The organism is Gemmobacter lutimaris (genome assembly GCF_003570715.1).
GTDB classification, from domain to species: Bacteria; Pseudomonadota; Alphaproteobacteria; order Rhodobacterales; family Rhodobacteraceae; genus Gemmobacter; species Gemmobacter lutimaris.
On the sequence record NZ_QXXQ01000019.1, the window covers coordinates 1 to 57,671 of the forward strand.

A 57,671-nucleotide genomic window follows, 5' to 3' on the forward strand; every position below is an offset into this window, starting at 1 on the left:
CTCATTGTCCAGAACCAAGCGCACTGCACGCTCGCGCACTTCGGGAGAAAACTTGTTCGTGGTCTTGCTCATGATGCTCCATCCTACTCAGAAGTTGGAGCCTCCGGCAAACCCGGCGCGGTTCAGGTGCTTCGTGGGACCTTCGTCGATCTCGGCGGCCGCGGTCTTCTTTATACGAACGGTAGCATTCCATACTATGGCACATATCCCGGTCTCTACGACCCTAGGCCGCTACTGCTTTGCCCGCACGAAAGCTGCAACAGCACAATCAGCCAGCTCGCCGAGGAGGTCTTTTCCCTGACCAAGATCAACTGGAACTCGACGCAGATGAACCAGCGCTTACCTATCCCGATTAGGGCTGCACGCAAGGTCGGCGAGGTCCTGAAATATATCGGTGAAGGACAGTTCGTGAGCTCTGATTACAGGCGATACATCTGATGCCCGCTAACGACCCGGACGCTCTCGCCGCAGAGCTATTCAGGACCTTCGCGCGCTTCGAATATGCTTTGAAGGCTGCTGAATTTCACAAGGGTGAGGGCGCGGCGGAAGCCAACTGGCGCACGTTTGCCGAGTCCATCGCCGCGAGCTTCGAAGAGCCGACAGACGAGGAATTCGCTAAAGCAATCGCCTATATGCTCGCTCATCCTCCAAAAAGACAGATCGTCGAAGGTGGCGTCCTGGGATGGAGCGCGTCAGTGCCGCAGACTAATCTTCAGTCGGACAGGGTGCTGATCTACGTGCGCCGCGTGAGGAACAATCTTTTTCATGGCGGTAAGTTCAACGGCCGGTGGTTCGAGCCGCAAAGAAGTGCCGTCCTTTTGCAGCATTCGCTCACGATTCTGAATGCCTGTCTGGCTGCCTCGCCGGCGGTGAACGAAGCCTATCATAATGAGCCATAGTGCGCTGCCTGCCGTCATCTTCAGCTTGCTCGATCGATGTTGCAAGAGCAAGCGACGGCCAACTGCTCCGAGAGAGTTGAAGCCACGCGGCGTCGCTCGTGTCATGCGGGATACCGACGTCGATCCACCCATTTACCTCTGAAGTGGCGAATGTCGGCTCTGCACTCCGGTCATCGGGTCCATGAAAATGCGGCGCAATGCACGAAGGGCCGTTCACGTTCCCCCTTACCCCGTGATCCCCAGCCCCGGGCGCAAGTGTTCCGGCGCCGGGAGCGACAGGCGCCATGTCACCGTGATCGGACCCTCGCCCTCCCAGCTCTCGAACTCGGGTCGACCGCAGTAGAGCAACGGGGCGGCCTTGCCGTTCCGCAGCTTGCCGTTCCGGACAAAGAGGTGAACGCGCGCCTTGTCATCTGCCCCCGAGAGCATGCGGCCGATCTGGCTGTCGCGGCGGGTCTGGGTCTGGCTTTACCACTGCATCTGGTCGGGGCCGAGGAAATGGTCCTCGTAATGGCTGCCCGCGGTCAGCCCGCCCTTCTTCAGGGTGGTCAGGAGGATCAGGGTGTTGTTCAGCCGGACGATCCCGGCGTTCCAGTTCCCGGGGCTAAACCGCGCGCCGAACAGGGGCGGGATGTCTTCGCGCAGGTACTCCCGCCACAGGTCCGGTCCGGCCGCGGTGAAGCCTGCCGGAGGTTCGTCAGCTTCATGGTCCGGCATGGTTCCCAGCCGCCATTCGGCCAGTTCGACCAGCATCGCGGCGGCCAGTCCGTCCGGATCGGGCCGGGTCAGGCGCAGGTGGTCGCCCGAGGCGGAGAGGAGCGGTTCGAAGGCCCAGAAGGCGCGCCCCTCCTCGGGCGTCGGCGTACCGTCACGCACGTGGCGCAGCGCCTCCAGCGCGGGCGGGATGAGGGACCGGTCCCGCTCCACCCGCCGCAGCAGGTCGGCGACCGTAACCAGCGCCCGGCCATCCACCGGATCGCCCATGTCGCGCACAAAGTCGAACCAGCCGCCATGCCCGGTGCGCGCGGGATCAAAGCCCATGGCCGCCACCTCGGCCGCGCGGGGACGGCGCCCGTGGCGCAGATGGAAATCGCGGTACTGTGCCTCCAGATCCTCCATCCCCGACTTCGGGCGCAGAAGGTCGCGCAGGATCTCGACCACCCGCAGGTCGTAGGTCACCGAACAGCCCGGCGGCAGGGCCATCTGCCCGGCGACCGCCTGTTCCAGCCGCAGCGCCAGCGACCGGTCGCCCGGGCCGGCATCCAGCAGCGCGCGCAGTTTCGTCAGGAACACCCGGTGGTTCCCGATGTAATCTATGACGCGCAGCACCTTGCCCTCGACCCGGCGCAGGCCGCGGCCCAGCTGTTGCAGCCACAGGATCACGCTTTCCGTCGGGCGCAGCATCATCACCGTGCCGATGGCGGGCACGTCCACGCCTTCGTTGAACATGTCGACGGCAAAGAGGATGTCGATCTCGCCCCGACCCAGCTGGTCCAGCGAGGTGGCCCGCGGGGCCGAGCCTGGCCCGGAATGCACCGCAACGGCACGAAGGCCCCGGTCACGGAAGAAGGCGGCCATGAACTCCGCGTGCCGGACCGAACAGCAAAAGCCGATCGCCGGGCCGTCGCGGTGGCGGTGGAACTGGTCCAGCGCGTTCTGCGCGCGGGCCTCGGTCGCGAGCGCCGCCTCCAGCGCCTCGGGGTCGAACTGGGTGGGGCGCCAGGGGATCTGCGCGTAATCCATCTCGTCTGGCACGCCCATGTAGCGGAAGGGCGAGAGAAGCCCGGCCTCGATTCCGTCGAAGAGGTCGCGTTGATAGACGAGGTTGTCGCAGCAGAGCGCCAATGGACATCTGCCGAACAGATGCTTATCGTAATGGGATGTTGGAACGTTTTCTCACAGCTATGATGGTTCTCGCGTTGGCCCTCGTCACGACGGTCGGTGCTGCCCATGCGGCTGGAATGAAGGGGATGGACCACGACATACGGTCGGAAACAAAATCCGTGGCGGAATTACAGTCCCTCACCGACGGCCACCCTTGTTGCGACGCAGACCACCCACATGGTCAGGTCCGGGACGGGCTCTGCGATTTTGTCTGTGCAGGACTTTCTGTCGTGATGCAGTCACCTGAGGCTGTCGCGGCACCGGCATTTGCTGCCGCTCGCCACCATCTGCCCGCTGGCACAATCCATACAGGGCGCATGCCGGCCCTGAACGAACGACCTCCCAGACTCCGTCTCCTGTGAGCGCGCCCGGGCTCCGGCCCGAGGCGCATCCTTGCCCTTGATGCACGGGACGGAATGTCCCGAGGAGACGACCATGAACACCCTTTCACGACGCGGCTTTCTTGCCGCAGGGGCAGCCGCCGTTGCGGTTGCGCAGATGCCCCGGTTTGCCCTTGCGCAAACCCCTGACGCTCTTCGCCTTGCCGCGGTCACGCGCACGCTCGACATCGACGGCCGCGCGGCCACGGTCTTCGGCCTTGCCGGACCCGGCGGCCAGGGGCTGGTGCTCGATCCCGGCCAGCGGTTCCGGGTCGACCTGACCAACGATCTCGACGTCGGCACGATCATACACTGGCATGGGCAGATCCCGCCCAACGCGCAGGACGGCGTGCCCGACATGCCGATGCCCCTGCTCGCGCCGGGCGAGACCCGGTCCTACGACTTCGAGGCCCGGACGGGAACGCACTGGATGCACAGCCACGTGCCGATCCAGGAAATGCAACTGCTCGCCGCGCCGCTGATCGTGCGTTCGGCCGAGGACATCGCCACCGACAGGCAGGAGGTCGTGATGTTCCTGCACGACTTCTCGTTCAAGTCGCCCGAAGAGGTCCTGGCCGAGATCGCGGGCGGTCACGGAGGCGGCGGTCACGGCGCGCACGGTGGACATGGCGACGTCCAATCCATGCCGGGGATGCCGATGGGCGGCGCGGGTGCCATGCCGGGCATGGATCACGGTGCCATGGGCCATGGAGCCATGGGCGGCATGCCGATGGGCAGCATGCCGGGCATGGGCGGGATGATGGGCATGGGCGGCATGGCCATGGATCTGAACGACTACGACTGGGACGCCTATCTCGCCAACGACCGGACGCTGTCGGACCCCGAGGTGGTGCAGGTCGAGCGTGGCGGTCGCATCCGGCTCCGCGTCATCAACGCCGCGGCGGCCACGGTGTTCTGGATCGACACCGGGGCGGCCGGGGCGCGGCTCGTCGCGGTGGACGGTCACGCGGTGCAGCCGCTGCCGGGCAAGCGGTTCGGGCTCGCCATGGGGCAGCGGCTTGATCTCGAGATCGACCTGCCGAGCGAAAGGGGAGCCTGGCCCATCCTCGCGCTGCGCGAGGGGGCGCGCGAGCGTTCCGGTCTGATCCTCGCCACGCCTGGTGCCGAGGTGCGGCGCGTTGATGCCTTGGCGGAGGCTGAAGCGCCCGCGTTCGACACCGACCTTGCGCAGGAAGCACGGCTGATCGCGGTGGACGCCCTGCCGGAACGCCCTGTGGATCGCAGCCAGATGTTGATGCTGGGCGGCTCGATGCAGCCCTATGCCTGGACGATCAACGGTGCCGTCTGGGGCCAGCACCAGCCGGTTGTCGCGCGCAGCGGCGAGCGGGTTGTGCTATCGTTCCACAACATGTCGATGATGGGGCATCCGATGCATCTGCACGGCCATGTGTTCCAGGTGGTCGGCATAAGTGGCCAGCGCGTTGCAGGCGCTCTGCGCGATACGGTCTACGTGCCACCGATGTCGATGGTCGACGTGGCGCTGGACGCGGGCGAAGCCGCGCGCTGGATGCTTCACTGCCATCACATGCCGCATCTGGCGACGGGCATGATGACCGAGTTTGCGGTCTCGCCTTCGGTCTGACCGCAGGCGGGGCGCTCGCTTCGGGCGCCCCGACCTCTCGATTACTGCGATGGTGCGTTCCACCATCTTCTTGTGAAGTTCGCAGAAACGGGCCTCTCGCAGCCCGGAAAACAGGAGGACGACATCATGAACTGGAACGACATGGGCGCCGGAATGGGTTGGGGTATGGGATTCGGCTGGCTGTTCGGCCTGCTGATCCTTGTGCTGCTGGTTTTGGCCATAGCGGCGCTGATCAAATATCTTCGGAAATGAAGGAAAGGACTTCGCAATGACCTACACGATCAATCGCATGATTTTGGGTGCGAAGATAGACGATGTCGACGCTCGGGCGCGAAAGGCGCTGGCGGATCACGGTTTTGGTGTTCTGACCGAGATCGATATCAAGGCGACGATGAAGAAGAAGCTCGAGGTCGAGATGCCGGGCTATCGCATCCTCGGCGCCTGCAACCCGAAGTTGGCCTGGCAGGCCATCGGGATCGAGCCGCGGGTGGGGGCGATGCTGCCCTGCAACGTGATCCTCCGAGAGGTCGAGGGCGGTGTGGAGGTCGGCGCCATCGACCCGGTCGCTTCCATGCAGGCGATCGAGAACGCCGAGCTGCACGCCGTAGCAGGCCAGGTCCGCGATCTGCTGGCGAAGGCTGTCGCGGCGGTTTGAGATGAGTCTGCGCGCCGGCATTCTCATCGGTCTGGCGATCCTCGGGATCGTCCTGCTCAGGGTGTGGTTCATCGCGCCTTCGGCCGTGGCCGAGGTGCGGGACTGGTTCGAGCCCGAGCGACTGGAGACGCTGGTCGCGCGCGCGGGTCTCTGGGGGCCGCTGCTGGTCGTCACGCTCATGACAATCGCGGTCGTGGCCAGCCCGATCCCGAGCGCACCGATCGCGCTGGCGGCTGGTGCGGCCTACGGACATGTCTGGGGCACGGTTCAGGTCGTGATCGGCGCTGAGCTTGGCGCGCTGATCGCCTTCGGCCTTGCACGTGTTCTAGGGCATGACGCCCTGCGGCGTGTGTTCGGCACCTCGGTAGATGCCGGTCTCCTCGGCTCGCAGACTGCGCTGACGGCGACAGTTTTCGCGAGCCGCCTCATGCCCTTCGTGTCCTTCGACATGATCAGTTACGCCGCGGGGCTCAGCCGCCTGCATGCCTGGCGGTTCGCGCTCGCGACGCTCGCCGGAATCATCCCGGCGAGCTTCCTGCTGGCGCATTTCGGCGGCGAGGCGGTGAGCGGTGACCTTGGCCGGGCCACATGGGCGGTCCTCGGTCTCGGCCTCGTGACCGGGCTGCCGCTGATCTGGGCGGCGACACGCGGCAGAACGGCATCGCGGCAGAGGGATGCCGAAATAACAGCCGAAAGGACTAATGACCATGGCTGACCATCATCATCATCACGCCGCGTCCGACATCGCGCCGGGCGCCGAAACCGCGACCGATCCGGTCTGCGGGATGCAGGTCGAGATCAAGGAGGGCACCCCTAGCCGCGACTATGGCGGCGAGACATTCCACTTCTGCTCCGCCGGCTGCCAAGAGAAATTCGACGCAGATCCGTACTTCTATGCCTCCGGCAACGCGAAGAAGGTCGGACAGAGGGCCCAGCCCGGCACGCAGTATACCTGTCCGATGCACCCGGAGATCGTCCGCGACGCACCGGGGAGTTGCCCGATCTGCGGCATGGCGCTGGAGCCCATGGTGCCTTCGGACGAGCCGAGCCAAGAACTTGTCGATTTCAAGCGGCGCATGTGGATTTCCGCAGCGGCGGCTGTGCCGCTCATCATCATCACCATGGGCGAACTCGTCGGGCTCGACGTGCGCGGGTGGATGGGGCATCGCCTGTCGGTCTACGCAGAATTCGTGCTGGCGACCCCGGTGATCCTCTGGGCGGCTGTGCCTTTCTTCCGTCGCGGGATCGACTCGATCCGCAATGTCTCACCGAACATGTGGACGCTGATCTCGCTCGGGGTCGGTGCCGCGTATCTCTACTCGCTGGTCGCGACCTTCGCGCCGGGCCTGTTTCCGGCCGAGTACAGGATGGGCCACGGCGTTGGTACGTACTACGAGGCTGCCGTCGTTATCGTTGCGCTGATCTTCGTCGGTCAGGTGCTGGAGCTGCGTGCACGGGAACGCACGGGCGACGCGATCCGCGCGCTTCTGGACCTCGCGCCCAAAACCGCTCGGCGCATCCTGACAGACGGCTCGGAATACGACGCGCCCCTCGAGAACATCGTCGAGGGCGACCTGCTGCGGGTCCGGCCCGGCGACAGCGTGCCGGTGGACGGCGAGGTGGTCGAGGGTCGGTCGTCGGTCGACGAAGGCATGATCACGGGCGAGCCGGTGCCGGTGGAGAAGGTCGAGGGCGATCGTGTCACCGGCGGCACGATCAACAAGAACGGGACGCTGGCGGTACGCGCGACGCAGGTCGGCGCGGACACGGTGCTGTCGCAGATCGTAGAGATGGTCGCCGGCGCCCGGCGGTCGCGGGCGCCGATCCAGGGACTCGCCGACAATGTCTCCTCGATCTTCGTGCCGACCGTCGTTCTGATAGCCATCATCGCCTTCGGCGTCTGGCTCTGGGCCGGGCCTGAGCCGGCGCTGGCCTTCGCGATCGCCTCGGCTGTTTCGGTCCTGATCATCGCCTGCCCCTGCGCGCTGGGGCTCGCCACGCCGATCTCCATCACCACGGCCGCCGGCCGGGGCGCGCAGGCGGGCGTCTTGATTAAGGATGCCGAGGCACTGGAACGCATGGCGCGGGTCGATACGGTGATCGTCGATAAGACCGGCACGTTGACGGAAGGAAAGCCGCGACTGACCGATGTGGTGGCGCTTCATGGCGACGAGGCGGAGGTGCTGGGCCTTGCCGCTGCGCTCGAGCGCGGGTCGGAGCATCCGCTCGCCGAAGCGATAGTGGCCGGGGCGAAGGACCGCGGCCTGTCGCTCGGGACTGTGGAGGATTTCGAGGCAGTGACCGGCAAGGGGGTCCACGGTACTGTCGGGGGGCGCAAGGTCGCGCTTGGCAATGCGACGATGATGACCGATCTCGGGCTTTCGGCGGACAAGGCCGAGGCGCAGGCCGACGCGCTGCGCGCGGACGGCAAGACGGCAATGTTCGTGGCCGTCGACGGGACGCTCGCAGGGATCGTCGCCGTGGCCGATCCGATCAAGGAGACGACCGAGGCCGCGATCCGCGACCTGCACGCGCTGGGTCTCACCATCATCATGGCCACCGGCGACAACCGGCGCACGGCCGAAGCGGTGGCGTCGAAGCTTGGCATCGACGAGGTCCGCGCGGGCGTCCTGCCGGAGGACAAGCAGAAGCTGGTCGACGAGTTGCGCGCCAAGGGCAAGTCGGTCGCCATGGCCGGTGATGGCGTGAACGACGCCCCGGCGCTCGCCGCCGCCGATGTCGGCATCGCCATGAGCACCGGCGCCGACGTGGCCGTGGAAAGTGCCGGGATCACGCTCATGCGCGGCGATCTCGTGGGGCTCGTCCGCGCGCGAAAACTCGCGGTCGCCACGCTCAGGAACATCAAGCAGAACCTGTTCTTCGCCTTCGTCTACAACGCCGCAGGCGTGCCCGTCGCCGCGGGCGTGCTCTATCCCCTGACCGGCCTCCTGCTCTCGCCGATGATTGCGGCGGCGGCGATGAGCCTCTCGTCAGTCTCGGTCATCACCAACGCGCTGCGGCTCAGGCGGATCGACCTCTGAGCGCGCCTGACTTCAACCCATGGAGAACGACATGAAACAAGACACCCTCACCCGGCGCGGCCTGCTGATCGGCAGCGCGGTTCTTCTTGCCGGACTGCCCGGGCTGTCGCTGGCCCAGTCCGGAGGACCGTCGATCCACGTCCTGAAGGACCCGAATTGCGGCTGCTGTTCCGCCTGGATCGAGATCCTCGAGCGCGATGGCTTCGCCGTCACGACCGAAGCGAGCATGGGCACGCTGCTGATGCGCTACAAGTCCGACAAGGGCATCCCGCAAGAGATGGTTTCGTGCCACACGGGCAGGGTCGAGGGCTACATGATCGAGGGCCATGTGCCGGCCGCTGATATCCGGCGTCTGCTCGGGGAACGTCCCGATGCCGTCGGTCTGGCCGTCCCCGGAATGCCCTACGGCTCCCCCGGCATGGGGCCGGAGAGCGAACGCGAGGCCTACGACGTGTTCCTGATACATCGTGACGGCAGCACGGAGGTGTTCACGCACTACGAGGCCGCTTGACCTTCCCCGCGCTGGACCTGCGGTAGCGCCTTGGGACGCGGACAGACACCGGCCGTCGCGGCCGGAGTTCCGCGGAGCGGTTCGCGGGGTGGTCATGGATTATACGCCGCGTCCTGCTGCCAGCCGGTGAAATCCGACTGCACGAAGACGACATTCGATCGCCACGCAACGCGCAGCGCGGCAGGCGGGCTGGGCTCGCGACAGATCGAGCAGCCAGAGTGTGGTTCGGACCTGGGGCCTCCCGGATAGTCCCGCCAAGCTGAGGCTTTCCGGGAGCATGTCAGGGTGGCCCGGGTGATCATTGACGGCTCCCGCCCGGCAAGCCGCCCCTGATCTGGTCTGGGTGGAACGTCTGCCCAGACCAGATGCTGGCGGGACCGGGGCAGACCTGACCGACACGACGAGGATGATGTTCGGGTTAAGGAAGAGGGGGACAGCCTGTCGGAGTGGCAGGGCGCCGTCATGGGGAAGGGGGGCGGCGGGTGGCTGCGGGAGCTCGGGCTGGCGATGGGTGGGGGCGGAGGGTGGCCGGGTCGGCCATCCTCTGCGCCCGCATCGTCAGACCGGCGCGCGGCAGTTGATCCGGGGGATCGGCAGACGCGCGTTGCTGCGAGCAAAAGGCCGACCGGACCCGCGGAAAAAGAACAGGAAAAACATATCAAAGACAGGGTGTGAAGGGTCCAGCAGGCTGCTGGTCGCAGCGAGTCTATCGGCCTCCGGGCCGGTCGACTCGCGAGAAGGGGTCGAGGGGGTATCCCCCTCGCGAACGGGTTTTTGTGGTGTCGGGGGCCCCCCGACAGCGCAAAAACATTAGTGAGTAACAGACCGGACAACCCCACAGATTTTTTGCTGCGGTTTTTCACGCCCCTCCCGGAGGCTTGGCTCAGCGAAATCTGCCCGGAGCCTGATCATGTCCGTCCATTCCAGTTTTGGCAACCCCACACTTGTCGGCCGTCTTGAGACCGCTCCGATCGTCCTGAGGTTTGCTTCCCTGTTCCCCCGGGACCTGAAACGCCGCGAGATGCATGACAAAAGGACCGGGGGCGACCTCTCGCATATCCGGATGGAGCTGTCGCATCTCAACACCCAGCCGGTCGGGGGACCGGACTGGATCGATCGGCTGCACGCGGAGATCGCGGCCGCGATGGAGCACAACTTCGAGGAGGAGATCGCCGCGCGCGAACGCAAGGGGCGGTTCCTGGAAGCCGAGCGGCTCCGTAAGCGCGGGCCCGTCTGCCCATGGAAATTCACGCGCGAAGGACCGCTTCGCGAGGGGATCATCACGGTGAACAAGATGTGGTTCGGCGGGACCGGACATGAAAACTGGGACCCCGAACGGGTGGAGGCGTTCAAGCAGCGCGCGATGGAGTTCCTTCTTGAGCATTTCCCGGACGCGCAGCTCCGGGAGGTGAATATCGATGAGGATGAGGTGGCGCTGCACATTCATTTTGCGGTCGCCGTCTGGGTGGAAAAGGTCAGCCAGAACCGGGGGCGACAGTGGCTGCTCCAGCCTTCGGCGAACCCCCTTCTGGCGAATTATGAATACGCCCAGGACCTCGCCGGTGAGGCGTTTCTGGACCTCGGCATTCACCGGGGTGAACGCCGGGCTGCTGCCGCGCGTCAGGCCCTCGCGGCCGGGTTGGAGATGCCGGAGCCGCGGAAACACGTTCCGCCGTCTGAATGGCGCCGGGAACAGCGGCGGCTTGCGCTCGAGGACCGGGACCGTATCCGGGAAGCAGCCCGGGCCGAGGCTGCGGCCACCGTCGCGGATGGCGTGGCGCTGGCGAAGTCCGCGGTGAAGAAGTCCCGCAAGCGGTCCATCGCCGAGGCGAAGGCCCGGAAGGCGGAGACGGATCGGCAGGTCGCAGCTGCCGAGCGCGACCGGACCCGTGCGGAGGCGCAGGCCGAGGTTGCGCGGCGCGCGAGCCTGGAGGCCGAGGCGGCCCGGAAGGAGGCGGATCGGCAGGCTGAAGCGGCGAGGGAGGAGGCCGCCCGGATCGCGCAGGCCGCGCAGGACCGGGCCGGGGTGATTGTTGCCGATGCGACGGCGCTCGCGACCGTGACGGTGCGGAAATCGCGCAAGCGCGCCATCGCGGAGGCCCGGGTCCGGCGCGCCGAAGCGGAGCGGGCGGTTGCCGCTGCGGAACGCGCGCGGGCCGATATCGAGGCATCGGCCGCGTTCGCCCACGCAGCCCGGGAAGTGGCCGAGGACGCCCGGCGCGAGGCGGATCGGCAGGCTGAAGCGGCGCGTGAGCGGTCCGTCCGGATCATGGCGTCCGCCAACGACCGTGCCGGCGTGATCCTCTCCGACGCGAAACTGGTCGGGACCAAGGCCCTCAAGAAGGCGCGCAGGCGCGCCGCCCGGGAAACCCAGGCCCTGCGCGACGAGCTCCGGCGCATGAAGGCGAAGACCGCCATCGAGTTGCGCCGCGGTCAGCTGGCTGCGGCTTTTGTCCGGGGGCGGACCTTCCGTCTCCAGGAACGGGCGAACAGCCTCAGCCGCGACATCGAGACGAAGGCGCAGATCTGGGCGGAGCGGGAACGCCAGCACCGGGAGGCGGAGCTGCGGCTGGCCCGGATCGAACAAGAGCGCACGGCAGCGGAGGCTGCGATCATGCAGGCGCAAGATACCGCCGCCGGGATCCTTGCGACGGCTGCGGCGCGGGTCGAAGAGGCCCGGCAGGCTCTGGCGAAGGCCGACGCGGACCGGATCGAAGCCGAAAATCTTGTCTTGGTCGCCCGGGAAAAGGCCTCGCGGATCACGCAGGCCGCAGAGGACCGGGCCGGGGTGATCGTTGCAGACGCGACGGCGCTCGCGACCGTGACGGTGCGGAAATCGCGCAAGCGCGCCATCGCGGAGGCCCGGACCCGGCGGGCTGAAACGGACCGGGCGGCTGCCGTTGCCGAACGCGAGCGGGAGGCCGCGGAGACCCGGGCTGAACAAGCCCGGCAGGCGCAGGCGCGGGCCGAGGCCGAACGCGAAGCGGCCGAGGAGGCTGCTGTGGCGGCGCGGGCAGAAGCCGCCCGTATCCAGCAGGCGGCCGAAGCAGCGGCGGACCGGATCCGGACCGAGGCGGCTGCGGCCGCCGAAGCGGAGCAGGCGCGTGCCGATGCTGCGCGTCGGGCCCGGGACGAGGCTGAGGCCGCCCGCCTCGCGGCGGATCAGGCGGCTGCCGAGGTGATCGGAAAGGCTGATGCCGAACGGGCCGAAGCTGCACGGGCCACGGCCCGGGCCGAGGTGATCACGGCCGGGCTTGCCGCGCTGACCGAGGAAATGGCCGCCGGGACCCTGCGTTTGCGGGAAGGCGGTCGCGTGATCGCGCGCGCACCGGACCTCTTGCGCCCGGCCTATCCTGAAATCGGCCCGGCAGTTCGGGCCGCCGCGACCGTCGCGGAACAGACCCGCGCGGCGCGGCGCGAGGCAGATGCCGTCGGTCGGACGACCGAGGAGGAACGCGAAGCGGCGAAGGAGGAGATCGCCCGGAAGCGGGCCGCCGCAACTGCGGCTATCGCGAAGGAGCGCGAGGTGGCCCGGGACGAACTCGAAAGGCAGCGGCTGGCGGTGACTGCGGACCTCGACATGAAGCGCGCAGACCTGGACCGGCAGGAGACCGAGGTGAAGAAGCAATGGGCCTTCCTGGGCACCCTGCTGGAGCGGTTCGAACCTCTTCTCAGGAAGCTGATGCAGTGGCTGTCCCATCCGGATCTCCCTTCGTCGATGAAGGACGAAGGGATCGGTCTGGCCGCCGAGGCCTTCAGCGTGTTGGGCGCCTTGCGGCAGGACGATCCGGATCCGTGACGCCTGTTGCGCCAAGTTGAAGGTGACGGATCGTCCCGCATCTGGGCGCGGGGGGCAGGGTGTGCCGACTGTGGTCCTTATGTGACGAGGGTGATCAACGTTTGATGAAGGGTGCCGCTGGTCCGGATTTGCCCGTTAAGGCAGCGCCGGGAAATCGCCGCGCCGGTGCCGCTCGACCATTGCGCGCAAGGGTTCCGGCGCCAGCACCTCCACCGCGTCGCCCCACATGTACAGAAACCAGGCCATCTCCAGATGGCCCGAGGCGGTGAACCGGACGGTCAGGCTCCCGTCCGCCTCTTCGGTCATCTCCTGTGTTGGGTGGAAAAGGAACTCTCGCGCAGTGGGGGCTGCGGCGGGGGAGAAGCGCCACGTCACCTCGCCGTATTCAGCGTCGGTGTGGAAGCTCCCGAAGGCGCGGGCGGCGTGAGCGGTCAGGTCGAACCCCGGGTCGCGGGCGAAGCTGTCGGCCTCCAGCCGGGCGGTGGTGATCCGGTCCAGCCGGTAATGCTGCATCCGCCCGTCCCCGCCCGCCTCGCGCGCGACCAGATAGCGGCGGGTGCCGAGCAGCAGGCCGTGGAGCTCCAGCCGCCGCGCCCGGTCCGGGTCGCGGCCCCCGGCGTAGGTGACCGTCAGCACATGCGGCCCCTTCAGCGCCGCCCCGATCACCCCCATCAGGTCCGGCCCGATCCGTACCCGTGGGCCGGGGCGCGAGGCGAAGCCATGCGCCTCCAGCACCGCTTCGGCATCGGCTTCGGCCCGGCGAGCGTGCGGGCCCGGCATCGCCGCCAAGAGCCGGTCGCGCAGGCCGGACAGGGCGCGGACCTCGGTCGCCAGCCCCTCACGCTCGGCCCGGCGGATGGCCAACTCCAGCGCCGCCAGTTCGCTGTCGCGGATGCCCTGGGCCAGCATCAGCCGGGCGTCGTCGGCGCGCAGTTTCCAGAACTTGCGCCGGTCGTCATCCACCCGCGTGATGCAATGGGGGAACATCTCCTCCAGCGCTTTCGTCATCCGCTGCGCGGTGCGGCGGTCGACGCCGAACTCCTCCTCGATCTCGGTCAAGGACACGCCCAGATAGCGGGCGGTCGCGAGTTCCGCGAGGCGCAGGAGGTCGGCGGCTTTCTGGAAGGACATCGCAGCACCCTGTCAGGATTTGCCACCCTTATGCCCCAGATTGAGGGTGTTGACGATTCCTTTACCACGATTCCGCCCCCACCCCTTTCAACAGGAGACCCCCGATGCAGATGAACCACGCCGCCTTCGCCCGTTCGCCCGCCCTGCGCGTCTCGCTCAAAAGGGGCCTTGCGCGGCAGGCCATCGCGATCGCAGACCGCGACGCGCCTGACATGCCGGGCCTCATTTGCATGGCGACAGGCCTGCGCCCGAACGCCAAGGCGGTGGAACGCCTTGCGCTCAGGTTGAAGGGCCGCCCCGGTGTGGTGCGCGTGGCGATGGCGCCCGGCGGCAAGGCGCTGACCTTCATCACCCGCGCCGTGCGCGCGGTCGAGGCGCGGGTCGAAGGCGCGACGGTGTTCCACGAAACCGGCCTGATCTACCTGCGCGCCCGGGTCGGGAGGATGGGCCCGATCCTCGGCTTCCAGCTTTCCGCCGTCAGCTTCTGCGCCCATGCGCTGGAGCGGCTGGTGGAACGGTCCGACATCGACCTTCAGACTGCATTGCTGCCGCAGGTCGATGACGAGGCGCGGGCGATCTTCCGCGGCCGGGACCGTGCGGCCAGGATCGAGGAGGCGGGCGATGAATACTATCCCGCCGAAACACCCGGCCTCTGGGCTGGGGGGCATGACGAGATGGCGCTGGACCCGGACTGGGGCCTGTCCAACGGCTGCGGGCGCCTGCCGGTCTTTTCCGCCCGCACCTTCCTCTCCGAGGCCGAAATGCGCCCGACCATCTGGCTGCGCTGGAAGGATGATCCCGCCTGCCGGATGGCATGAGGCAAGGGGTTGATCGGGCAGGATTTCCCGGCAAGGTTGGGACAAGGGCAAAGGCAGGTCAGGCATGAGCGCATTCCGGTTTCTCCATTCCTCGGACCTCCATCTGGGCCGGGCCTTCGGTGGCTACCCCGACGGCATCCGGCACAGGTTGCGCGAGGCGCGACATGGGGCGATTGCCCGGCTGGCGCAGGCCGCGCGGGCAGGCGGGGCCGGGGTGGTGCTGCTGGCGGGCGATACGTTCGACGCCGAAACCCCCGCGCCCGACACGCTGCGGCAGGCCCTGCGCGCGATGGGCGAGGAGGGCGATCTGACCTGGGTCCTGCTACCCGGCAACCATGACAGCCTTGCCGCATCCGAACTCTGGCGGCGCATCGCACAGGACGCGCCCGCGAACCTGCGGGCCATCACCGATGACGCGCCGGTGGAACTGGCCTCCGGCCACTGGCTGCTGCCCGCGCCTTGCACGCAGCGCCGCCCCGGGCGCGACCTGACCGAGGCGATGGCGGCCCCCACGCCCGAAGGCGCGCGGCGCATCGGCCTTGGCCACGGCGCGATCACGGATTTTTCCGGCGAGGAAGGGGCGACCGGCATCATCCCGCCTGACCGGGCCGTGCGCTCGGGCCTTGACTACCTCGCCCTTGGCGACTGGCACGGGCAGATGCAGGTGACGCCCGCCACCTGGTATTCCGGCACGCCGGAACCCGACGGGTTCAAGCATGACGCGCCGGGGCGGGCGCTGCTGGTCACGCTGGACGGCCCTGCACAGGTGACGCCGGTGGAAACGGCCCATTTCCGCTGGATGCGCCCGGTGCTGGACCTGTTGCCGGGCGAGGATGTGGCCGCGCGCCTCGCCGCCGCCTTGCCGAACACCCGCGCGCGGGATCACCTGCTGCGGATCACCGTAACGGGGCGCCTTCCGCTGGCCGACCGCGCCGCGCTGGAAGCTGGCCTCGCCGCCCGCGCCCCCGATTTCGGCTGGTTCGCCGCCGATCTGTCCGCGCTGGCGGTCGAGGCGCTGCCCGAAGACCTGGACCAGATTGACCGGGCGGGCGCGCTGCGTCAGGCGGCCGAGGTGCTGCTGGCCGAGGCCGGGGATGCCGCCCTCAGCCAGGCGGACCGCGACACCGCCCAGGCCGCCCTTGCCCGGCTTTATGCCCTGACGCAGGAGGTGCGGGCATGAGGCTGCGCAGCATCGAGCTGACCAACGTTCGCCGTTTCGCGGGCAAACGCGCGCGGCTGTCCGGCATCGGCGACGGCATCACCGTGCTGTCCGAACCCAACGAATTCGGCAAATCCACCTTTTTCGACGCGATCCATGCGGTGTTCTTCGAACGCCACGGCAGCCGGAACGCCGCCATCAAGGCGTTGCAACCCCATGCCGGGGGCGCGCCCGAGGTAATGGTGGAAGTGGACCTGCCCGAAGGCCGTTTCCGCATCGCCAAACGCTGGATCAGCAAGCCGCAGGCGCAGGTGCATGACACCACCGGCCGCCTGATCGCCCAGGCGGACGAGGCCGAGGCCTGGATCGACCAGCTGATGGGCGGCGGGCTGGCCGGGCCTTCGGGCCTTCTGTGGGTACGGCAGGGGCTGATGGGGCTCGAGGCTGACGACAAGAAGGACCGCGAACGCGACCTGACGGCCCGGCGCGACCTTCTGTCCTCGGTCGCGGGCGAGATCGACCTGATGACCGGCGGGCGGCGGATGGATGCGGTGATCGACCGCGTGGCCGAGGCTCTGGCGCGGCTCGCCACCGCCACGGGTCGACCGAAGGCCGGAGGCGAATGGGCGCGGGCTGTGGACGAGGCGGCGGCACTGGCCGCCGAGGAGGCGGCGCTGCGCCCCAAGGCAGAGCGGCTGTCGGGCGATCTCGCCCGGCGGACCGAGGTGACCCGCACGCTGAGCCGCCTGACCGACCCCGCCGATGCCGCCACCCGCGCACAGGCGCTGACGGATGCGCAGGCCGCGCATCAGGCGGCGCTGGCGCATCAGGCGCAGGTTACGCAGGCCGAAACCACCTTGCGCCTTGCCCGGCTTGATGCCGACCGCCTGCGGCAGGACATCGCGGCGGCCGAGACGCTGGCCGCCCGAGTGACCGCGGCTCTGGCGGCTCTGGCCAAGGCCGATGAGGCTGCCACCACCGCCCGCGCCCGTGCCGATGACCTTGGCCAGCGCGACCGCGCGGCGACCGAGGCCGCCGAGGCGCTTGCGCACCAGACCCGCGACCTGCGGACAAGGGTGCAAGCGGCAACCCGGGCCGAGGCCGCGCAGGCCGCAAAGGCTCAGGCCGAGGACCTGCAACGCCGCCTTGACCGTGCGACCGGGTTGCAGGCGAGCCTCGACCAGACCCGCGCGCAGCGGGCGCGGATTGCCGTGACCGCCAAGGTCCTCGATGCCGCCGACAAGGCGCAATCCGCGCTCGACCTTGCCCGCGCGCGGGCCGAGGCGCAGGCGGTGACCATCGAGGCCCGTCCTGATGGTGCCCCCGCCATGCTGAACGGCGCGGCCTTGCCCGATGGCCCGGTGCCGATCCTGACTGCCGCCGACCTGACGCTGCCGGGCTTTGGCACGCTGCGGATCGACCCCGGCGCCGGGCGCAGCGGCGAGGGGATTGCCCAGGCCGAACAGGCGCTGGCCCGCCTGCTGGCCGAGGCGCAGGCGGAAAGTCTGCCCGCCGCCCGCCACCAATGGGCCGAGGCGCAGCGGCTGGAGGTCGAGGCGAAACAGGCCGCCGCCCTTCTGGCCGAGGTCGCACCCGAGGGGCTGGATGCGCTGCGCAGCGCGCTGGCACGCGCCATGGCTGCCGCCGCCGACGCCCCCGACACGGCCGAGGACGTGGCCGCCCTGACCGCGGCGCTCGCAGAGGCCGACACCGCCGAACAGGCCGCCCGTGCCGCCGCCAAGGCCGCTCACGATCTGGCGGTCGAGGCCGGGAACACCCGCGCCGGGGCCGAGGCGAACCGCACCACTGCCGCCCGCCAACTGGCGGATGCGCAGGCCGAGGCCGGGGACGAGGCAACCCTTGCCGCGCGCATCGCCGCGCTGAAGGTGCGCGAACCGGCGCTGGCCGATGCCGTCACCACCACCGCCCGCGCGCTGGAAACCCTGCGCGCCGCCGCCCCCGACCTGGCCACCGCCGAGGCCCGGCTGACCCGCGCGCGCGGCGCCGTCGATCAGGCCCGCGCCGCCGAACAGAAGGCGCGCGAGGATCTGGCCAGCCTGAACGCCACGATCCTTGCGCTGGCCGAAGAAGGCATCGAGGAACGCCTTGCCACAATCGCCGGTGACCGCGCCGAGGCCGAGGCCCGCGCCGCCCGGTATGAGGCCGAGGTCCGCGCCCTGACCCGGCTGAAACGCGCGCTGGACGAGGCGCGGACCAAGGCGCGCGACGCCTATTTCGGCCCCGTGCTGCGCGAGTTGCAGCCGCTGCTGGCGATCCTGCACCCCGGCGCGCAGCTGACCATCGACGATGCCAGCCTGCTCCCCGCCACCCTGACCCGCAACGGCCAGCCCGAGGCGCTGGACATCCTGTCGGGTGGCACCCGCGAACAGGTGGCGATCCTGACCCGCCTTGCCTTCGCCCGCCTCTTCGCCACCGCAGGCCGTCCGGTTCCGGTGATCCTTGACGATGCCCTCGTCCATTCCGACGACGACCGGATCGAGGCGATGTTCGACGCCCTGCACCGCACCGCGCGGGATCAGCAGATCCTTGTCCTGACCTGCCGCCAAAGAGCCTTTGCGGCACTTGGTGGAGAACGTGCCGTGGTCGCGCTGGAGGGCATATGACGGCAGAAGGGCAGAACATCAGGTTCATCAAAGATTACCAATTGCTTAGCGGTTGTATTAAACAGCCTGATGGCCCACCTTGCAGTGAATGACCGTGAGAAAAGTTAAATGCCCCTGACGCTTGCCCAACTTGAGCGGCACCTCTTTGCAGCCGCCGATATCCTTCGGGGGAAAATGGATGCCTCGGAGTTCAAGGAATACATCTTCGGGATGCTGTTTCTGAAGCGCTGTTCCGACGTTTTTGAGCAGGCCCGGCAGGGGGTTATCGAAAAGCGCATCGGGAACGGCATCGCGCCTGAACAGGCCGCAGAAGATGCCGAGAACAAGGTCTGGTATGGTCGCAGCGGCACGTTCTGGGTTCCCCCGCAATCCCGGTTCACCTTCCTTGTCGATGAAGCCCATGAGAACATTGGCGATAAGCTGAACAAGGCCCTCGGTGGCATCGAATCCGAGAACATCGCCCTTGAAGGCGTTCTCGACCACATCGATTTCACCCGCAAGGTCGGCCAGAGCAAGATCAGCGACCAGAAGCTGCGCCAGCTGATTACCCATTTCGGGGAAATCCGCCTTCGGAACGAGGACTTCGAATTCCCGGATCTGCTTGGCGCCGCCTACGAATACCTGATCGCCGAATTCGCCGACTCAGCCGGCAAGAAGGGCGGGGAGTTCTACACCCCCCGTTCCGTTGTCCGGATGATGGTGCGCCTCCTGAAACCGACCCTTGAACATGACATCTATGACCCCTGCTGCGGGTCGGGTGGCATGCTGATTGCGGCCAAGGACTACATTGACGAACACGGACAAGACGGGCGCAAGGCCAACCTCTTCGGGCAAGAAAATGCCGGCACCGTCTGGTCGATCGCCAAGATGAACATGCTGCTGCACGGGATCAGCAGCGCCGACCTGCGCAACGAGGATACCCTGGGTGAGCCCCAGCATGTCGAGAACGGCGAACTGCGCCGGTTCGACCGCGTCCTGACCAATCCCCCGTTCTCCCTGCCCTGGGGGTCAAAGGACAAGGACCGGTCCGGCGAATACACCTGGCAGCCCAAGTTCCCCGAACGCTTCTTCCATGAGGTCCCCCGCGGTGCCAAGAAGGCCGACCTCATGTTCCTCCAGCACATGCTGCACGTCACGCGCGACGGCGGCATGATCGCCACGGTCATGCCCCACGGCGTGCTGTTCCGCGGGGGCGACGAAGGGAAGATCCGTCAGAAGATCATCGAACAGGACCAGATCGAGGCGATTATTGGCCTCGGCCCCCAGCTCTTCTATGGCACCGGCATCCCCGCTTGCGTCATCGTCCTGCGCCAGCGCGTCCACAACGGTGCGAACCTCGTCTCGGGCAAGCCGAAGGACCGGCAGGGCAAGATCCTCTTCATCAACGCCGACCGCGAATATTTCGAAGGCCGGGCACAGAACCATCTGATGCCCGAACACATCGAAAAGATCGTCACCACCTTCGAGGAATACCGCGAAATCCCCGGCTTCTCGGCCATCGTCGAAATCGACACTCTGCGCGACAACGATTTCAACCTGAACATCCGCCGCTACGCCGATAACGCGCCGCCGCCCGAACCGCATGACGTGCGCGCGCATCTGGTGGGCGGCATCCCGCGGACCGAGGTGACTGCAAAGGCCGACCTGTTCCTCGCCCATGGGCTGAACCCGATGGACCTGCTGGTCTCCCGCGATGACCGTTACCTCGACTTCGCCCCGCACCTGACCGCGAAATCCGACCTGAAAACGGCCATAGAGGCCGACGCGGGCCTGCAAGCGCGCGAGGCGGAAATCCGGGCCGCCTTTAACGCCTGGTGGGCCGCGCATCAGGATGGCATCGTGGCCCTTGCCGGGGCCGATCAAGCGGCCGCGCTCATCAGACTCCGCGATGAACTCCTCTCCAGCTTTTCGCAAACGCTGGAGGGGCTGGCCATGCTTGACCCCTTCACCGTGCGGGGCATCATCGCGCAGTTCTGGCAGGCCTCGCGGTTCGACTTCCTCACCCTCATGGCGCGCGACAGCCGGGGTGTTGTCGATGCCTGGCGCACCTCCATCGTCACCGCGCTGGAGGACAAGGGCCACAAGGAAAGCCCGCTGGACCACAAGCTTGTGAGCTTCCTGATGGGCGACTTCGTGCGCGAGATCGAAGAGTTGACCGCGCGAAAGGCCGAACTCGAAGCCCAGATCAAGGCCGCGACCGCCACGCCCGAGGAGGGCGAGGAAGAGGAGGACGACGCGGAACCTGTTGATGAGGCGCAGGTGAAACGGTGGAAAAAGGAACTGGCCGAGGTCAAGAAGACGCTGAAAGCCAAGCACGCGCAGTTCACCGATGCGATCAACGGGGCCGTGGACGGGCTGACCGAGGCGGATGCGGCGGCGCTGATCCTGAAGATCCTGCACGATGACATGGAAAAGATCCTGTCCCGCTACATCGCCGCGCAGCGCGGGCAGATCGTGGCGGCGTTCGAAACCTGGTGGGACAAGTATCGCGTGACCCTGACCGAGATCGAAAGCGCGCGGGCCGAGGCGACGGACAAGCTGGCGGGGTTCCTGAAGGGGTTGGGGTATGTCTGACCTGCATCAACTTGGTCCCCTTATTTCCATACAGAAGGGAAAACCGCCGAAGTCATTCGAGGCGAACACTGCAAACACTCAAGCATATCTCAGCCCCGAGTATCTGCGGGGTATAGCCCCTCCTACCTTTGCTGAGCGTTTCCCAAACTCATTGATGGCCACCTGCGGCGACGTGGTCTTGCTGTGGGACGGGTCGAATGCAGGCGAAGCGTTTCGCGCAAAGCCTGGCATCGTGGCCTCGACCATGGCCGTCATCCGACCAGATCATAGCTTTGATCTGGGGTATTTTTTTCATGCACTTAAGTGGGTCGAGCCCCATCTGAAAAGTCAGACGAATGGCACGGGTATCCCGCATGTCGATCGGCATGTCTTGGAACAAGTGGCGGTCTATCTTCCTGCCAAGCTGGATCAAGCCAAGATCGCCGAAGTCCTCGACACGTTGGACGTGGCGATCCAGGGGACCGAGGCGGTGGTGGCGAAGTTGCGGGCGATGAAGCAGGGACTGCTGCATGACCTGCTGACCCGCGGCATCGACGCGAACGGCGACCTCCGCCCCCCACAACCCGAGGCCCCCCACCTCTACCACCAAACCCCGCTCGGCTGGCTACCGAAGGAGTGGGAGGTTCGTGAGGTGCAGGATTTGCTTGCGCCGGTCGATCCCGCGATGCGCTCCGGCCCGTTCGGAAGCGCGCTGCTGAAAGAGGAACTGGTGAGTCAGGGCATCCCCTTTCTCGGAATCGACAATGTTCATGTCGAAAGATTTGACAGGGATTACAAACGCTTTGTGACCTCTAGCAAGTTCCAGCAACTGCGGAGATACGCCGTTCGCCCCAATGATCTGATGATCACCATCATGGGCACTGTCGGGCGATGCTGTCTTGTTCCTCATGATGTTGGGGACGCGTTATCCTCGAAGCACACATGGACCATCAGTCTCGATCAGGCGAAATACTCGCCCTATTTGGCAATGTTACAGGTGAACTATTGCGATTGGGTCTTGCGGCACTTCTCGAAGGATCAGCAGGGCGGCACCATGTCCGCAATCCGAAGCGAAACGATCCGCTCGACGTTGCTGCCTGTGCCGCATCCTGCGGAGCAAGCCAGTATCGAAGCAATCCTGATGAAGCTTGCCAGCCGCTCCAGAGATGAATTGGCCCTGCTCGACAAACTCCGCCTCCAGAAATCCGGCCTGATGGACGACCTGCTCACCGGCCGGGTTCCCGTCACGCCCTTGTTGTAACCAAAGGGTTCGGTCATGGGTCACGAGTATGACGATGTGGAACTGCCCTTCCTGAACCAGTGCCGCGCCATGGGCTGGCAGGTGCAACAGGGGTCAAAGGACGACCCCAGCCTGACCGGGCGCGTCACCTTCCGCGAGACCATCGCCGAGGCCACGCTGCGCGAGCGCCTGCGCGCCATCAACCCCGGCCCCGATGGCCAGCCCTGGCTGGACGATGCCCGCCTGTCCGAAGCCGTCAGCGCCCTGACTCGCCATGGCCAGCGCGGGCTGACGGAGGCGAACCAGGCGGTGACGGAACTGCTGCTGCGCGGCCTGACGGTCGAGGGCCTGCCCGGCTGGGACGGCGGGCGCGGCCAGACCATCCGCTATATCGACTGGGATGATGTGGGGGCCAACACCTTTACCATCGCCAACCAGTTCCGCGTCGATTGCCCGCCCGGCCATGACGTGGGCAAGGGCTTCATCATCCCCGACCTTTTGCTGCTGGTGAACGGCATCCCGGTGGTGGTGGTCGAGGCGAAAAGCCCCGCCATCCCCGAGCCGCTGGCCGAGGCAGTGAACCAGCTTCGCCGCTATCATAACGCCCGCAAGGCCGCGCTGGAGGTGGAGGAGAACGAGGGTGCGCCCGCGCTGTTCGCCTCTGTCCAGTTGCTGATCGCCACAAGCTTCGATCAGGCCCGCGTCGGCTGCATCGGCGCGGGGCTGGAACATTACGGAAGCTGGAAAACCGTGGTCGGGCCGGATGGCACCGGGTCCGAGGACGAGGTGGCGGCGGGTTTGGGGAAAAAGGGCCTGTCGGAACAGGAACGCCTGATCGCCGGGATGCTGCGGCCCGCGCATCTGCTGGATATCCTGCGGCATTACCTGCTGTTCATGAATGTGGGCGGCCAGACCATCAAGACCGTCTGCCGTTATCAGCAATACCGCGCGGTGAACCGCGCGCTGGAACGGCTGCGCACCGGCAAGACCCGCGCGCAGGATGGCGAATATGACCGGCGCGGCGGGATCGTCTGGCATACGCAGGGGTCGGGCAAAAGCCTGACGATGGTGTTCATGATCCGCAAGATGCGGACCGATGTGGCCTTGCGGAAGTTCAAGATGATCATGGTCACCGACCGTCGTGACCTGCAACGCCAGCTGTCGGAAACGGCGACCCTTTCGGGCGATGTGGTGGAGCTGGCGACGAATGCCGGGGCGCTGAAACGGCTGGCGCGGCGCAAGGGGCCGGGGCTGGTCTTCGCCACTATCCAGAAATACCGGACCGAGGAGGATATCCCCGAGGTGACCAAGGGCCCGGCCTTCGAGGTGCTGAACGAGGATGAGACGATTCTTGTCGTGGTGGACGAGGCGCACCGCACTCAGGCCGGAGACCTGCACGCCAACCTGATGGCGGCCCTGCCGAATTGCGCCCGCATCGGCTTCACCGGCACGCCGATCATTATGGGCGAAAAGAAACGCACGGCGCAGATCTTTGGCGATTTCATCGACCGCTATACGATCAAGGAGGCCGAGGCCGACGGGGCCACGGTGCCGGTCCTGTATGAAGGGCGGACGGCCGAGGGCGCGGTGAAGGACGGCGCCACCCTCGACGGGCTGTTCGAGGACATGTTCCGCGACCGGACCGAGGACGAGCTTGAGGCGATCCGCAAGAAATACGCGACGAAGGGCAACATCCTCGAGGCCCCGGCGCTGATCGCGGAAAAGGCCCGCGACATGCTGCGGCACTATGTGACGAACCTGCTGCCCAACGGCTACAAGGCGCAGGTCGTGGCCTACAGCCGCCTTGCGGTGATCCGGTATCATGCTGCGTTTCTTGAGGCGCGGGATGAGTTGTTGGCGCAGGCGGCCGCGCTGTCGGATCACGACAAGGCAATGGACGACGAGTTCCTGTGCAGCAAGCCGCCTGTGACGCAGGCCCTCGTCCAGGCTTGGCGGTATCGCGACACGCTGGCGCGGATCGAGTTTGCGCCCGTGATGTCGGGCGGCAACAACGATGACCCGACCTGGCGGCAATGGACGGAAGGCCATGCCCAGGAAGCCCGGATCAAGCGGTTCAAGAAACCCCTGTTCCACAAGGACCCGGCCAAGACCGATCCGCTGGCGTTCCTGATCGTCAAATCCATGCTTTTGACTGGGTTCGACGCCCCCATTGAGGGGGTGATGTATCTGGACCGGTCGATCCGCGAAGCCGAACTCTTGCAGGCCATCGCCCGGGTCAACCGGACAGGTTTCGGCAAGTCCTGCGGGATCGTCGTGGACTATTTCGGCGTGGCACATCACCTGAAGGCCGCCTTGGCCGCATATGCGGACGAGGATATCGAGGGCGCTCTGGTCGGGCTCAATGACCAGATCCCGGTGCTGCGGGATCGCCACATCCGGGTCATCGACATTTTCCGCAGGGCCGGCCTTGAGGACCTTTCTGATGATGAGGGCTGCCTGAATGTCCTTGCCACCGAGAAGGCCCGGGCCGAGTTCACAGTCAAGCTCAAGGACTTCCTGACCTCGCTCGAAATCATCCTGCCACGTCCCGAAGGCCTTCCTTTCGTCAAGGATGCGAAGCGCTTGGCCTATATCCATGCCCGTGCACGCAACCGATATCGCGATGTCATGTCGCTTGGGTCCGATGTCGGAGCAAAGGTCCGCAAGCTGATCGATGACCATGTGATTTCCTTGGGGATCGACCCAAAGATCCCGCCTGTTCAGCTGACCGATGCGAACTTTGACAACCATGTTGGGCAGACGACCGGCAATCGTGCCAAAGCCTCGGAGATGGAGCATGCGATCCGGTCGCACATCCGTAAGAACCTTGAGGCGGACCCTGTTCGTTTCAAGAAGATGTCGGAGCGCCTGAAGCAGATCCTGGAGGGGCTCGGGCAGCAGTGGGACCAGATCATCGAACAACTCCAGGCACTTATAGATGAGCTTCGCTCCGAAGGCGCATCCGCTGACGGAACGGCGCCTAACATCCCCGAGGTTTACCTACCCTTCTTGCGGACCGTGCTGGAGGCTTGCGCCGCGGGGCCGGAAACGGACTCAGCCCAGTTGCAGGCCATCCACCAAATGACCGTCGAGATTGTTGACCGGATCATTGAAGAGGTGGGCTCCAACCGTTCGATCTGGAGCAGCTTCAAGCTTGCGGACCAAGAAAACCTGCGTTCGGAGGTATTCGAGATCATTTTTGACCGGCGGCTGAGCGGGTTCACGGTGGCCGATGCTGAAAGCCTAGCTGATGAGTTGATCCAGCAAGCCAAGGCAAACGATGAAAGGCTCAGGACAGCGTGATGCGTCGCCTTCCGCTTTCACCGATCAGAACTGGTGGCAAGCCAACCCGAACCAGTGATCACAGGCTGGAGGTTGATGGCCTGTCTTTCGAGGTTCACAGGAGTAATCGGCGCAAGACCTTGCAGATCACGGTCGAACGGACGGGAGCGCTTTTTATCGTTGCGCCATCTCAGGCCGCAGACCAGCAGCTGGTGGAGTTCGTTGAGGAAAAGCTGCTCTGGATCCACACCAAGATCGAAGAGAAGGCAAGGCTCCAACAGAGGGCGCCGATCAAGGAATTCGTTGATGGCGAGGGTTTCCTGTATCTGGGCAAGAGCTACCGGCTCAGGCTTATGGAAAACCAACTCGTGGATCTGTCGCTTCGCAACGGACGTTTCTGCCTTCGCAAGGCGTCTGCGCATCGGGGCCGGGAAATCTTGGTAAGCTGGTATACCCGCCGCGCGCAGGATTGGTTCGAACGACAAGTAACTGAGCAGGCGAACCGGATGGGCGTGACCGTCAGGGAAGTCAAAGTTCAGGATCTTGGCTATCGCTGGGGATCATTCGGTAGTGGTGGTCGGGTGTCTTTTCACTGGAAGGCTATTCTGCTGCCGCCTCGGATCGCTCAATACGTGGTCATTCATGAACTCGCCCACGGCCTGCATCCAGACCATTCATCCGCCTTCTGGATCAAGGTCGAGCAGCATCTCCCCGACTGGCGCGGCCGGAAGTCGTGGCTAGCCGAGAATGGGATCCAAGTTGAAGGAATCTGACCTGATGCTTGGAACGCATGCGGCAGAAACGAAATAGAAGCACTATACTTAACCGAAGGGTGATCTGAGACCCGCCCGAATGGCCTCCTGTTTTTCATTGACGGTGGCGAAGGTCAGGGTGTCAGGCACCAAACTCATCCTCTCGAAATTGGGTCACGGCATGGCGGCAAAGTCTGAGCGGCGATGCCCTTCGACCATGTCGCGCAGTGCCTGCGGGGCAATCACCTCGACCTTGTCGCCCCATTGGTAGAGGTGCCAGGTCATCTCCAGCCAGCCCGCCGCGTGAAAGCGCACGATCAGACTGCCATCGTCCTGTGGTTCCAGGACCTGCTGCGGATGGAAGCGGAAGCCTGCGGCGCGGTCGGCGGCCTCCGGAGCAAAGCGCCAGACCACCTCGCCGTATTGCGCCGGATCCTGCCAGACGCCGAAGGCCAGCGCGGCGTATTCGGCGATGGTGAACCCGTCCTGAAATGCGAAGCTTTCATTCAGCGTCTCGGCCTCGTGGATGAGGTCGATGCGGAAGTTGCGCACCTCGTCCGCCTTGGCCGGATCGCGGGCGGCAAGATAGGTCCGATGGCCCAAAAGGACCCCGTGCGGTTCGAGGATGCGGGAAGCAGCGTCCTGATTGTAGCGCACGCGCAGGCGGAAGGGACCACGCAGGGCTTCGATGATCGCGTCGAGGATTGCGGGTTGAAGGCTGACCTTCGGCCCCGGCCGGGTGACCTGGCCCATCGCCAGTAACACTGCCTCGGCATCCGCCTCGACCCGCGCCCGGGCGGGAACCCGCGCGAGCAGGCCATCGCGCAGGTCGTTCAATGCCTTGGCGTGGCGCAGCCGTCCCTCGGTCTCGGCCGTCCGGGCCGCGATATCCAGCGCTTCGACACCGGTTTCGTGCCGCAGCTGCAACTGCGTCAAGCCGGAATTGACCAGCCGCCAGCGTCTCTTGCGGTCCTCTCCATCCTCAGCTTCGACATTGCCGAAGGTCTCCTCAAGCGCATCGGTCATTCGCTGCGCGGTGCGGTGCGAGACGCCGAATTCCTCGCAGATATCCTCCAGACTGACGCCGCCGCGCCGTGCAGCGGCAATCTGGGCAAGTCGGATCAGATCTTGGGCCTTCGAAAACGACATGCTGCCTCGCAAGCGTGTCAGAGATTGTCACCCCGGCAGGCTAGGAAGATTGGTGCGACCTGTCGAGCCGATTCCCGAGTGATTTCCATCACCAGTTCCTTGGCCCGGCAGGCGCACCAAAGCATTAAGAGGAAGAACAATGGCTGGTCGTGTCATCAGGATCGAACGGGTTTCATCGCGGGGCGGCATCGTCGAGGAGCCTGTCGTTACGTCTAAGGGCTATCAGCTTGCCGATCCGGCGCATGGCAAACACAAGCACCACGCCGAAAACGCGACCTATGTCCGGACGCTGGACGAGGCCGCCTCGCTTGTCAGTCGTGGCTTTTCGCTGCGCATGGGCGCAAAAGGCAAGCCGCCCTCGCTGATCGCGCCGAAGAGCCTCCGGATCGTGCGAGAGGGTGATGTGTAGTTGGCCTGAACCTGCGCAAGGTTCAGCGGGCGGCACGCCGATTTATTGGCGCCTCGAGCCCGACAGGAATTGACACCCAAGGAGATTATTGAAGAACCTGTGACCTGACGAGACGATTCCGCTTCGGGTTGCGCTCATTTACGATTTCAGGGCGACCATGAGGAACCTCGGCGGCACCATCCTTTTCTCGGCAACCGACCTGATGCGGTTCATGGGCTGTGCCCATGCTACGACGCTTGATCTGATGCGGCTGCGCGGCGAGGGGCCGGAGCCGGGCGAGGATAGCGAGGACACCGCCTTGTTGCAAAAGCAGGGCGATGCACATGAGGCGGCGCATCTGGAAAAGCTGAAATCCGCCGGCAAAGCCGTGCTGGAAATTCCCCGCGGCGATCTGTTCGCCGATGCGCAGGCGACCCAGGCGGCGCTGGTGCAGGGTGCCGAGGTGGTCTTTCAGGGGGCATTCCTGTCGGGCACTTGGGGCGGCTGGTCGGATTTCCTGCTGCGGGTGGATAAGCCCTCGGCCCTCGGCCCGTTCAGCTATGAGGTGGCCGACACCAAGCTGAAGCGCAGGCCGCATCCCAAGCATGTGCTACAGCTTGTTCTCTATTCCGACCTGCTGACCGAAGTGCAGGGTGTCGCGCCGGAATTCGCCCATGTCGAACTTGGCACCGGCGAGCGCGCGACCCTGCGACTGGCGGACTATGCGCATTACGCCCGGGCGGCCCGGGCGCGGCTGGAGGCATTTGTTGCCGCACCAAAGCCAACGCGCCCCATCCCATGCGCCGATTGCGGCCTTTGCCGTTGGGCCGATCATTGCGAAAGCGTCTGGCATGCGGAGGACAGCCTTTTCAACGTGGCCAATATCAGCCGGGGACAGGTCAAGAAGCTGGAGGCCGCGGGGATCACCACGATGGCGGCCCTTGCGGAACGGGATCGCCCGGTGCGGGGCATGGCCGAGGGAACCCGCGTGCGTCTGGTAACGCAGGCCCAGTTGCAGCATGCCCGCAAGACCGGCGCCCCGTCCTTCGAGTTGCGCGCGCCAGAGCCAGGCAAGGGCTTTGACTTGCTGCCCGCGCCGCAGCCGGGCGATCTGTTCTACGACATCGAAGGCGATCCGCACTACGAGGGCGGCCTCGAATATCTGCATGGCGTCTGGTGCGACGGGCAGTTCCGCGCCTTCTGGGCGCACGACCACGCGGCCGAGGCCAAGGCGCTCGAGGAGCTTCTCGCTTTCTTCCGCGCGCGGCTGGAGGCGTTCCCGAACGCCCGCATCTATCATTACGCGGCCTACGAGATCACCGCGCTGCGCCGCCTGACCACGAAATACGGGATCGGCGAAGCCTTCCTTGACCGCCTGCTGCGCGAACGGCGCTTTGTCGATCTGTTCGCGGTCGTGCGCGGCGGGCTGATCGGGTCGGAACGCAACTATTCCATCAAGTCGATGGAGGCCTTTTACGGCCGCGTGCGCGAGGGAGAGGTCAAGACGGCGGGTGGGTCGGTCGTGGCCTATGAGCGCTGGCGCGAGACGGGCGAACAGCAGATCCTTGACGAGATCGAGGATTACAATCGGATCGACTGCATCTCGACCGAGGAACTGCGCGACTGGCTGGTGGGCATCCGCCCAGCGGGTCCGTGGCCGACCCTGGCCCCTGATGCCGGGCCGAAAGAGGCTGAGGAAGATGCCGATGCGCAGGCCTTGCGCACGGCACTTGCCGCGTCAGACCTGCCCGAGGACCGGCAGGCGCTGCTGTTCAACCTCGGCCTTTTCCACAAGCGCGAGGCCAAGCCCGCGCAATGGGCTGTGTTCGATTCCGCGTCCAAGGACGAGGATGACCTGCTCGACAATTTGGACGCGCTGGCGGGGCTGGAAGCGATTGGTCCAATCGAGCCGATCAAGCGGTCCTTCGCCCGCAGCTATCGCTTCCCGCTGCAAGAGACGAAGCTTCGCCCCGGCAAGGGCGCGACGGTGCCGGTGTTCGATGGCCCGCCGATCTCGGTCAGCATCACCGACATGGATCGCAGGGCGCGGCATGTCACGGTGAAGGCTGGGCCCGGAAAAGATCATCTGCTCGGCGACCGGGTGAACCTGCACCCCGACTGGCCACTTGATCCGAAACCCATTCCTGGCGCCTTGCGTGACGTCATTGCCGACCAATGTGGGCCGCGGGCCTGGCGGGCGGTCGATGATCTGCTATCGCGGGCAGCACCCCGTCTGAAAACCGGTCCGCTGAAGCCTGTGGCCGACCCCGTTTCCGGCACGATCGCGGCTGTGGGTGCGATGGACGAAACCGTGCTGCCGATCCAGGGGCCGCCTGGCACTGGCAAGACGTATGTCACTGCCCGGGCGATCCTGTCGCTGGTTTGGAAAGGCGCAAGGGTCGGCGTGACCTCAAACAGCCACGAAGCGATCCGCAACGTCCTGATGGGTTGCCTGAGTGCTCTCGAGGAAGAGGATCTGCCGATCACGCTGGATCTGGTTCACAAGACCAGCGGCGACGATGACGGCTACCCCGACGATTGCCCGGTGAGGCGCACCACCAGCAATGACGATGCGGCGGGCGGCCAGCATGTTGTCGGCGCGACGGCCTGGTTCTTCTCTCGCGACGAGAATGTGCAGGCCTTCGATTGGCTTTTTGTGGACGAGGCCGGACAGGTCGGTCTGGCCAACATGGTGGCCATGGGCCGGGCCGCACGCAACATCGTGTTGGTCGGTGACCCGCGCCAACTGCCGCAAGTGATCCAAGGGGCGCATCCCGAACCGGCGAACCTGTCATGCCTCGACTGGATGCTGGGCGACCATGCGACCGTGCCCCCGGACCGTGGCATCTTCCTGCCCGTCTCGCGCCGGATGCACCCGGAGGTCTGCCGCTTCATCTCGGATCAGGTCTATGAGGGGCGGCTGAACAGCCACCCCGACACCGCGCGTCAGGCGGTAAGCGGGACGCGCTTCCCCGAGGCGGGGGGCTTCTGGGTGCCGGTCCCTCACGAGAGCAACGCGCAGATCGCGGCCGAAGAGGTTGAAGCGATCCGCGCGGCAGTGGCCGACCTGCTGCGGGGCACATGGACCGACAAGGACCGCACCACTCGCCCGATGCGGGCCAGCGACATCATCGTGGTCGCCCCCTACAATGCACAGGTCAACGCCCTGCGCGACGCGCTGCCCGACGCCATCCGTGTGGGCACGGTGGACAAGTTCCAGGGACAGGAGGCCCCGGTCTGCCTCGTCTCGATGACCGCCTCATCAGCCGAGGAAACCTCGCGCGGAATGGAGTTCCTGTTCTCGCTCAACCGCATCAACGTGGCGGTATCGCGCGCCAAGGGGCTGGCACTGGTCTTCGGCGCGCCGCGTCTGCGCGAGGCGAAATGCGAGACGGTTGAGCAGATGCGGCTGGTGAATACGCTCTGCGCTCTGATGGAATTGGGAGAGGGCTGAATGTGGGAAGGTATCGAGGCGCGAATTATGGAGAACGACCGTGATGCCGTCGTTCCGTTGCGGCGGGCTTTCCTGGCGGAGTTGGTCGGGTCTGATTTGCGGCCGGGGACAGCCACGAAGAAGATGGTGGCTTTCGATACGACCGATGGAGAGCGGCTCGTCTGGCAGGTCGAGGCAGCGGCGCAGAATTTTTATTTGCATCGAAAATGGTCCGACCGGGTGGAAGCGGCAGGTTTTGTTGTAAAACTTTTTCCCTATCAGAACGGCCAGAAGGATGGGGCGCGCCATTCGGGTTTGAGCCGTGACTGGTCATTCGGGACGTCGGACTGCGTTCAGGTGCGTGTGGACTCGGTGGGTCGGCTGAAAGAGCTAATTGCCCTTGTCGGTGGTGATAAGGGTGAACTTGCTCTCGATCCTGCTGCCATTGCGCGATGGATCGGTGTGATCCGGACGATGTTTCCGGGCTTCCGGCACTTCGATCCGCCGGACGCTGAGTTTGATCAGCGGGAGAGAAGCTACAAGCTCGAAACGTCGCGCAATCTGCGGGCCGGGTTGGAATCTGCCTCTACGGACCGTGAAGTTCTGGATGCCGTGCTGGCGTCGATCAGCCAGAAGAGCAGCAACCTGCTGGATTGGCGGACGAGCCTCCCGCTCATGCCCAATGGGGACGGCGACAAGGAGCAGCTTCAACCGGCCCTCGTCCGGCTGGCGCGTGCGGCCTTGGGGCCACCAGAAGGACACGGTGCCGCTATGGATGAGTTCGTTGCGGTCTGGCGCGCGGCGGTGCCGAAGCCTTCGGACGATCCGCCCCGGCAGATTGCGGAGTTCCTGTTCTTTCACCTCTGGCCGGACTCGGCGAGTTACATCCGCAATACCGTCCGTCAGGATCTGTGGCGCGAGGGGACGGGGCGTCCTTTTCCGCGTCATCCGCAAGTTTCGGCCACTTATGCCGATGAGTTGCGGTTCATGCGGGCGGTCCGGGCGGCTTTTGTCGAGCGTGGTCTGGCCCCACGGGACATGATCGATGTGCAGAGTGCGCTTTGGGTTGTGTCGCGGTATCGCGACGAGGACATGAGCATCACCCGCCTGACGGTGGAAGGCGCGATGGATGCCATTGATCGGCACAGGGACGGCGTGGAAAGGACAGAGATTCTGGATCGGTTTGGCGATCCGCGCGACTATTGGGTTTTGTCGACACGCGCCCGGCCGAACAGAGTCTATCCGACGAAGCCGATCATCGGGGTCATTCGCAAGAAGACTGAATTCAGTGGCGGCTGGGGGCTGAAGCATGATGCTGCCTCGCTGCTTCATGCAGCCGGTTTCGTGATCGTTGGCGAGAACGGCGAGACTTTGCCGCTGCCCGAACAATACACCCACCTCGACCGTGGACCTGACCGGGTGCGCCTTTGCGCGGTCAACTACTTCGTTGAACCGGCGCGGGAGGATCACCGGTCGCAGGTGGAGATCGGGGTGGCCGATCTGCATCGCCTGCTCGGGCCGTCCTTCACGCTGGCGGCTGCCGGCGAGGCGATCTCTGATCCGCTGTTTGCGGATATGGCGGGAATCACCCTCATCGGACGCAGCGGCGCGGCGCAGTCTGATGACGAAACATTCACCTTTGCTTTCGAGCAGACAGGGAAGACAGAACCCATGACGAGCACCGAGATTGCCCTGCCGACGAACCTGATCCTTTATGGCCCGCCCGGGACCGGAAAGACCTACCACACAGCGTTCGAGGCGGTCCGGCTGTGTCTGGGCGATCAGGCGGCCGACGCGATGCGAAACGACCGGACGGCTGTGATGCAGGCCTATCGGACGCTGGTTTCCGAAGGTCGGGTGGAGTTCGTAACCTTCCATCAGTCCATGTCCTATGAAGAATTCGTCGAAGGACTGCGGCCAGAGACGGGTTCTTCCGGTGGGGCCGAACTTTCGGAGGGCGGCGTGCAGGGAGGCGGCTTTACGCTTAAAGTAAAGGATGGGCTCTTCAAGCGGATCAGCGAGCGGGCGCGGCTTGATACCGGGGTCGCGGCGGAGGGGTCTTCACGACTGGATCGGAAGCGAAAGATTTATCGACTGGGCCTGACAAGCAGCGGATGGAAGTCCAAGCTGGATCGCGCCTTGGCCTTGGGGCGGATCGATTGGCTACATGGCGGAGATACCGACTGGTCTGCCCCGGAATTCGAGGAATGGGAACGGATCAAGGCCGTGCGTCAGGTCGAGAATCCGCAGATCAAGGGATACTCGCCCGATGTCTATGGGACCTGGGTGATCCGTTCGGAAGCGGAGGTCGGCGACTTCGTCATGCTGACGGCGCGCACCGGAAACGTTGTGGCGCTGGGTCGTATCGTCGGACCGTATCTTTATGAACCACCCTCCGCAACAGAACCCGCACGGCATTCGCGGGCGGTCGATTGGATATGGTCAAGCGCCCAAGGCGTGGACCGCGAGGGGATCTATCCGAAGCCCTTCACCTCGTTCCACCCGATCTACTCGCTGGAGCCGGACCTCATCGGCTGGGATGTGCTTGAACAGATAGTGTTCGGGGAGTCCGCCGCCCGCCCGACGCAGTCTGCCCGTCCCCATGTCCTGATCATCGACGAGATCAACCGGGCCAACATCTCAAAGGTCTTTGGTGAACTCATTACCCTGCTGGAACCGGACAAACGCTTGGGCATGGAAAACGAGATCAGACTGCAGCTGCCCTATTCAAAGACGCTCTTCGGTGTGCCTGCGAACCTGCACATCATCGGCACGATGAACACAGCCGACAGGTCCATCGCGCTGCTTGATACCGCGCTGCGCCGCCGCTTCACGTTCCGCGAATTGATGCCGGACCCGTCGGTCCTGCCCGAAGTCGTGGACGGGATCGCGCTTCGCAGGCTTTTGCAGACGCTGAATGAGCGCATCGAGTATCTCTTCGACCGCGAGCACCAGATCGGACACGCTTATTTCTCGGCCTGCCGGAGCCAATCGGAAATCGTGGATGTGCTGCGATACAAGGTGATCCCCCTGCTGGCAGAATATTTCTACGAGGACTGGTCCCGCGTCGCTGCCGTACTGGGCGATGCGGCGCAGGGGCGGTCGCGCTTCCTGACCGCGCGTGTTCTGCCGGTGCCCGATGGCCTTGGGGATGATGACACGCGAGAGCCGCGGATGCGCTGGACGCTGAACGACCGTTTCGATCTGTCCGAGTTTGCGGCCTGATGCGGACCCACACGATCCGGGAGTGGGAAAGCCTGTCCTACGGGGAGGGCGAGGGGCAGATACCGGAGCTCCTGGCCGCACGGCTTGCGGAAGTTGCGCGGTCATCACCCCTGGCCGGAAGCGGTGGGCAGGGCGTGCTGGAGGAACATCGCAAGCACATCCGGGCGCGGGGAGTCGTGGGCGTCATTGCTGCACCGCAGGGGGCGCTGGAAATCCTGCCAAAGATCGACGTGGCTGAAGCCGACCCGACAGCCCGCAACGCTGCGATCCGGAAGCGTCTGATCCATATGCTGGCCGTGGCGTTGGACTTGCGGATCGACCTTGGGCGGATGACGGAGCTCGACTGGCAGCGCGACACGCTTCTGGAAATCCTGATCCGGGTTTTTGCCGATAAGCTGACCGAGGCGGTCAGGCGGGGCATGCCACGCCAATATCGGCGGGACGAGGACGATCTGCCCGCCCTTCGCGGGACCCTCGACGTAACGCGGCAGTTCACGCGGCATGCGGTCAATCCGTCTCGCCTCGCCTGCCGGTTCGATGAGTTGTCCGGCGACATCGCCCTGAACCGGATCCTGAAGGCGACACTCGGGCATCTCGCCCGTGTCTCGAGAAGTGCAGCGAACCTCCAGAAGCTTCGGGAGCTGGGCTTCGTCTATGCCGACGTCTCGGATGTGCCGCCGGCAGCGCTGCGCTGGAATGAGGTGATCCTAGACCGGACGAACCGGTCATGGGCCGAGTTGCTGGGCATGGCGCGGTTGTTCCTGTTGGGAAGATATCAGACGACCAGTTCGGGCGCTGGACAAGGCTCTGCGCTGCTGTTCGAGATGAATTCCCTGTTCGAGGAATATGTCGGCCGACTGATCGCGCGCCGCCTGAGGGGGACGGAGTTTTCCGTCCATCTGCAGGGCGGTCGGTTGTTCTGCCTGACCTCGGAGCCTGACGGGCGCGGTCTGTTCCAGACGAAACCTGACATTCTCATTCGGCGGGGAGGTGAGGTGGTCCACATCATCGACACGAAGTGGAAGCGGATCGCGGCGCGGGTGGACGACAGGAAGCACGGGGTTTCCCAAAGCGACGTTTACCAGATGATGGCCTATGGGCATCTTTACCGGACGGGTCGGTTGACACTGCTGTATCCCCGGCATCAAGGACTGGACGGATCGCCTGTTGTGCTGGCGCGGAACAGGATCACGGGGTGGGACACGGCTTTGGAGACCGCCTGCGTGGGGATCGGAAATGTTGCGGAATTGATGGCTGATTTGGATGAGCTTTTCTGGCTCGATGCACCTGCCGTAGCTTCGCGACGATCTCTTCCAGCTCGTGGTTCTTCTGGGGCATTCCTTCGTCCTCCATCTGGATCCACAGCCCAATTGAGGGAGGCCCCCTTTTCAGGGGGTGACCTTTTTTAGCTTAGGGTCACCGCAGGTAGCCAGCACCTTAGCTGGGGCAGACAACGGCGGTTGCGCGCCCCCGCAACCAAAATCTTGTTATATATCAAATAGATAGAACCCGACCTAAACAGTCGGGTTTTTGCTTGTCCAAAACACATCAACGCCACATCAACGTTTGAAGAGTCGCGGTGAAAATGTGCTGAGAAATCAGCGATCTAGCTGCATTCCGGTTTCTGCGACTTTTGGACGGCATGCTGTCTATCCATCTGCGTTTCCGGGGACTATCCTGCTGCAAAGAGTAACGCGTCAGGATTGATCGATGAAGGCCACAGAGGCGAAGCTGCTGGATTTCCTTAAGAAATCACCCCAGTTTGTTATCCCCATCTACCAACGCACCTACAGCTGGACAGAGCAGGAATGCCGCCAACTGTGGGATGACATCTTGCGGACTGGGTCGAACAACACCGTGTCTGCACACTTCGTCGGCTCAATCGTCTACATTGAAAAGGGGCTGTACCAGGTTATGGCTCAGCCGCCACTTTTGGTGATCGATGGTCAGCAGCGACTGACTTCGGTAATGTTGATCCTTGAAGCCCTTGCGCGGCACCTTGGTGATACGGAACCGGTGGACGGGTTCTCCGCAAAGAAGCTGCGGAGCTACTACCTCTTGAATACCCTCGAAGAGGGCGAACGTGGCTTCAAGCTGATCCTGACCCAAACCGATAAAGCCAGTCTGCTGGCACTGATGCAGCAGAAGCCGATCCCTACACCCAAATCACAAAGGATAGCGGAGAACTTCACCTTCTTTGAGGATCGAGTGAAAGCCCTCGGTGGTGACTTGGCCGGACTGTGCAATGGCCTCGCAAAGTTGGTCATTGTCGACATTGCGCTGAACCGCGACCAGGACAATCCGCAGCTTATATTCGAAAGCATGAACTCGACAGGCCGAGAGCTGAGCCAGGCCGATCTGATCCGCAACTATGTCCTGATGGGGCTTGAGCCTGCCCACCAAACTCAGATCTACGAGGACCACTGGCATCCGATGGAAGTAGCCTTTCCGCAGGAAGCGTATGGCTCCCATTTTGACGGTTTCATGCGGCATTACTTGACCTTCAAAACCGGCGAAATACCGAACGTTCGAGACGTCTATCTTGCCTTCAAAGCCTATGCTCGCGAGGCCAACGGCGCCGCGCACAGCGTTGACGACCTGGTTGCGGACATCCACACCTTCGCTGAGCACTACGGGAAAATGGCGCTTGGAAAGGAAACGGACAAGGATCTTGCAGCGGCTTTTCAGGATCTTCGGGAACTGAAAGTTGACGTCGCATACCCGTTCCTGCTCGAGCTGTATCAAGACTACGTCGGGGGCGTTCTGCCCAAGGCGGATTTCATCCGGGCTGTCCGGCTGGTCGAGTCATACGTCTTCCGGCGCGCGATCTGTGCGATTCCGACGAACTCGCTCAACAAGACCTTTGCAACCTTTGGGCGTGAACTGAGGAAGGATCGCTATCTGGATAGCATCGAAGCACATTTGATGACGTTGCCGTCTTACAGGCGGTTTCCGAATGACGACGAGTTCCGGCTAGAGTTGGCGCGACGTGATTTGTACAATTTCCGAAGCCGCTCGTACTGGCTGCGCCGCCTTGAGAATGATGGCCGCAAAGAGCGTGTTCCTGTTGATGAGTACACCATCGAGCACATCATGCCGCAAAACGAAAACCTATCTCAGGCCTGGCGCTCGGCTTTGGGCGAACATTGGCAGACCGTGCAGGAGACCTGGCTGCACACGCTCGGAAACCTTACCCTTACCGGGTACAATGCCGAATACAGCGACCGTCCATTCCTTGAAAAGCGCGACATGCATGGCGGATTTAAGGAGAGCCCTCTGCGGCTGAATGAGGGCCTTGCAGCGGTTGAGTCTTGGAATGAAGCTGCAATCCGGGACCGAGCTGAACGCCTTGCGAAACGGGCATCCCAAGTTTGGTCGGCGCCAAAAATCTCAGCCGAAGTGATCGCGCAGTTGAAGCCCAAGGCAGTGAAAGCCCAAGAATTCACACTGGGTGATCATCCATCGGTCGCAGAGGGTGGATCGATGCATCCCCTATTTGAAGCGCTGCGCAAAGAGGTACTCGCGCTAGACCCCTGCGTGGTTGAAGAGATCGTCAAGTCGTACATAGCCTACAAGGCCGAGACCAATTTTCTTGACGTCGTTGCTCAGGCAAAGCGCTTGAGGCTTTCGCTGAACATGAAGTTTCACGAGCTTCACGACGAGAAAAAGATCGCACGCGACATGACCAACATTGGTCATTACGGCAATGGGGATGTCGAAATCGCGATCAGTGCGTTAGAGGAACTGCCATACGTTATGGGCCTTGTGCGCCAAGCATACGAAAAGCAGATGGCCGACGCGGATAGCGCCACTTGATGTGTATGTTGGGTCAAGTGGGGTGCGGAGATAGCTGGCTTCGCCAGCCTCTTGGTCAGCTGCAATTGAACCAGTGCAAAGCGGTACGGATCAGGTGATCATGGTCACCTGAGGTCGCTTCCTCTGTGAACGCGTCGATTTGCGCGTCCGATAACCCAGCACGTCGCGACGCCTTCTGGCACAGACCGAGGATGATGAAGGCGTTGCCATCGTGTCCGGACAGTTGAACGGATACTTCGGGATGAAGGGTGGTCATGGGTTAATTCCTTTGACGAAGGGCTGAGTCGCGGTGAGGCCCTCTGGCCTCATTTCGAAAGGCAAATCCGTCCCTGATCTCGCATCACCGAATAGTCGCTCAGCATCCGGACGATGACGCCAGCTTCCTGCAGTGCCTCGACCTCTTCGGCAGCGCGTGCCTGTTCGGCCGTGCTGTACTCCACCACCGGCGGACAGACCTGCCTCGGTCGATCAGAACCGGCCATCCCGCAGGCGCTTAACCAGAGCATCGCGATCAGCGGGGCGGTCGCTGGCGGCGTCCAGCATTTGACGTTGAATTTCATGGGTTCTCTCCGATGTTGAAAGCCGCTCAGCCAGCCGACCGGCGCGTTCACCGGCGCGGCGGAGGTTAAGCAGGAACAGGGTGATGGCGAGGGCGGCCAGCAAAAGGCCCAGCACTTTGCGTGCCGGGCCGCTGGCGGAGATTGCGGTGATCCAGCCCATCAGCGCTGGCCTCGTTTCCAGTCGTCGATCCGGGCATGGATCGCGACGGCGATGCCGATCAGCGCCACAGCGATGAAGACCCAGCGCAGGGTATCGAGATACGGCACCAGGGGCAGGATGGCCGATTGGGTTTCTGCCAGCACGTCTTGCGCCACTTCGACGCCCGCTGCACCGACGGTCGCGATGCCTGCCGCCCCTCCGCCTTTCAGGGTGCGGCTGTCGGCCAGCACCTCGCGGGCAGGGGGCACCTCCGGCACGAAGGGCGTCGCACGGGGAGCGAAAGGTTCACCCCAAGACCGCGCAGGCCCGAGGTCGATGTGCATGAAACCCGAGCGCGGATAGGTACCAAAACCAAGGAAACCCACGGCCCGAGCGGCTTCGGCAAAGGTGACCGGGTCGTGGTTCGACATGGCGATATCAAACGCCGTGCCCAGCATGTGCTTGGAGGCCGGGGCCCCTCCGACAGCGCGGTTGTGGCTCGGGCTGCGATAGGCGGAGCGGACGATCAACGGTTTGCCGAGGCGGTTGCGCAGGGCTTGCAGCTTGTCCATGGCTTCGGTGTTGATCTTGATCGCGGCGGTGCCGCGGCAGGCGATCTCGGCCGGGGAAAAGCTGGGCCAACGCCAGGCAGATTCAGGCACGTCGCGGAAATGGGCATAGGTCGTCGTCGGCATGGTAGGTCTCCAGAAATGCAAAACCCGCCTCTGGGGCGGGTAGGGTGGGTCGACGTGGTGGTTCGGTGATGATCAGTCGGTGCGGCCGCGCTGGAAGGCCTCGAACATCACGTCCCGCATGGCGCGGATGTCGGTTTCGATCCGTTCCAGCCGGTCGGCATCGGCCTTGCGGTCATCGGCGCGCTGCTTGTCGGTGCGCTCGCGTTCGAGGTGCAGTTCCCGGTCGAGGCGTTCCAGCATCGCCTCGTTGGTGAATGCCTTGCGGGTGACGGTGGCGGCGATGGCAAGACTGCCTCCAACCAACGCGGTGATGGCGGCAGTCAGTCCGTTTTCGCGGAAGGCTTGGCCGACCTCCTGCAGGATGGTGGTGCGTTCGGTCATGATGATCCCTTCAATAGTCCGTTTCGAGATAGAGGCCTGCGCAGTCGTAGGCGACGGCGGCGGCTGTCGCGCCGGTGTTCAGGTAGAGGCGCGGCGAGAGGAATTGCGTGTTGGCGGGCAGGTCGGCGGTGATCTCCTGCTCAAAGACCGCACCAGTGACCTCGTTGACCGCCCGCACCCAGACGGAACTGCCGTTCGGCGGGGCCGCGATGAACAGGGTCAGCACGCCGCCCAGCGCGATGGCAAAGGGCGCACCCATGTCGGTCAAAGTCGGCGCGCCGCTGCCATCGTTTGTGACCAACTGCCAGTTGGCATGGGTGCCTCGCTGGAAACCGATCCCGACCGCGTTGATCACCGCAGCCAGCGTCAGCGTCGTGGCCAGCGCAGCGATGGAGCCATAAATGCCGAAAAAACCCATGCCGGTCGCTTGCAAGGTCGTCAGAGAGAGCCGGGTGACGAAGGTCCAGCCACCAAGCCCTGAGGCATTGCCACGCCAGCAGGCCCAGCCAGCCGAGCGTTGTTCGGCGACTGAATCCACCACGGCAGCCGAGGTCAGACGCCAGCGCCGCATGGAGGCCGCGAGGTTGGTGGCGGCCAATGTGGGGTGCGACACGGTGCCGACGTTGGTGATGGGCAGACCCTCAGTAGTGATCGTGGTCGTGATCGACGGTGACCAGTTGGCGATCCGGTTCACCCCGAAATGCGGCTGCAAAGGGAAGTCCCGGCCGGAGGGACGCATCACGTCGATCCACGGCGCCCCCGCACGGTTGCGCGCGTAGACCGAGGTCTTGCCCGAGGGCGGCGGGGCCGGGGCCGCATTCAGACCCGGCAGGACGGTGGGCTGGGGCAGTTCGACTTGGCCATTGGTGCGGTCTATCAAGATGGCATCAAAGAACGTCGACCCATTCGGGCTGACCTTGAAGCTGAAGTTGTCGTTGCCCAGAAGGCCGATCAGCGCCCGAACCGAGAACCCGGTCTTGAAGGCGAAGGCCGCATCGTTCCCGGCCGCCGCCTTGTTGACGGTGGCTTCGATCCCGGCCCCGGCGTTGTTCAAGAGCACGGCGGGCGTGTTCATCGACAGGCGGTTGAAGCTGTCGGCCGTCGCGCCACCGAGGCCCAAAAGCTGCGCCGTCAGGTTTGCCTGCGGCATGCCGACCTGCGTGACGGCATTGGCGAAAGTCACCGTGGGCGTGTTCACGACCGTGGTGCCGCCAGCGCCTGCGGTCGCCGAGCCGATGTTGATGACGGTGGTCGATCCAGACGCGCCGCCGGTGCCAAGGTTCAGAGTCTTGGTCACGCCGGTCGGATTGACCCCCGTGCCCATCCCATAGGTCGCGGCCGTGATGGCGGTGCCGATCGAGGCCGCCGCCGCGGAAACCGTGACCGTGCCAGAGGCGGTCAGCGTGCCGGTGATGGACACGGCACCAGACGCCGTCAGCGAACCGGAGAAGGTCTTGTTGCCGGTGAAGGTCTGCGTGCCCGCAAGGATCGCCAGTTCCGACGAGGTATTCGGCAACGCGAACGTCCGGGTCGTGCCGGTCGTAATCCCGGACAGCGAGAACAGCGCCTTCTTGGTCGGGTCTGCGTCATTGACGAGGCTGAAGACGGCGTCTGACACATCCACCGGTTCGCCGACCAGATCCCAGGCCGACCCGTTCCAGACGACAAAGGTCTGTTCTGCGGCGATCCAAGCTAACCAGCCGGGGCGCGGGACCAGCCGCATCCAGACCCCATCGACCCAGAAGGCGATATTCAGATCCCAACCCGACCAAAGACTTGTCGCGCCCGATGCCACAATATGCCGGGCGCCATCGGTCGGGCTGGCGGGCGGCGTGGTGCGGTTGCGATCCAGCACTGACAGCTGAACCATCGCATCCAGCAGGCGCAGCGCCTCGTTATGGGTGACATGCTTCTGGGCCTGCGATGCCAGGATATAGGGCAGCAGGAGATGGGTAGTGATGTCAGACATGATCCTGCTTTCAGAATGTGAGCGTGACGGATCGCCCAGCGCCCCGGCCGATCAAGGCAGAGAGCTGGTAGATGCGGATGGCGAGGGATTGGCCGGGGCCGAGGGGTGCGCCCCAATCGGCGGTCTGCTGGGCGGCGGTGTAGAGAGCGCTGGTCGTGCCAGTGGTCAAGGATCGCTTGACGACTGACCCGTCCAGAATGTCGACCGCGTAAGCCTCACTGTCCTCGGCCAAAGGCACGTCGCCCGCGCCCCAAGTGTCAGCAGCCAGCGACCGGGACCGCCGCGTCCAGCGGATGGTCAGATCGCCCGGGCTGCGGGCGATGCGCCATGGTTGCTCGACATGGGCCACCGAAAACGGCCGCAGTCCAGCGCCCTCGGGCGTGAAGGTGGTGGCAACAAAGGTTTCGTCGCTGGCCGGGCGCGATGCCGGGCCGATGCGCCAGTTCCATGGCAGACCCAGATCGGCTTCGGAAATGGGCAATGAGGCCACCGCCGTATCCAGCACAACCACCCGTGCGCCAGTCGGCACTATGCTGATCATAGCCTCTTCGGTGCCTCGCTGACCTCGCAGCAGGCGGGTCAGCCGATAGCGGCCGGGCGCGATCAATTCGGCCGCGCCCGCCTGGACGATTTCCCATTGCCCAGTGCCGGTTTCGACCGCAAGCGCATTGGCCCCACCCAGCAGCGTGATGTCTGTGACGCTTTCCAGCGTGCCGGAATAGAGATCGACCACCAGCGCATTGCCCAGATCGCAGCGTGACACCGGCCCTGCAAAGAAGTCCGCCACCAGCACCCCCATCCGTGCCCGCGAGCTGAAGGTGGTCAGCAGGGCAAAACCATCTGTCGCTGCACTGCGGTAGGTGGCGATTTCGCCGGGCCACGGCTTGGCATGCGCCGCGATCATGGGCCGATGCGCAGGTTGATCCTCGCGCAGTTGGGGCAGGTCCAGCAGGATCACATCCGGCGTGCCAAACACGGTGGGCGTCGACAAGGACGCAGGGCGCGGTTCGCCGGGCGGCAGATCGTAGACCGCGCGGTCCTGCCGGACTGCATCGACGCTGCGCAGGTCGGAGTCCGCGATGGACACCAGACGCATTTCCGTCAGGCGGTCATCATGGTCGAGCAGGATCACATCGCAGGGATCCAGCGCCAGGCGCGACGGTGGAAGTCTGAACACCGCACTTTCCCGGCCAACCCATGCCTCCATCAGCGCGCGGCGGCAGCGGTGTTCGGCTTCCTCGGGCGGAATGGCCATCGGGAAGCTTTCCGAGGCGATGCGGGTGGTGTCGACGGTGATGCGCCGCGCCTCGACCTGCGCCGCGTCATAATCCTCGTCGGCGCGGGCGACCTGCCATTTCAGCGCCTGCGGCAGTTCGGTTTCCTGCGAGCGGGTCAGTTCCATCACGTCGCCCTGTGCAGAGGCGGGCGCGACCAAGCTGTCGGGCGTGATGGTCAGACCGGCTATGCGGCCGCGCATCAGGAAGCGGATGCGCCCCTCGCTCTCGACAGCATCGAACCCGAAATGCCGCGCCAGCGTGGAAATCGACGCACGCGGGGCTTCCAGCGCCGAAATGACGTAGCCCTCGACCGCGCCCCAAAGGCCGGAGACGTCGATCAGCTCTTCCGGCATCCCGGCGCGCAAGCAGAGGTGCCGCACCAGCGCCGCCAGCGACACCGCGCCCAGCCGCCCGGTCAGCCAGTGGCCCAGACGCCAGTTCGGGCCATCGGTCCAGACATCGGTCAGTTCTGGAAAGAACGGATAGGGCCGAGCATCCCAGGTCCATGCAGCGCATTCGGGCACATGGACCATCCGGTTGCTGTAAACCGAGGACACTGGGTTGTTGGCTGCGGCACCCCAGAAAAGATAGGTCGCCTCGAGATAGGCCCGCTGGATCGCGTCGTCGCGCCAGCCGCGCGAGAAATAGGGCGTGAAGCTCTCCGACGACTTCGGATCGAAGAACACGTTGGGCTGGTTGGTGCCGCGGTCAATTGCCGGGCACCCCAGCTCCGTAAACCAGATCGGCTTTGACTGCGGCACCCACGCGGTCGGCGAGCCGTTCTCCACCCCACCGGGTCGGTTGAAGTGCGGGTTTTGCCACCAGGCGCGCAGATCCTTGAAGCGAAAGACCCAAGGCTTGGCAGCGGCGCCATCGGTGATCGGCGTCCGGGTTTGCGCTGTCCGGGCAGCCGGGCTGGCATAGAACCAGTCGAACCCTTCGCCGCCGGTGATGTTGGATTGCAGATGCGTCCGGTCATAGATCGCCGGGGCCAGGCTCGCATCGGCATGATCGAACCCGTCACGCCAGTCTGACAGCGGCATGTAGTTGTCGATGCCGATGAAGTTGATGTTGGCGTCCGACCAGAGCGGGTCGAGGTGGAAATACACGTCGCCCGACCCATCGGCAGGGTGGTGACCGAAGTATTCCGACCAATCGGCGGCATACCCGATCTTCGGCCCAGCGCCGAGGATTGCACGCACATCTGCCGCGAGGGACTTGAAGGCAGTCACTGCAGGATAAGTGTTGGCACCCGAGCGGATGGTGGTGAGGCCGGGCATTTCGGAGCCAATCAGGAAGGCGTCCACGCCCCCGGCGGCTTTGCACAGATGCGCATAGTGCAGGATCATCCGGCGCAGCGACCATTCGCCGACTGGCCCGGTCCAGCTGACATTGGTGCCCGACACGCTGAAGTTGGCGGGCGTTGCCATGCCGAACAGAGCTGCAACCTGCGTTGCCGCTGTCGCAGTCTTGTCGACCGATCCTGTAAAGCCCGCCGCCGGGGAACAGGTGATCCGCCCCCGCCAAGGGAATGTCGGCTGGCCAGCGGTAGCCGCATTGGCGCTGTAGGGATTGGGCTTTGTGTTGCCAGGCGGCACGTCCAGCAGCAGGAAGGGATAGAATGTCACACGCAGCCCGCGCGCCTTCATCTCCTGAATGGCCTGCACCACCGCGAAATCCGCAGGCGTGCCACCATAGACAGGACGATCCTCGGCATCACGGCTGACCAGAAACGCATCGGCACGGCTGACGCCATTCACCATCCAGGCCGAGGGCGTCGTGGTCTTGGTGGCCACCTCTACGCCGGGGCGAACCTTGCAGTTCCCGGCGCGCAGGTCATCACCGAACCATGCCACCACGAGGCTCACGCTTTCCACTGCGGGGGCCAAAGATTGCAGCCGGTCCAGCGCCACCACGATGTCGGCGGTGTCGGTGATCGCGTTCAGGTTTTCGGCCACGGTCGCGCCCCCGGAGCCGGTGGTCTTCTTGACCGGTGCGGTTGCATAGGTGAATTCGCCCGAGGCCGGGATCATCGTCACGGCCTTCACCAACCCTTCGGCGGTGTCGGCATCCGCCAGCGGGCGAAACACCTCGAAACTGATCTGCGGCAGGCGGTTGCCAAAGGCGCTGAGGTTCAATTCCTCGAACACCACATAGGCGGTGCCACGGTAGGCGGGGGTGCTGGACGCGCCCATCGTTGCCAAGATGAACGGATCGGGGGTTTGGGCTTCGTCACCCGGATACCAGCGCCAGGTCACGCCGGTCATGTCCATCGGCTTGCCATCCGCCCAGACCCGACCAATGCCCGTGATCTCTCCTTCGCACAGCGCGACGGCGAAGCTGGCATAGTAAAGATATTCGGTGGTGGTAACCTTTGGCCCGCTGCCCTTGCCGCCGCCTTGGCTTGTCGTGTTGACCTCTTCGCGGAAGTCTGTCGCCCAGATGATGTTGCCGCCGATGCGCATCCGGCCGAACAGGCGCGGGATCACGGCGCCTTCGGTCGAAGATGTGATGCGCAGACTGTCCAGCCGCGCGCCCTCGATCCTTTGGGCGGGTGCGAGGGACGAGACGATCCAGTTGTCGACCACCGATCCGATGGTGGAGCCGATGAAGCCACCGATGGCCGCGCCGGAAAAGCCGAGGATGGCCCCGCCAAATGCGCCGCCAATCGCGGAGCCAACGGCGCCGAGAACCAAAGTCGCCATGATGAAAATCTCAGATGCTGCTGGGGTGCGGAAACAGGAAGGCGAAGGCGATCTTTCGCGCCCACGTTGGTGTCAGGATTTCCTCGACGACGCCCAGACGCTCGTAGGCATGGATGAAGCGGTCGGGTGAAGTCAGGATCCCGACATGCTTGGCGATGGCGCGCGGGGCCATGCGGAACAGGATCAGCGCGCCGGGAAGGGCCTCCGTGGGAGCGATTTCCAACATCATCGCGTGCGCGCCTTCTGCCAGAACTTCTCTTGGGCCAGTCTCGCCCCAGTCCCGACTGTAGGGTGGAATGGGGAACGGTTCATTCCCGACCACCTCGCGCCAGACGCCGCGTGCGAGGCCGAGGCAATCGCAGCCGACCCCCTTGAGGCTGGCCTGATCGTGGTAGGGCGTGCCAAGCCAGCTGCGGGCGGTGGCGATGACCAAGGCAGGATCAGCGCAGTTCACAGCACGTTTCCTTCATGACCGCCGTCCTGGCTCGCGTAGCGCAGCACGGCATCCTGGCCGGGGATGTTGGGAAAGCCCCGGAAGTTGGCGACATTCGCGAACTTGGCGCTGCAAGTGGCGATCCGCTTGTCGCAACCCGCCCGGGCGATGAAGCTGTCGCCCTCGGCGATGGCGCGCACCGGTGCCTCCAGCAAGGTCAACGTCGCGATACTGCCATCCACACCATGCGCCAACACTTCAGTGACCCGCCCGGCATTTGCGCCGCTGGTCCAGGTTAAGGTGCCAGACGTGAACCAGCCTGCGTCGAACCCTGACAGCCCAGAGGCCATGAAGGCCCTGTCGCGCAAAATGTCGGTGACGACACCAGTGCCCTTGTAGATGGCGTTTTCCAGATCAATGCCGCAGCGCGCATCGCCAAGTGCAGCATCGCATCCCGCCTGAAACGTCCGACCGACAGTCTGACCCAGCACATGCGCGAGCGACCGGACTTCCGCGACAAAGGCCATGCGGCCGCGCCGGATTTGCCCAACCGCACCTCGGCGCAAAAGCACGCGCTGGCTGGTGTCAGCCCAATTGACCCGCCACAGCTCGACAGCCGCATTGTCCCAGCGCCCATCAAGGATGTCGGTTTCCGTGATCCGGTCAGAGGTCAGAACGCCGGTCGCATCCTGCGCATCGACAGCGAGGTCGGACCCGGCGCGGATCTCCGAGGCTGCAAACCCGCTTTCAGGTTCAAACGCGGTGCCATCGAAGGCAAGCGGACGATCATGATCGGTGAAGCCCAGCGCCACACCGTCGGCGCGGCTGATCCGCCAGCACCAGGACAAGGACGTGGTGCCGTCATCAAGATGGGCCTGCAGCGCTGGCGAGAGGTTTTTCATCTGCGAATCTCCAGCAAGGGAATGGCGGTGATCGAGCCGAGCCGTTCAAAATCGAGTGTCACATCGAGGGTGTCGCTGTCGAAGCGCACCGGCACATCGAATTCGAAGCCAGCGCGGACGATGACGCCACCCGCAGGGGCGGTGGTGAAGGTGATGACGCCGGTAGTGGCATCGAGCGTCCAGCCCGATATCTGTTCCACCATGCCCAGCGCCACGCGGACGGTCCCGGCCACCGGTTTGGTGATGGCCCGCACCCAAGTCTGCGCGCCGGAGGTATAGCGTTTCGACAGCTGGAAGGTTTGTAGGCTGCCGGTCCCGGTTCCGATCTGGTGGTCGGTCGCGGTGATTGCCTGCGACGGCAGGGCAGATTTGTAGTCGGCCCAGTCCTTGTAGCGGAACCCATGCAGGCGGCCGTTGCGGGCCTCGAAGAAGGCAACCACCGCTGCGAGATCATCGGCACGGCGGATGCCATAGGCCACATCATAGCGACGGCGACTGTCGGCCCAGCTGGCGTTGCGTTCTTCGTCGCCAGAGGCCAGTTCGACCACTTGCGTGCGCCGTTCCGGCCCGCCGCGCGCGCCGCGGCTGATGTTGTCGGGGAACCTGACTTCATGGAACGCCATCACATGCCCCTCCGGCCGAGGGACACGGCCCGGGCGATATCGGCTGCGACCTGCGTGCGCGATTGCCGGAAGCTTTCGGCGTCGCGGGCCATGATGGTGACAGAAACGTTCGGGGCCGCGCCTTGCCCTTGGCCATATCCGGCCGCCTCGCGGCGTGACAGAACCCGCTCCCCTCGTTGCAGGATCGCCGGAACCTCGTCGGGCTTGATCCCGGCCCAGCCACCCGAATGCATCCGCGGGGCACCGGCGAATGCCATGGCCGGGACCATCCGACCCGGGCCTGGCGATCCGACCATGCCGCCCGCGTGGAGAATGTTGGCGAAGATGCCACCCGCACCGCCCAGCGCGCCCGACAGCGCATTGGCAATCGGGCCGAGGATGAAGCGCCGGGCTGCCAGCTTGGCCAGATCGGCGATCATCGATGTGACCAGATCGCGGAAGTCGAGTTTGCCGGTTTTCACGAACTCGCCCACGGCATTCTCGGCCGAGGTAAAGGCAGAAACCAGCGCATTGCCGATATCGCCACCAATGTCGCGCGCCTTTGCAGCGTAGTCGGCGAGCGTGGCCACGGCCGCCTCCCATCCGGTCTTGGCCACCTCGGCCCCGGCGGCAGCAGCGGCCCCGGCGCCACCGGCGGCGCGCCCGGCCTCGGTAATCGACTCGTCCAACCGGTCGGCGGCCTCTGTGGCCCCGTCCAGCGCTGCCTCGCCATCACTGCCCGCCCCGGAGACAGCATCCTTCAGCGCCTGCCAGCTTTGCATCGGACGGGTAGCTGCGTCGGCCAGCATGCCGGAAGCCTCGCGATAGGCCTCGGCCCGGGCGGTGGCCTCTTCGGCCATTCCGGTCAGCCCGAGATCGGGCGTGGTGACATAAGTTTGCGCCATCGCGGCGGAGAAGGCTTCGGCGGCGGCAGTTCCGGCCGCAGCGGCAGATCCGGCAAAGGGATTGTCGATCCGGCCCAGCGCAACGGGATCGAGCGTGCCGATCCGCACCCCACCTTCGCCGACAGCCCAGTCGGGCAGGAGGTCCAGCGCAGCGTTCAGACCGTTGATGAAATTGTTGATCCGGGTGACGACGCCGTTCAGCATGGCCTCGACACCGCCGATCAACCCGTTGGCGGCCTGGAACGCGAAATCACCAATCGCACCCGGCAGCTGGCCCCAGATCGCCTTAACCGCATCGTAGGCACCCTTGAAGATGCCTGCGGCCGAATTGCCAAAGCCGGTCACCGCTTCGACCGAAGACTGCATCGCGCCATAAATCGTGGCCTGCAGCCCCGCCCAGCTGGCCTCGATCTTCGACCAGGCCGAGGCCGCGCCAAGGCCAATGCGGTCCCAGACCTCGAGCGCCAGGTCCTTCAGAAGGCCAATCGCCGCGCCAAACCCGCCCGCACCTGCAACGAGCCGGGTGAACTGGAACACCAACTCGCCCGCGCCGACGATCAGTGCGCCGATGCCGGTTCGGATCAGCGCCCCGCGCAGGATGACGAGGCCGGTGGCGAGGCCCCGCACGGACAGGGCCGCAGCTGCCAGTCCTGCTACCCAGCGCCCGGCCATCAGCGTGGCAAAGGTTGCGGCATAGGTTGTCAGGCGGCCGATGTTGTCGAAGAGGGCGTTGATCGCGATGCCGATCGGCCCGGTGCTGCGTGCCATGTCGGCCAGCGCATTGGCGACGGTTTCCAGCGCTGGGGCGACCGCTGCTGTCAACCGGTTGGTCAGCCCGAGCCAGATCAGGCTGAGCTTGGCGATGGCATCACCCGTGCGTTCGATCTGGGCGGCATCTGCCGCACTGACCGCCACCCCGAAATCGCGCACATCCTGCGCCGCTTCGCGCAGCGTGGCGGGATCGATGCGCAGAAATGCCAGCGCGGCCTTGTCGCCGAAGAGATCAGAGGCGACAGCAGCCCGTTCCGCTTCAGGCACAAACCGGTTCAGGGCTTCCTGAATGGCGAAGATGCGCTGGTCGAGTGGCAGCGCCTGAAGCTCGGCGGCCGTCAGATTCAGCCGCTGCAAGGCCCCGACTGCCGATCCCGATCCGGCGGCAGCTTCCGACAACCGCGTCGTCAGTTTCTTGGTTGCCTGCTCGATCTCCCCCATCGACACGCCTGCCAACTCGCCAGCCCAAGTCAGCACCTGCAAGCTTTCGACCGTGGTCTTCAGGGATGCCGCCATATCCGCCTGCGCGCCGATGGTTTCGAGGCCCGAACGAACCATCGCAACGCCAGCCGCCGCAGCAGCGACGGTGATCGCCGCCAGCGCGATCCCGGCCTTGCGGGCGAAGCTGGCAAGACGGGTGTTGGCCAGTTCCATCTCGGTCGAGAGGCGGCCAAAACCCCGCGCGCCCGCATCACCGATGCCTTCCAACTCGGCGCGCACCTGGCGGCCGCCTTCCGCCACGAGGCGGACGCTGACCCTTTTTTCAGCCATCGCGGCTTCCTTCCATCTGTTCGTTTAGTTTGCGCACCATCACCGCCTCGATCTCGGGGAGCAGTTCGGCGGCGATCAGGGCGTCGATGCCCAGTGCCCGTGCTAGGGCGAGCGCCGCGCCCATGTCCCAACCGAGGACCGCGCCGGGGATCACGCGGAGTTGGCCGCCGAGGCGGCCGACAAGATCCCAGACCTGCCATCCCTCGGGTGTCTGCGGCCGGTTCAGTCTTGCGGGGCAGTTTGGACAAGGGCCCGCGCAGGCCGCGCAGTACCGGTCGCCCCCGCCGAACGACCAGTCGGCAAGGGCGCGGAGACGTTTTTTTCCGCGTCCAGGATCAGGCCCTTGGCGACATACATGGTCTGGAAAGCCTCGAAGACGGGCCATATTTCCAGAAGGGCGTCGATCCCTTCGGGGGTGACGGGCACGACATTCCCGGCATCGTCGCCCACGCCCTCCCAATCCAGAACAGCGCGCCGGGCGACGGCCTTCGCCATGGCGAGCGCCAGCGCCTCCTGCGTCGCTCCTTCCGGCAAGGCCTCGATGGCCGGATCGGCGCGTGCCGACACCATCAGGGCAGTTGTCAGCGGGCCGACGAGCAGGCGCAGGCCGGGGGCGAGGTCCAGCCATTGCGGCGTGGCGGTCAGGTTCAGTCGGATCATGATCAGTATCCTGCGAGGGTGTTGACGAGAACAGCGGTGCACATGCGGGCAGGGCTGGTGGCCTTGGCAGCCATCCAGTCGAAGGTCGCCTGCACGCCCTGGGGTCCGGCGATTTCAATGCGCGGGCGGGGCAGATAGACGGCGTGGGCAGTGAAGGTGAAGCTGGCGTTGGCCCCGAGGCTGTAGTTGAACTCCAGCTCGCAGGGGGTGCCGTCGATGGCTTGGGTGATCAGCGTCGTGTCGGAAAACCGCACCTCAATCCGGCCCGACAGGGCGGCCATGGCGGGGTCGGCGCCATCGATACGCCCATCGCCGCGGATGGTTTCGATCCGGTCGAGGTTGTTGGAATAGGTGATCTCGGCGGAGACCACGTTGCCCAAGCTGCTGCCGTTGCGTTTCACCGTGCCGTTGAAATGGCCGAAGCGTTGCAGCCCCAGCGCTGTCGGCGTGCCAGCGGCGGTCGCGGCCGCGATGGTTTCGCCTTGGGCGACAAGGCGGGCGGTGGCCGTCAGCAGGCCGGACCGCTGCATCTGCCAGGTCAGCTGATCCAGCACGCAGCCCGAATACATGGCGAAGCGGGGCACTTCGGGCATAGCTGTCTCGATGGCCATGCTGGGCAGCGTCCAGTTGCCCGACTGAAAGGTGTGGGTCTTGGGCGTGGTGCCGCTGGTGACCGGCTGGCCGAAGGCCGCCTTCAGCCAGAACCCGAACGCCTCGACATCGATGGGGATCACCACCTCGCCATCGGCAGTGACCGCATCCTTGATCGGGGCCAGCGGATCGCGGCCATAGCCCAGCAGTTCGGATTCCAGCAGCGGTTGCTCCGAGCCCAACGTCGTTCGGGCAAAGGGCATTAATCGGAACCCACTCACCGGCGGGGTGCCGTAAACCGTTTCATACGCAAGCGCCATCTGCGCCCGCGCGCCTTGCGCACGTGCCATGGTTAGGTTTCCTTTCTTGTTTAAACAGTCGGTGGATGCCTTGCAGAGCGGCAGGTAATCGGGTCATCTGCCTGAATGATCAGACCTTTTCTCAATCCCCGTTTCACCCGTCAGCTGCGCCGTGCGGCATTTCTATTGATGATAGTCGTCACCACGTCGGCATTTATCGGCGCGCCGAATGCGCAGGCGCAGCAATCGAACACGCTGGAGGCGCGGGTCAGCAAGGTGCTTGACGGCGATACCTTCACGCTGCGTGGCGAGTCGCGCCGGATCCGTGTCTGGGGGCTTGATGCGCCAGAGTGGGACCAGCGAGGTGGCTCTGCCGCGACTGAGACTTTGCATGGTTTGATTTCAGGCAAGACACTGAGTTGCAGTGTGGTGGATATCGACCGGTACGGGCGACTTGTCGGGCAGTGCTTCCTGCCAGATGGGCGCGATATCGCGGCGGAGATGATCCGCTCAGGCGCTGCATCCGAGTATTGCCGCTATTCGCGCGGTTTCTATGGCACCTGTTGAATGGGCTCGGATCGAGAACTCGCCGCATAAGGGCAGGGTTGCGCCATGATCGAAGGTCTTTTCTTCCTGATTTTTGGGCTGGCCGCCCTGTATTTCACCCTGTGGATTTTCATCCTGCTGCCCGCCCGAATGGCAGAAGCGAGAGGCCGCAGTGCCTTTGGCTGGGTGCTCCTTAGCATCTTCTTCTCGCCTATTCTTGCCTGCCTTCTCCTGTGGTTGCTCGGCAATAATCCCAATCGTCAGACGGATTAGACTGATGTCTAACCGATACCATCCTTGTCGTGGACATTCAGCCTAAGGAAGCTGGCGTCATGCGAGGGGGCCGGTGGCGGTATAGTGTAGCACGACGGTGATCACCGCCGCCTTCAGCGCCGCCGCGCCATCGATGGGCAGATCGACCGAGGCAGGGGGTTCGGGTTCGACCCAGTCGCAAAGCCCGCCGAGCGTGCGGTCGGCTTCAATCGCCGCGCCGATGGCGACGATCAGGGTGTCAAAGGTGCTGGCCCGGCCATTCGGGGCTTGGACTACGACCTCCAGTTCGGCGCGGTGCTGGTAGTGATAGCGAAGGGGCGACAGCGTAACCTCTGGTTCGCCCGGTTGGCCATCCCGCAGGATGATCAGCCCCGCCGCCGGGATCCGCTCTGGCAGCACCTCGTCACGCAAAGTGAGGGCGGCAAGCGGCTGCAGCCGCGCGTGCAGCGCGGCGAGGATGGTTTCGCGGGTGGTGGGCACGGTTCTGCCTTTGATCTTGTCAGTTTTCGGTGAGGCTGTCGTAGTAGAGAATGTCGAACGACCTACCCGCCTTGCCAGCCATCACTAATTGACGCCGAGCTTTTCCAGTGTCGCCCGGTCGGGTGCCCCCGTCTCGGGGAGTCCGACCGAAACTTGATAGGCGCGCATGGCAGTTTGTGAAGCAGGGCCCCATTGCCCGTCAGGAGTTCCGACATCGAAGCCCCCAGCGTTCAAGAGGGTCTGAATGGCACGATAGTCATCTGTGGACAGTGACAGCGTGGTCCATCCGCAAGCGCCTGCAACCGCTTCGATTGCATCCTGCGATCCGGCGAGATCGAACTGTGCGTCATGCTGCTGGCCGTTGGACTCGACAAGCCGAAGGAAGAGACGCTCTGCGTCGTAGATCGAGCGGATGAAGGTTTCTGCCTCAGGTCCAAAGAGGCCAGCCCCTTTATTGGTGGTCAGACTGTTCCATCGCGCCTGCTGCGATGGCTGATCATCGATGCGGAGCGTCATTTCAAAGGAATTGCGCTGGTAGTCGTTCATCAAAAAGTCGTCCTGGACGAAGACCAAAGCTGTCTCGCCTTCTATGCAGCGCGCGACGAGGGCTGTCTGGCCCATGAAGTTGTTGGGCTGGAATTGCGAATGGTTCAGCGCGATGATCTGTGGGCTGTCGTCCACCGCTGCCCGCGACGCTTCAATGGTCCACCAGCCCGAAATCTGGTGCCCATCCCGATTGGCCTGTTCGAACGGAGCTAGAGTATAGTCGATGGCTGGAAACCGTGAATCCGCCCAAGCGACTGTTTGTGCGGTCCCCTCCGTCGTTGTCGCGGTCTCAGCCGCTGGCGCAGCGGCTGGCGCCGATGTCGCAGGCTGAGGTAGCATGACGGGGAATGCGATGCCGTATTTCGCCTGCAGATAGCCCATCTGCAATTGTGCCAATGTGAGCTTTTCGGTTTCGGCGCGGCTGAGTGCGAGGGCCTGGATCAGCCCGCCGCCGGATGCGGCTTCGCGTTCAGCCTCTTCGATACGCTGCTGAACGGCAGCCATTTCGCCGAGGATCTGTGCTGCCCGCGCGTCGTCAGGTTGGACAGCCGGGATCGTCACTTCGACCGTGGCAGCACCCGCTTCCGCATTGATCCGGTTCTCAACCAAGGTCCGTGCGAGGAGAAGTGCTTCCCGGCGCGCATCGAGCAGCGTCAGGATCAGGCCGCCCTCGTAGCGCGCCGCCTGCGCTTCGATCTCCGTAAGCTGTCGCTCGATATCGACCAATTCGGTGGAAAGCGAAGCATCTTGCGCCAAGGCCGGAACGGCCGCAGCCAGTGCAATAGCAAAAACGAATGGCCTCAACGACATGGGCTGCTCCGAAATAGGGTCACTTCAGGAATCAGGCTAGCGATGCACAATTCAACCATCAAGCGAACATCGCAAAGCGGGCATCAGGCCCTGTCCGAATTTGTCACCCATCTAGGGTCAGGACCCATTGAACTTGCGCTTGCGGCGTGATTCAGCCTCCGCAAGGAGACTGACCGATGAGCAATCTTTTCTGGCTGAGCGATGCGCAGATGGCGCGACTTCAGCCCTTCTTCCCGAAGAGCCACGGCAAGCCGCGCGTTGATGACCGGCGCGTGTTGAGTGGCATAATCTTCATCAATCGCAATGGCTTGCGGTGGTGCGATGCGCCCAAGGAGTATGGCCCGCCGAAGACCCTCTACAACCGCTGGAAGCGGTGGAGCGACAAGGGGGTCTTCGCCCGGATGATGGCCGGCCTGGCTTCTGAGGCCGCTGTTCCGAAGACGGTGATGATCGACGCGACCTACCTGAAGGCGCACCGCACGGCGACCGGCCTGCGGTCGAAAAAGGGGGACCCGGTGACCAGAGGGGCCGTTTGATCGGCCGAACCAAAGGCGGCATGAACACCAAGCTGCACGCCGTCGCCGATGCCGATGGCCGCCCGATCCGCTTCTTCATGACCGCAGGCCAGGTCAGCGACTATACCGGCGCGGCGGCCCTGCTGGGCAGCTTACCTTCGGCGGACTGGTTGCTGGCCGACCGGGGCTATGATGCCGACTGGTTCAGAGAAGCATTGAAAGACAAGGGGATAAAGCCCTGCATCCCAGGCCGGAAGTCGCGTGGCAAGCCAATCAAACACGACAAGCGACGCTACAAACGTCGCAACAGGATCGAGATCATGTTCGGCAGGCTGAAAGACTGGCGAAGGGTCGCTACCCGATACGACCGATGCCCGAAGGTCTTCCTTTCTGCCGTCGCACTCGCAGCAACTGTCATGTTCTGGCTATGACGTGACAACGAGTCCTGACCCTAGCTACGATGCGCCCCGGCACGCCGTCCACCGCTCGCTCTGCATCCCGCGCCAGATCCAACCGCTTTCGGAGTTTTACCTGCGGCACCAGCAGGAAGATCGGCACGGTCGCCAGCCCGCGTCCGGTTTTGGATTTCGATGCCACTGCCCGGCCCTTGGAGTTCAGCCGCCCCTCGGCCACCAGTAGGCTGGGCCCCCTGCGGCGGTAGATGAACCGCAGGCGAAGGCCGGTGCGGCGCTCCCATTCGCCGGGGGTGATCCGGCCTCCCTTGGTGCTTTTCCCTGCGGCCGGGGTGGGGATCGCCAGCCAGAACCCGTCCATTGACCGGATCAGTGGCCCGGTGTCATGCGCGCCGATGATCACCGGCGCGTTGGACCAGACCAGCGCGGCCGCGTTCAGGCTGTCGCCGGATTTGGGGAAGCTGGCGAGGCGGATGGAGTTGCCCAGCCTGGTGCCGAGGCCAGCGCCGGTGATCTGACCGCGCCAAGCGGATTTCAGGGAGGTGCCCGCTTCGCGCATGGCGGCGGACACCGCCCTTTCACCGGCGGCGATTTCGGCCTGCATCAGGGCGACGAGATCGGGGTCGAACGCGATCTTCAACTTCATGATGGACGCAGGTCCAGCGACCAGATCAGGCGTTCGCGGTCGCGCACTGGCTCCCCCTGAATAGTGAAGCTGTTGGTGCCGATCACGATCAGATCGCTGGGCCTGGGATCCGGCAGGTCGGACACGCGCACATCCACCATCACGGTGTCGCTGACAAACCGCCCAGCGCCGAAGTCTGTGATCCGGTCCGGGGCGCGGCGGATGACGCGGATCGGGCGTTCTTCCGACGTGGTGGCGGAAATCCAGACAGCGGCCGCCGCCATGGACGGGTTGGCATAGATCCGGTCCATGGCGGCGGCGAAGACGTTCATCGGGGGCGCCCGTCAGTTCGAGGTGTGGATGCGGATCGCGATGCGCGGCCGCTTGTTCACCGGCAGAATTGACGCCTCCGTCATGAGGTCGATCCAGCGCCCCTTTTCGTCGAGGTGCTGGCGGGCATAGAGCGGCAGACCCATCGTGTTCGCGGCCTCGAGCAGGTTGGCCGGGCCGCCGTAGGTCGTGAAGGTGTCCATCGTGCCCAAGGGGAACGCGATGCCTTCGTTGGCCGGAACCAGCCGTTCGGTGGTCTTGGTCGAAAGGGTGACGGTGCCCGCGTATTCTTCGAACACGATGCCCGCGAAGGGGAAGTTGCGGCGCACGTCCTGGCGCAGGGGCTGCGCGCCGGTGGCGGCGTAGAACTTGTAGGCCTCCTCGGTCTTTGGATGCGCGATCAGCTTGTCGAAGAACTCGCGGCTGACGAGGGCATGCACGTCCGACATGCTTTCGCCGAGGAGGTTGTCCTCGATTGCCCGCAAAACCTCGCGCACCTTGCTTTGGACGAGGGTGCCAGCGGTGCCCAGCAGGAAATCCACCGAGATCTGCGCCAGCCCGAATTCGGTGAAGTAGTTGTAGAGGGTCGTGCCTGCGCCGTCCTTCACGATGCCGCGCAGGGCGTTCATCTCCATGTATTCGCGGGTCTGGGCATGCTTGCGCCGCATCAGCTGCAGCTTGCGGTTCATGACCTCGACCAGCGGGTCGGCACCATCGAAGACGCCCAGCGCGGGCTGGCCCTGAATGTCACCCGGCAGGATGACGTCATCATGCGGGATCCACGGAAGCGCGAAGGACCGCATGGAGCGGCCTTCCCGGGTGCCGACCGTCGCCGGGCCGCCGAGGGGGACTGAGGGAAGCAGGTTCAGCACACCCTCGTATTGCTCGATGATGACCGACCGCTGGCTGACGCCTTCGAAGCGGAAGAGGCCGATCTGGCCAAGGCGGGTGTAGAGGTTGGGCAGGATGTTGATGGCCTGCGTCATTTCGGCCAGCGAATAGCCGCCAGCGTCAAAGGGATTGCGGACAAGGGTCATTGGGTACTCCGGGGGAAAGAGGGGGAAGAGGTGGCGACGCCAAGCGACAAGGGTCGAGCGTCAGACGCCGTCGCGGGCGATGATGCCGACGGCG

At 64.7% G+C, this 57,671-nt stretch carries 46 protein-coding genes and 1 pseudogene (1 of these 47 running past the window's edge); 24 read left to right on the plus strand and 23 right to left on the minus strand.

All coding sequences use genetic code 11. The features are described from left to right. Both D2N39_RS20080 and D2N39_RS20085 read left to right on the plus strand, forming a co-directional pair. Nucleotides 1-438: pseudogene (locus D2N39_RS20080) on the plus strand (hypothetical protein); the annotation flags it as partial. After that, nucleotides 438-899: a hypothetical protein gene (locus tag D2N39_RS20085; protein ID WP_199725320.1), complete on the plus strand. Its 462-nt coding sequence runs from the start codon at nucleotides 438-440 to the stop codon at nucleotides 897-899. The pseudogene D2N39_RS20080 and the gene D2N39_RS20085, both read left to right, overlap by 1 nt. Nucleotides 900-1,367: 468 nt before the next feature. Here D2N39_RS20085 and D2N39_RS20090 read toward each other — a convergent pair whose 3' ends face one another. Further along, entirely contained in the window at nucleotides 1,368-2,744 is a 1,377-nt protein-coding gene (locus D2N39_RS20090; protein WP_233557322.1) for a DEAD/DEAH box helicase, read from the minus strand. A 474-nt stretch (nucleotides 2,745-3,218) separates the two neighbouring features. Here D2N39_RS20090 and D2N39_RS20095 point away from each other — a divergent pair, with 474 nt between their 5' ends. The 7 genes from D2N39_RS20095 to D2N39_RS20125 all read left to right on the plus strand — a co-directional run bounded on the left by D2N39_RS20095 (nucleotide 3,219) and on the right by D2N39_RS20125 (nucleotide 12,772). After that, nucleotides 3,219-4,766, plus strand: coding sequence for a multicopper oxidase family protein (locus D2N39_RS20095; protein WP_119136568.1), 1,548 nt, complete (start codon nucleotides 3,219-3,221; stop codon nucleotides 4,764-4,766). A 126-nt stretch (nucleotides 4,767-4,892) separates the two neighbouring features. Continuing rightward, nucleotides 4,893-5,018: a hypothetical protein gene (locus tag D2N39_RS23610; RefSeq protein WP_267899590.1), complete on the plus strand. Its 126-nt coding sequence runs from the start codon at nucleotides 4,893-4,895 to the stop codon at nucleotides 5,016-5,018. A 16-nt stretch (nucleotides 5,019-5,034) separates the two neighbouring features. Continuing rightward, nucleotides 5,035-5,421: a DUF302 domain-containing protein gene (locus tag D2N39_RS20100; RefSeq protein WP_119136569.1), complete on the plus strand. Its 387-nt coding sequence runs from the start codon at nucleotides 5,035-5,037 to the stop codon at nucleotides 5,419-5,421. A gap of 1 nt (nucleotide 5,422) precedes the next feature. Further along, nucleotides 5,423-6,136, plus strand: coding sequence for a TVP38/TMEM64 family protein (locus D2N39_RS20105; RefSeq protein ID WP_119136570.1), 714 nt, complete (start codon nucleotides 5,423-5,425; stop codon nucleotides 6,134-6,136). Continuing rightward, on the plus strand, nucleotides 6,129-8,462 hold the full coding sequence (locus D2N39_RS20110; RefSeq protein WP_119136619.1) for a heavy metal translocating P-type ATPase: 2,334 nt from the start codon (nucleotides 6,129-6,131) through the stop codon (nucleotides 8,460-8,462). The genes D2N39_RS20105 and D2N39_RS20110 overlap by 8 nt, the downstream gene beginning before the upstream one ends. Nucleotides 8,463-8,493: 31 nt before the next feature. After that, nucleotides 8,494-8,973 (plus strand): DUF411 domain-containing protein, encoded by a 480-nt coding sequence (locus D2N39_RS20115; RefSeq protein ID WP_119136620.1) that lies wholly within the window; start codon nucleotides 8,494-8,496, stop codon nucleotides 8,971-8,973. Nucleotides 8,974-9,883: 910 nt separating this feature from the next. Further along, the gene (locus D2N39_RS20125) at nucleotides 9,884-12,772 is read left to right on the plus strand and encodes a hypothetical protein (protein ID WP_119136571.1); all 2,889 of its coding nucleotides are present in this window, start codon (nucleotides 9,884-9,886) and stop codon (nucleotides 12,770-12,772) included. A gap of 135 nt (nucleotides 12,773-12,907) precedes the next feature. On the opposite strand, the gene D2N39_RS20130 is transcribed toward D2N39_RS20125, so the two are convergent. After that, a complete protein-coding gene (locus D2N39_RS20130) occupies nucleotides 12,908-13,903 on the minus strand; it encodes a helix-turn-helix transcriptional regulator (RefSeq protein ID WP_119136572.1) in 996 nt (331 codons plus the stop codon). Nucleotides 13,904-14,007: 104 nt separating this feature from the next. Here D2N39_RS20130 and D2N39_RS20135 point away from each other — a divergent pair, with 104 nt between their 5' ends. The 7 genes from D2N39_RS20135 to D2N39_RS20165 all read left to right on the plus strand — a co-directional run bounded on the left by D2N39_RS20135 (nucleotide 14,008) and on the right by D2N39_RS20165 (nucleotide 26,352). Further along, nucleotides 14,008-14,721 (plus strand): hypothetical protein, encoded by a 714-nt coding sequence (locus D2N39_RS20135; protein ID WP_119136573.1) that lies wholly within the window; start codon nucleotides 14,008-14,010, stop codon nucleotides 14,719-14,721. 64 nt (nucleotides 14,722-14,785) lie between these two features. Then, a complete protein-coding gene (locus D2N39_RS20140; RefSeq protein ID WP_119136574.1) occupies nucleotides 14,786-15,901 on the plus strand; it encodes a metallophosphoesterase family protein in 1,116 nt (371 codons plus the stop codon). After that, nucleotides 15,898-18,504, plus strand: coding sequence for an AAA family ATPase (locus D2N39_RS20145; protein ID WP_119136575.1), 2,607 nt, complete (start codon nucleotides 15,898-15,900; stop codon nucleotides 18,502-18,504). Before D2N39_RS20140 ends, D2N39_RS20145 begins: the two co-directional genes overlap by 4 nt. A 108-nt stretch (nucleotides 18,505-18,612) precedes the next feature. Beyond that, nucleotides 18,613-21,078: a type I restriction-modification system subunit M gene (locus D2N39_RS20150; RefSeq protein ID WP_119136576.1), complete on the plus strand. Its 2,466-nt coding sequence runs from the start codon at nucleotides 18,613-18,615 to the stop codon at nucleotides 21,076-21,078. Further along, the gene (locus D2N39_RS20155; protein ID WP_119136577.1) at nucleotides 21,071-22,318 is read left to right on the plus strand and encodes a restriction endonuclease subunit S; all 1,248 of its coding nucleotides are present in this window, start codon (nucleotides 21,071-21,073) and stop codon (nucleotides 22,316-22,318) included. Before D2N39_RS20150 ends, D2N39_RS20155 begins: the two co-directional genes overlap by 8 nt. 15 nt (nucleotides 22,319-22,333) lie before the next feature. Beyond that, nucleotides 22,334-25,600: a type I restriction endonuclease subunit R gene (locus D2N39_RS20160; RefSeq protein WP_119136578.1), complete on the plus strand. Its 3,267-nt coding sequence runs from the start codon at nucleotides 22,334-22,336 to the stop codon at nucleotides 25,598-25,600. Then, a complete protein-coding gene (locus D2N39_RS20165) occupies nucleotides 25,600-26,352 on the plus strand; it encodes a M48 family metallopeptidase (protein WP_119136579.1) in 753 nt (250 codons plus the stop codon). The genes D2N39_RS20160 and D2N39_RS20165 overlap by 1 nt, the downstream gene beginning before the upstream one ends. Before the next feature lie 153 nt (nucleotides 26,353-26,505). Here D2N39_RS20165 and D2N39_RS20170 read toward each other — a convergent pair whose 3' ends face one another. Next, a complete protein-coding gene (locus D2N39_RS20170) occupies nucleotides 26,506-27,480 on the minus strand; it encodes a helix-turn-helix transcriptional regulator (protein ID WP_119136580.1) in 975 nt (324 codons plus the stop codon). Between the two features lie 139 nt (nucleotides 27,481-27,619). Here D2N39_RS20170 and D2N39_RS20175 point away from each other — a divergent pair, with 139 nt between their 5' ends. The 5 genes from D2N39_RS20175 (at nucleotide 27,620) to D2N39_RS20195 (ending at nucleotide 38,342) form a co-directional block, all read left to right on the plus strand. Further along, on the plus strand, nucleotides 27,620-27,889 hold the full coding sequence (locus D2N39_RS20175; protein ID WP_119136581.1) for a hypothetical protein: 270 nt from the start codon (nucleotides 27,620-27,622) through the stop codon (nucleotides 27,887-27,889). Nucleotides 27,890-28,046: 157 nt separating this feature from the next. Next, on the plus strand, nucleotides 28,047-31,322 hold the full coding sequence (locus D2N39_RS20180) for a TM0106 family RecB-like putative nuclease (RefSeq protein ID WP_119136582.1): 3,276 nt from the start codon (nucleotides 28,047-28,049) through the stop codon (nucleotides 31,320-31,322). Then, nucleotides 31,323-34,526, plus strand: coding sequence for an AAA family ATPase (locus tag D2N39_RS20185; RefSeq protein WP_119136583.1), 3,204 nt, complete (start codon nucleotides 31,323-31,325; stop codon nucleotides 34,524-34,526). It begins immediately after the preceding gene. Next, on the plus strand, nucleotides 34,526-35,935 hold the full coding sequence (locus D2N39_RS20190; RefSeq protein ID WP_119136584.1) for an McrC family protein: 1,410 nt from the start codon (nucleotides 34,526-34,528) through the stop codon (nucleotides 35,933-35,935). Before D2N39_RS20185 ends, D2N39_RS20190 begins: the two co-directional genes overlap by 1 nt. Before the next feature lie 301 nt (nucleotides 35,936-36,236). Continuing rightward, nucleotides 36,237-38,342: a GmrSD restriction endonuclease domain-containing protein gene (locus D2N39_RS20195; RefSeq protein WP_119136585.1), complete on the plus strand. Its 2,106-nt coding sequence runs from the start codon at nucleotides 36,237-36,239 to the stop codon at nucleotides 38,340-38,342. A 55-nt stretch (nucleotides 38,343-38,397) separates the two neighbouring features. Here the strand turns inward: D2N39_RS20195 and D2N39_RS20200 are convergent, their stop codons facing one another. From D2N39_RS20200 to D2N39_RS20260, 14 genes are all read right to left on the minus strand, one after another. Continuing rightward, nucleotides 38,398-38,598, minus strand: a complete 201-nt coding sequence (locus tag D2N39_RS20200) for a hypothetical protein (protein WP_119136586.1) — start codon at nucleotides 38,596-38,598, stop codon at nucleotides 38,398-38,400. Between the two features lie 49 nt (nucleotides 38,599-38,647). Next, nucleotides 38,648-38,902 (minus strand): hypothetical protein, encoded by a 255-nt coding sequence (locus D2N39_RS20205; protein ID WP_119136587.1) that lies wholly within the window; start codon nucleotides 38,900-38,902, stop codon nucleotides 38,648-38,650. Beyond that, a complete protein-coding gene (locus tag D2N39_RS20210; protein WP_119136588.1) occupies nucleotides 38,811-39,062 on the minus strand; it encodes a hypothetical protein in 252 nt (83 codons plus the stop codon). The genes D2N39_RS20205 and D2N39_RS20210 overlap by 92 nt, the downstream gene beginning before the upstream one ends. After that, nucleotides 39,062-39,736: a YcbK family protein gene (locus D2N39_RS20215; protein WP_119136589.1), complete on the minus strand. Its 675-nt coding sequence runs from the start codon at nucleotides 39,734-39,736 to the stop codon at nucleotides 39,062-39,064. The genes D2N39_RS20210 and D2N39_RS20215 overlap by 1 nt, the downstream gene beginning before the upstream one ends. Before the next feature lie 72 nt (nucleotides 39,737-39,808). Beyond that, nucleotides 39,809-40,117, minus strand: coding sequence for a hypothetical protein (locus D2N39_RS20220; RefSeq protein ID WP_008033049.1), 309 nt, complete (start codon nucleotides 40,115-40,117; stop codon nucleotides 39,809-39,811). 10 nt (nucleotides 40,118-40,127) lie between these two features. After that, nucleotides 40,128-42,086, minus strand: a complete 1,959-nt coding sequence (locus tag D2N39_RS20225) for a DUF2793 domain-containing protein (RefSeq protein WP_119136590.1) — start codon at nucleotides 42,084-42,086, stop codon at nucleotides 40,128-40,130. 10 nt (nucleotides 42,087-42,096) lie between these two features. Beyond that, nucleotides 42,097-46,068, minus strand: a complete 3,972-nt coding sequence (locus D2N39_RS20230) for a baseplate multidomain protein megatron (protein WP_119136591.1) — start codon at nucleotides 46,066-46,068, stop codon at nucleotides 42,097-42,099. Between the two features lie 10 nt (nucleotides 46,069-46,078). Continuing rightward, a complete protein-coding gene (locus D2N39_RS20235) occupies nucleotides 46,079-46,522 on the minus strand; it encodes an NlpC/P60 family protein (protein ID WP_119136592.1) in 444 nt (147 codons plus the stop codon). After that, entirely contained in the window at nucleotides 46,519-47,403 is an 885-nt protein-coding gene (locus tag D2N39_RS20240) for a DUF2163 domain-containing protein (protein ID WP_119136593.1), read from the minus strand. Before D2N39_RS20240 ends, D2N39_RS20235 begins: the two co-directional genes overlap by 4 nt. Then, nucleotides 47,400-48,026, minus strand: coding sequence for a DUF2460 domain-containing protein (locus D2N39_RS20245; protein ID WP_119136594.1), 627 nt, complete (start codon nucleotides 48,024-48,026; stop codon nucleotides 47,400-47,402). The genes D2N39_RS20240 and D2N39_RS20245 overlap by 4 nt, the downstream gene beginning before the upstream one ends. After that, entirely contained in the window at nucleotides 48,026-50,452 is a 2,427-nt protein-coding gene (locus D2N39_RS20250) for a phage tail tape measure C-terminal domain-containing protein (protein ID WP_119136595.1), read from the minus strand. Before D2N39_RS20250 ends, D2N39_RS20245 begins: the two co-directional genes overlap by 1 nt. Beyond that, nucleotides 50,445-50,606, minus strand: coding sequence for a DUF7697 family protein (locus D2N39_RS23615; protein ID WP_456071330.1), 162 nt, complete (start codon nucleotides 50,604-50,606; stop codon nucleotides 50,445-50,447). Before D2N39_RS23615 ends, D2N39_RS20250 begins: the two co-directional genes overlap by 8 nt. A 68-nt stretch (nucleotides 50,607-50,674) precedes the next feature. Beyond that, nucleotides 50,675-51,112: a hypothetical protein gene (locus D2N39_RS20255; protein WP_119136596.1), complete on the minus strand. Its 438-nt coding sequence runs from the start codon at nucleotides 51,110-51,112 to the stop codon at nucleotides 50,675-50,677. 2 nt (nucleotides 51,113-51,114) lie between these two features. Then, complete coding sequence (locus tag D2N39_RS20260) at nucleotides 51,115-52,053, minus strand: phage tail tube protein (protein WP_119136597.1); 939 nt, start codon at nucleotides 52,051-52,053, stop codon at nucleotides 51,115-51,117. Nucleotides 52,054-52,128: 75 nt separating this feature from the next. Here D2N39_RS20260 and D2N39_RS20265 point away from each other — a divergent pair, with 75 nt between their 5' ends. Further along, the gene (locus tag D2N39_RS20265) at nucleotides 52,129-52,569 is read left to right on the plus strand and encodes a thermonuclease family protein (RefSeq protein ID WP_119136598.1); all 441 of its coding nucleotides are present in this window, start codon (nucleotides 52,129-52,131) and stop codon (nucleotides 52,567-52,569) included. A 45-nt stretch (nucleotides 52,570-52,614) separates the two neighbouring features. After that, a complete protein-coding gene (locus D2N39_RS20270; RefSeq protein ID WP_119136599.1) occupies nucleotides 52,615-52,821 on the plus strand; it encodes a hypothetical protein in 207 nt (68 codons plus the stop codon). A 57-nt stretch (nucleotides 52,822-52,878) separates the two neighbouring features. Here the strand turns inward: D2N39_RS20270 and D2N39_RS20275 are convergent, their stop codons facing one another. Beyond that, nucleotides 52,879-53,301, minus strand: coding sequence for an acyl-CoA transferase (locus D2N39_RS20275; RefSeq protein WP_119136600.1), 423 nt, complete (start codon nucleotides 53,299-53,301; stop codon nucleotides 52,879-52,881). Nucleotides 53,302-53,385: 84 nt separating this feature from the next. Next, a complete protein-coding gene (locus D2N39_RS20280; RefSeq protein WP_119136601.1) occupies nucleotides 53,386-54,657 on the minus strand; it encodes a peptidoglycan-binding domain-containing protein in 1,272 nt (423 codons plus the stop codon). A gap of 176 nt (nucleotides 54,658-54,833) precedes the next feature. On the opposite strand from D2N39_RS20280, the gene D2N39_RS20285 reads away from it, so the two are divergent. After that, nucleotides 54,834-55,603 (plus strand): IS5 family transposase gene (locus D2N39_RS20285; RefSeq protein WP_233557323.1). Its coding sequence is split into 2 segments (ribosomal slippage): nucleotides 54,834-55,152 and nucleotides 55,152-55,603, totalling 771 coding nucleotides; the frame shifts between segments, so codons are not numbered across the junction. On the opposite strand, the gene D2N39_RS20290 is transcribed toward D2N39_RS20285, so the two are convergent. The 4 genes in view from D2N39_RS20290 to D2N39_RS20305 are tightly spaced (at most 60 nt apart) and all read right to left on the minus strand, a layout consistent with a single transcriptional unit that may run on beyond the window. After that, nucleotides 55,587-56,231 (minus strand): DUF6441 family protein, encoded by a 645-nt coding sequence (locus tag D2N39_RS20290; RefSeq protein ID WP_119136602.1) that lies wholly within the window; start codon nucleotides 56,229-56,231, stop codon nucleotides 55,587-55,589. The genes D2N39_RS20285 and D2N39_RS20290 overlap by 17 nt on opposite strands. Further along, the gene (locus D2N39_RS20295; RefSeq protein WP_119136603.1) at nucleotides 56,228-56,542 is read right to left on the minus strand and encodes a head-tail joining protein; all 315 of its coding nucleotides are present in this window, start codon (nucleotides 56,540-56,542) and stop codon (nucleotides 56,228-56,230) included. Before D2N39_RS20295 ends, D2N39_RS20290 begins: the two co-directional genes overlap by 4 nt. Nucleotides 56,543-56,554: 12 nt before the next feature. Continuing rightward, nucleotides 56,555-57,577 carry a major capsid protein gene (locus D2N39_RS20300; RefSeq protein ID WP_119136604.1) on the minus strand — a complete coding sequence of 341 codons (1,023 nt, stop codon included), beginning with the start codon at nucleotides 57,575-57,577 and terminating at the stop codon, nucleotides 56,555-56,557. 60 nt (nucleotides 57,578-57,637) lie between these two features. Next, nucleotides 57,638-57,671, minus strand: the final stretch of a protein-coding gene (locus D2N39_RS20305) for a head decoration protein (protein WP_119136605.1). It continues 347 nt past the right edge of the window; 34 of the gene's 381 nt are visible here — the last part of the coding sequence; its start codon lies off the right edge, out of view — the gene reads right to left on this strand; its stop codon occupies nucleotides 57,638-57,640.

Coding starts and splice junctions, on each gene's coding strand:
- D2N39_RS20085 (WP_199725320.1), top strand. CDS start 438: ATGCCCGCTAACGACCCGGACGCTCTCGCCGCAGAGCTATTCAGGACC.
- D2N39_RS20095 (WP_119136568.1), top strand. CDS start 3,219: ATGAACACCCTTTCACGACGCGGCTTTCTTGCCGCAGGGGCAGCCGCC.
- D2N39_RS23610 (WP_267899590.1), top strand. CDS start 4,893: ATGAACTGGAACGACATGGGCGCCGGAATGGGTTGGGGTATGGGATTC.
- D2N39_RS20100 (WP_119136569.1), top strand. CDS start 5,035: ATGACCTACACGATCAATCGCATGATTTTGGGTGCGAAGATAGACGAT.
- D2N39_RS20105 (WP_119136570.1), top strand. CDS start 5,423: ATGAGTCTGCGCGCCGGCATTCTCATCGGTCTGGCGATCCTCGGGATC.
- D2N39_RS20110 (WP_119136619.1), top strand. CDS start 6,129: ATGGCTGACCATCATCATCATCACGCCGCGTCCGACATCGCGCCGGGC.
- D2N39_RS20115 (WP_119136620.1), top strand. CDS start 8,494: ATGAAACAAGACACCCTCACCCGGCGCGGCCTGCTGATCGGCAGCGCG.
- D2N39_RS20125 (WP_119136571.1), top strand. CDS start 9,884: ATGTCCGTCCATTCCAGTTTTGGCAACCCCACACTTGTCGGCCGTCTT.
- D2N39_RS20130 (WP_119136572.1), bottom strand. CDS start 13,903: ATGTCCTTCCAGAAAGCCGCCGACCTCCTGCGCCTCGCGGAACTCGCG.
- D2N39_RS20135 (WP_119136573.1), top strand. CDS start 14,008: ATGCAGATGAACCACGCCGCCTTCGCCCGTTCGCCCGCCCTGCGCGTC.
- D2N39_RS20140 (WP_119136574.1), top strand. CDS start 14,786: ATGAGCGCATTCCGGTTTCTCCATTCCTCGGACCTCCATCTGGGCCGG.
- D2N39_RS20145 (WP_119136575.1), top strand. CDS start 15,898: ATGAGGCTGCGCAGCATCGAGCTGACCAACGTTCGCCGTTTCGCGGGC.
- D2N39_RS20150 (WP_119136576.1), top strand. CDS start 18,613: ATGCCCCTGACGCTTGCCCAACTTGAGCGGCACCTCTTTGCAGCCGCC.
- D2N39_RS20155 (WP_119136577.1), top strand. CDS start 21,071: ATGTCTGACCTGCATCAACTTGGTCCCCTTATTTCCATACAGAAGGGA.
- D2N39_RS20160 (WP_119136578.1), top strand. CDS start 22,334: ATGGGTCACGAGTATGACGATGTGGAACTGCCCTTCCTGAACCAGTGC.
- D2N39_RS20165 (WP_119136579.1), top strand. CDS start 25,600: ATGCGTCGCCTTCCGCTTTCACCGATCAGAACTGGTGGCAAGCCAACC.
- D2N39_RS20170 (WP_119136580.1), bottom strand. CDS start 27,480: ATGTCGTTTTCGAAGGCCCAAGATCTGATCCGACTTGCCCAGATTGCC.
- D2N39_RS20175 (WP_119136581.1), top strand. CDS start 27,620: ATGGCTGGTCGTGTCATCAGGATCGAACGGGTTTCATCGCGGGGCGGC.
- D2N39_RS20180 (WP_119136582.1), top strand. CDS start 28,047: ATGAGGAACCTCGGCGGCACCATCCTTTTCTCGGCAACCGACCTGATG.
- D2N39_RS20185 (WP_119136583.1), top strand. CDS start 31,323: ATGTGGGAAGGTATCGAGGCGCGAATTATGGAGAACGACCGTGATGCC.
- D2N39_RS20190 (WP_119136584.1), top strand. CDS start 34,526: ATGCGGACCCACACGATCCGGGAGTGGGAAAGCCTGTCCTACGGGGAG.
- D2N39_RS20195 (WP_119136585.1), top strand. CDS start 36,237: ATGAAGGCCACAGAGGCGAAGCTGCTGGATTTCCTTAAGAAATCACCC.
- D2N39_RS20200 (WP_119136586.1), bottom strand. CDS start 38,598: ATGACCACCCTTCATCCCGAAGTATCCGTTCAACTGTCCGGACACGAT.
- D2N39_RS20205 (WP_119136587.1), bottom strand. CDS start 38,902: ATGAAATTCAACGTCAAATGCTGGACGCCGCCAGCGACCGCCCCGCTG.
- D2N39_RS20210 (WP_119136588.1), bottom strand. CDS start 39,062: ATGGGCTGGATCACCGCAATCTCCGCCAGCGGCCCGGCACGCAAAGTG.
- D2N39_RS20215 (WP_119136589.1), bottom strand. CDS start 39,736: ATGCCGACGACGACCTATGCCCATTTCCGCGACGTGCCTGAATCTGCC.
- D2N39_RS20220 (WP_008033049.1), bottom strand. CDS start 40,117: ATGACCGAACGCACCACCATCCTGCAGGAGGTCGGCCAAGCCTTCCGC.
- D2N39_RS20225 (WP_119136590.1), bottom strand. CDS start 42,086: ATGTCTGACATCACTACCCATCTCCTGCTGCCCTATATCCTGGCATCG.
- D2N39_RS20230 (WP_119136591.1), bottom strand. CDS start 46,068: ATGGCGACTTTGGTTCTCGGCGCCGTTGGCTCCGCGATTGGCGGCGCA.
- D2N39_RS20240 (WP_119136593.1), bottom strand. CDS start 47,403: ATGAAAAACCTCTCGCCAGCGCTGCAGGCCCATCTTGATGACGGCACC.
- D2N39_RS20245 (WP_119136594.1), bottom strand. CDS start 48,026: ATGGCGTTCCATGAAGTCAGGTTCCCCGACAACATCAGCCGCGGCGCG.
- D2N39_RS20250 (WP_119136595.1), bottom strand. CDS start 50,452: ATGGCTGAAAAAAGGGTCAGCGTCCGCCTCGTGGCGGAAGGCGGCCGC.
- D2N39_RS20255 (WP_119136596.1), bottom strand. CDS start 51,112: ATGATCCGACTGAACCTGACCGCCACGCCGCAATGGCTGGACCTCGCC.
- D2N39_RS20260 (WP_119136597.1), bottom strand. CDS start 52,053: ATGGCACGTGCGCAAGGCGCGCGGGCGCAGATGGCGCTTGCGTATGAA.
- D2N39_RS20265 (WP_119136598.1), top strand. CDS start 52,129: ATGATCAGACCTTTTCTCAATCCCCGTTTCACCCGTCAGCTGCGCCGT.
- D2N39_RS20270 (WP_119136599.1), top strand. CDS start 52,615: ATGATCGAAGGTCTTTTCTTCCTGATTTTTGGGCTGGCCGCCCTGTAT.
- D2N39_RS20280 (WP_119136601.1), bottom strand. CDS start 54,657: ATGTCGTTGAGGCCATTCGTTTTTGCTATTGCACTGGCTGCGGCCGTT.
- D2N39_RS20290 (WP_119136602.1), bottom strand. CDS start 56,231: ATGAAGTTGAAGATCGCGTTCGACCCCGATCTCGTCGCCCTGATGCAG.
- D2N39_RS20295 (WP_119136603.1), bottom strand. CDS start 56,542: ATGAACGTCTTCGCCGCCGCCATGGACCGGATCTATGCCAACCCGTCC.
- D2N39_RS20300 (WP_119136604.1), bottom strand. CDS start 57,577: ATGACCCTTGTCCGCAATCCCTTTGACGCTGGCGGCTATTCGCTGGCC.